This window comes from Photorhabdus sp. P32 (genome assembly GCF_038085095.1).
Lineage (GTDB): Bacteria > Pseudomonadota > Gammaproteobacteria > Enterobacterales > Enterobacteriaceae > Photorhabdus > Photorhabdus luminescens.
Genome location: NZ_JAZGJN010000281.1, coordinates 1 through 57,671, shown reverse-complemented (window position 1 = coordinate 57,671; position 57,671 = coordinate 1). Strand labels below are relative to the sequence as shown.

General features: G+C 42.1%; 52 protein-coding genes, 1 other RNA gene and 1 pseudogene (1 of these 54 running past the window's edge). 30 read left to right on the top strand and 24 right to left on the bottom strand.

Annotated features, from left to right (window positions below):
• Both V2H77_RS16685 and V2H77_RS16680 read left to right on the top strand, forming a co-directional pair.
• Positions 1 to 371 carry the 3' portion of a ComEA family DNA-binding protein gene (locus V2H77_RS16685; RefSeq protein ID WP_341499701.1) on the top strand. Its footprint begins 4 nt before the window's first position, so only the last 371 of its 375 coding nucleotides appear in the window; its start codon lies off the left edge, out of view; it ends in the stop codon at positions 369 to 371.
• Positions 372 to 525: 154 nt separating this feature from the next.
• On the top strand, positions 526 to 933 hold the full coding sequence (locus V2H77_RS16680; protein ID WP_046394481.1) for an acyl-CoA thioesterase: 408 nt from the start codon (positions 526 to 528) through the stop codon (positions 931 to 933).
• 29 nt (positions 934 to 962) lie between these two features.
• Here V2H77_RS16680 and queC read toward each other — a convergent pair whose 3' ends face one another.
• Positions 963 to 1,661, bottom strand: a complete 699-nt coding sequence (queC, locus tag V2H77_RS16675; RefSeq protein ID WP_341499700.1) for a 7-cyano-7-deazaguanine synthase QueC — start codon at positions 1,659 to 1,661, stop codon at positions 963 to 965.
• A gap of 32 nt (positions 1,662 to 1,693) precedes the next feature.
• Positions 1,694 to 2,746, bottom strand: coding sequence for a PLP-dependent cysteine synthase family protein (locus tag V2H77_RS16670; RefSeq protein ID WP_341499699.1), 1,053 nt, complete (start codon positions 2,744 to 2,746; stop codon positions 1,694 to 1,696).
• A 127-nt stretch (positions 2,747 to 2,873) separates the two neighbouring features.
• Here V2H77_RS16670 and V2H77_RS16665 point away from each other — a divergent pair, with 127 nt between their 5' ends.
• The 5 genes from V2H77_RS16665 (at position 2,874) to amtB (ending at position 8,792) form a co-directional block, all read left to right on the top strand.
• Positions 2,874 to 3,335 (top strand): Lrp/AsnC family transcriptional regulator, encoded by a 462-nt coding sequence (locus tag V2H77_RS16665; protein WP_049582560.1) that lies wholly within the window; start codon positions 2,874 to 2,876, stop codon positions 3,333 to 3,335.
• A gap of 86 nt (positions 3,336 to 3,421) precedes the next feature.
• Positions 3,422 to 5,182, top strand: coding sequence for a SmdA family multidrug ABC transporter permease/ATP-binding protein (locus V2H77_RS16660; protein ID WP_341499698.1), 1,761 nt, complete (start codon positions 3,422 to 3,424; stop codon positions 5,180 to 5,182).
• 1 nt (position 5,183) lies between these two features.
• Entirely contained in the window at positions 5,184 to 6,968 is a 1,785-nt protein-coding gene (locus V2H77_RS16655; protein ID WP_341499697.1) for a SmdB family multidrug efflux ABC transporter permease/ATP-binding protein, read from the top strand.
• A 179-nt stretch (positions 6,969 to 7,147) separates the two neighbouring features.
• The gene (glnK, locus tag V2H77_RS16650; RefSeq protein WP_049582557.1) at positions 7,148 to 7,486 is read left to right on the top strand and encodes a P-II family nitrogen regulator; all 339 of its coding nucleotides are present in this window, start codon (positions 7,148 to 7,150) and stop codon (positions 7,484 to 7,486) included.
• Between the two features lie 22 nt (positions 7,487 to 7,508).
• A complete protein-coding gene (gene amtB, locus V2H77_RS16645; protein WP_341499696.1) occupies positions 7,509 to 8,792 on the top strand; it encodes an ammonium transporter AmtB in 1,284 nt (427 codons plus the stop codon).
• A 69-nt stretch (positions 8,793 to 8,861) separates the two neighbouring features.
• On the opposite strand, the gene tesB is transcribed toward amtB, so the two are convergent.
• Positions 8,862 to 9,725 carry an acyl-CoA thioesterase II gene (gene tesB, locus V2H77_RS16640; RefSeq protein ID WP_341499695.1) on the bottom strand — a complete coding sequence of 288 codons (864 nt, stop codon included), beginning with the start codon at positions 9,723 to 9,725 and terminating at the stop codon, positions 8,862 to 8,864.
• 250 nt (positions 9,726 to 9,975) lie between these two features.
• Here tesB and V2H77_RS16635 point away from each other — a divergent pair, with 250 nt between their 5' ends.
• Together V2H77_RS16635 and ffs are read left to right on the top strand one after the other, a co-directional pair.
• Positions 9,976 to 10,422 carry a YbaY family lipoprotein gene (locus V2H77_RS16635; RefSeq protein ID WP_341499694.1) on the top strand — a complete coding sequence of 149 codons (447 nt, stop codon included), beginning with the start codon at positions 9,976 to 9,978 and terminating at the stop codon, positions 10,420 to 10,422.
• Between the two features lie 134 nt (positions 10,423 to 10,556).
• Positions 10,557 to 10,653: signal recognition particle sRNA small type (gene ffs, locus V2H77_RS16630), an RNA gene on the top strand.
• A gap of 99 nt (positions 10,654 to 10,752) precedes the next feature.
• Here the strand turns inward: ffs and V2H77_RS16625 are convergent.
• From V2H77_RS16625 to V2H77_RS16615, 3 genes are all read right to left on the bottom strand, one after another.
• Complete coding sequence (locus V2H77_RS16625) at positions 10,753 to 10,956, bottom strand: HHA domain-containing protein (protein WP_011147992.1); 204 nt, start codon at positions 10,954 to 10,956, stop codon at positions 10,753 to 10,755.
• 1,052 nt (positions 10,957 to 12,008) lie between these two features.
• Positions 12,009 to 15,158: an efflux RND transporter permease subunit gene (locus V2H77_RS16620; protein ID WP_341499693.1), complete on the bottom strand. Its 3,150-nt coding sequence runs from the start codon at positions 15,156 to 15,158 to the stop codon at positions 12,009 to 12,011.
• Between the two features lie 18 nt (positions 15,159 to 15,176).
• Positions 15,177 to 16,370, bottom strand: coding sequence for an efflux RND transporter periplasmic adaptor subunit (locus tag V2H77_RS16615; protein WP_341499692.1), 1,194 nt, complete (start codon positions 16,368 to 16,370; stop codon positions 15,177 to 15,179).
• A gap of 129 nt (positions 16,371 to 16,499) precedes the next feature.
• On the opposite strand from V2H77_RS16615, the gene acrR reads away from it, so the two are divergent.
• From acrR to V2H77_RS16595, 4 genes are all read left to right on the top strand, one after another.
• Positions 16,500 to 17,141 carry a multidrug efflux transporter transcriptional repressor AcrR gene (gene acrR, locus V2H77_RS16610; protein ID WP_065389297.1) on the top strand — a complete coding sequence of 214 codons (642 nt, stop codon included), beginning with the start codon at positions 16,500 to 16,502 and terminating at the stop codon, positions 17,139 to 17,141.
• Positions 17,142 to 17,552: 411 nt separating this feature from the next.
• The gene (locus tag V2H77_RS16605) at positions 17,553 to 18,227 is read left to right on the top strand and encodes an energy-coupling factor ABC transporter ATP-binding protein (RefSeq protein WP_088375052.1); all 675 of its coding nucleotides are present in this window, start codon (positions 17,553 to 17,555) and stop codon (positions 18,225 to 18,227) included.
• A complete protein-coding gene (locus V2H77_RS16600; RefSeq protein ID WP_341499691.1) occupies positions 18,224 to 18,853 on the top strand; it encodes an energy-coupling factor transporter transmembrane component T family protein in 630 nt (209 codons plus the stop codon). Before V2H77_RS16605 ends, V2H77_RS16600 begins: the two co-directional genes overlap by 4 nt.
• A 40-nt stretch (positions 18,854 to 18,893) precedes the next feature.
• The gene (locus V2H77_RS16595) at positions 18,894 to 19,442 is read left to right on the top strand and encodes a biotin transporter BioY (protein ID WP_341499690.1); all 549 of its coding nucleotides are present in this window, start codon (positions 18,894 to 18,896) and stop codon (positions 19,440 to 19,442) included.
• Here the strand turns inward: V2H77_RS16595 and V2H77_RS16590 are convergent.
• Positions 19,439 to 20,344, bottom strand: a complete 906-nt coding sequence (locus V2H77_RS16590; protein WP_341499689.1) for a DMT family transporter — start codon at positions 20,342 to 20,344, stop codon at positions 19,439 to 19,441. The genes V2H77_RS16595 and V2H77_RS16590 overlap by 4 nt on opposite strands.
• 34 nt (positions 20,345 to 20,378) lie before the next feature.
• Positions 20,379 to 21,143, bottom strand: a complete 765-nt coding sequence (locus V2H77_RS16585; protein WP_341499688.1) for a 2OG-Fe(II)-dependent halogenase WelO5 family protein — start codon at positions 21,141 to 21,143, stop codon at positions 20,379 to 20,381.
• A 122-nt stretch (positions 21,144 to 21,265) separates the two neighbouring features.
• On the opposite strand from V2H77_RS16585, the gene V2H77_RS16580 reads away from it, so the two are divergent.
• Positions 21,266 to 21,703 (top strand): DUF1284 domain-containing protein, encoded by a 438-nt coding sequence (locus V2H77_RS16580; RefSeq protein ID WP_341499687.1) that lies wholly within the window; start codon positions 21,266 to 21,268, stop codon positions 21,701 to 21,703.
• Positions 21,704 to 21,831: 128 nt separating this feature from the next.
• Here the strand turns inward: V2H77_RS16580 and rsmS are convergent, their stop codons facing one another.
• A complete protein-coding gene (gene rsmS, locus V2H77_RS16575; RefSeq protein WP_341499686.1) occupies positions 21,832 to 21,999 on the bottom strand; it encodes a pleiotropic regulatory protein RsmS in 168 nt (55 codons plus the stop codon).
• A 22-nt stretch (positions 22,000 to 22,021) separates the two neighbouring features.
• Entirely contained in the window at positions 22,022 to 22,564 is a 543-nt protein-coding gene (priC, locus tag V2H77_RS16570; protein ID WP_341499685.1) for a primosomal replication protein, read from the bottom strand.
• Positions 22,565 to 22,707: 143 nt separating this feature from the next.
• On the opposite strand from priC, the gene apt reads away from it, so the two are divergent.
• The 10 genes from apt to V2H77_RS16520 all read left to right on the top strand — a co-directional run bounded on the left by apt (position 22,708) and on the right by V2H77_RS16520 (position 34,978).
• Entirely contained in the window at positions 22,708 to 23,259 is a 552-nt protein-coding gene (apt, locus tag V2H77_RS16565) for an adenine phosphoribosyltransferase (protein WP_341499684.1), read from the top strand.
• 96 nt (positions 23,260 to 23,355) lie between these two features.
• Complete coding sequence (dnaX, locus tag V2H77_RS16560) at positions 23,356 to 25,344, top strand: DNA polymerase III subunit gamma/tau (RefSeq protein ID WP_341499683.1); 1,989 nt, start codon at positions 23,356 to 23,358, stop codon at positions 25,342 to 25,344.
• A 56-nt stretch (positions 25,345 to 25,400) separates the two neighbouring features.
• Positions 25,401 to 25,730, top strand: a complete 330-nt coding sequence (locus V2H77_RS16555; protein ID WP_265378751.1) for a YbaB/EbfC family nucleoid-associated protein — start codon at positions 25,401 to 25,403, stop codon at positions 25,728 to 25,730.
• The gene (gene recR / locus V2H77_RS16550; RefSeq protein ID WP_341499682.1) at positions 25,730 to 26,335 is read left to right on the top strand and encodes a recombination mediator RecR; all 606 of its coding nucleotides are present in this window, start codon (positions 25,730 to 25,732) and stop codon (positions 26,333 to 26,335) included. Before V2H77_RS16555 ends, recR begins: the two co-directional genes overlap by 1 nt.
• Positions 26,336 to 26,633: 298 nt before the next feature.
• Positions 26,634 to 28,526 carry a molecular chaperone HtpG gene (gene htpG, locus V2H77_RS16545; RefSeq protein ID WP_341499716.1) on the top strand — a complete coding sequence of 631 codons (1,893 nt, stop codon included), beginning with the start codon at positions 26,634 to 26,636 and terminating at the stop codon, positions 28,524 to 28,526.
• Positions 28,527 to 28,825: 299 nt separating this feature from the next.
• Positions 28,826 to 29,470: an adenylate kinase gene (gene adk / locus V2H77_RS16540; RefSeq protein ID WP_265378752.1), complete on the top strand. Its 645-nt coding sequence runs from the start codon at positions 28,826 to 28,828 to the stop codon at positions 29,468 to 29,470.
• Positions 29,471 to 29,646: 176 nt separating this feature from the next.
• The gene (hemH, locus tag V2H77_RS16535; protein WP_341499681.1) at positions 29,647 to 30,624 is read left to right on the top strand and encodes a ferrochelatase; all 978 of its coding nucleotides are present in this window, start codon (positions 29,647 to 29,649) and stop codon (positions 30,622 to 30,624) included.
• A gap of 179 nt (positions 30,625 to 30,803) precedes the next feature.
• On the top strand, positions 30,804 to 31,907 hold the full coding sequence (gene wzz(fepE) / locus V2H77_RS16530) for an LPS O-antigen length regulator Wzz(fepE) (protein ID WP_341499680.1): 1,104 nt from the start codon (positions 30,804 to 30,806) through the stop codon (positions 31,905 to 31,907).
• A 97-nt stretch (positions 31,908 to 32,004) separates the two neighbouring features.
• Positions 32,005 to 33,315 (top strand): inosine/guanosine kinase, encoded by a 1,311-nt coding sequence (locus tag V2H77_RS16525; protein WP_265378755.1) that lies wholly within the window; start codon positions 32,005 to 32,007, stop codon positions 33,313 to 33,315.
• A gap of 1,051 nt (positions 33,316 to 34,366) precedes the next feature.
• On the top strand, positions 34,367 to 34,978 hold the full coding sequence (locus V2H77_RS16520) for a LysE family translocator (protein ID WP_341499679.1): 612 nt from the start codon (positions 34,367 to 34,369) through the stop codon (positions 34,976 to 34,978).
• Between the two features lie 428 nt (positions 34,979 to 35,406).
• Here the strand turns inward: V2H77_RS16520 and ybaL are convergent, their stop codons facing one another.
• Positions 35,407 to 37,113 carry a YbaL family putative K(+) efflux transporter gene (ybaL, locus tag V2H77_RS16510; protein ID WP_341499678.1) on the bottom strand — a complete coding sequence of 569 codons (1,707 nt, stop codon included), beginning with the start codon at positions 37,111 to 37,113 and terminating at the stop codon, positions 35,407 to 35,409.
• A gap of 241 nt (positions 37,114 to 37,354) precedes the next feature.
• A complete protein-coding gene (locus tag V2H77_RS16505) occupies positions 37,355 to 38,572 on the bottom strand; it encodes an MFS transporter (protein ID WP_341499677.1) in 1,218 nt (405 codons plus the stop codon).
• A 265-nt stretch (positions 38,573 to 38,837) separates the two neighbouring features.
• Between V2H77_RS16505 and ushA the strand changes: the two genes are divergently transcribed.
• Positions 38,838 to 40,496 (top strand): bifunctional UDP-sugar hydrolase/5'-nucleotidase UshA, encoded by a 1,659-nt coding sequence (gene ushA, locus V2H77_RS16500; RefSeq protein ID WP_265378759.1) that lies wholly within the window; start codon positions 38,838 to 38,840, stop codon positions 40,494 to 40,496.
• Between the two features lie 61 nt (positions 40,497 to 40,557).
• On the opposite strand, the gene ybaK is transcribed toward ushA, so the two are convergent.
• Positions 40,558 to 41,034: a Cys-tRNA(Pro)/Cys-tRNA(Cys) deacylase YbaK gene (gene ybaK / locus V2H77_RS16495; protein ID WP_341499676.1), complete on the bottom strand. Its 477-nt coding sequence runs from the start codon at positions 41,032 to 41,034 to the stop codon at positions 40,558 to 40,560.
• Between the two features lie 195 nt (positions 41,035 to 41,229).
• A complete protein-coding gene (locus V2H77_RS16490) occupies positions 41,230 to 42,042 on the bottom strand; it encodes a TraB/GumN family protein (RefSeq protein ID WP_341499675.1) in 813 nt (270 codons plus the stop codon).
• A 305-nt stretch (positions 42,043 to 42,347) separates the two neighbouring features.
• On the opposite strand from V2H77_RS16490, the gene V2H77_RS16485 reads away from it, so the two are divergent.
• Positions 42,348 to 42,665 carry a type II toxin-antitoxin system PrlF family antitoxin gene (locus tag V2H77_RS16485; protein WP_265378762.1) on the top strand — a complete coding sequence of 106 codons (318 nt, stop codon included), beginning with the start codon at positions 42,348 to 42,350 and terminating at the stop codon, positions 42,663 to 42,665.
• The gene (locus V2H77_RS16480) at positions 42,665 to 43,114 is read left to right on the top strand and encodes a type II toxin-antitoxin system YhaV family toxin (RefSeq protein WP_265378763.1); all 450 of its coding nucleotides are present in this window, start codon (positions 42,665 to 42,667) and stop codon (positions 43,112 to 43,114) included. The genes V2H77_RS16485 and V2H77_RS16480 overlap by 1 nt, the downstream gene beginning before the upstream one ends.
• Positions 43,115 to 43,214: 100 nt before the next feature.
• Here V2H77_RS16480 and copA read toward each other — a convergent pair whose 3' ends face one another.
• Positions 43,215 to 45,962 (bottom strand): copper-exporting P-type ATPase CopA, encoded by a 2,748-nt coding sequence (gene copA, locus V2H77_RS16475; protein ID WP_341499674.1) that lies wholly within the window; start codon positions 45,960 to 45,962, stop codon positions 43,215 to 43,217.
• 142 nt (positions 45,963 to 46,104) lie between these two features.
• Between copA and cueR the strand changes: the two genes are divergently transcribed.
• Entirely contained in the window at positions 46,105 to 46,506 is a 402-nt protein-coding gene (cueR, locus tag V2H77_RS16470) for a Cu(I)-responsive transcriptional regulator (RefSeq protein WP_341499673.1), read from the top strand.
• Here cueR and V2H77_RS16465 read toward each other — a convergent pair.
• The 5 genes from V2H77_RS16465 to tesA all read right to left on the bottom strand — a co-directional run bounded on the left by V2H77_RS16465 (position 46,500) and on the right by tesA (position 50,297).
• Entirely contained in the window at positions 46,500 to 46,955 is a 456-nt protein-coding gene (locus tag V2H77_RS16465) for an NfeD family protein (protein ID WP_341499672.1), read from the bottom strand. The two genes, cueR and V2H77_RS16465, sit on opposite strands and share 7 nt — an antisense overlap.
• A 2-nt stretch (positions 46,956 to 46,957) precedes the next feature.
• The gene (locus V2H77_RS16460; protein ID WP_036775200.1) at positions 46,958 to 47,878 is read right to left on the bottom strand and encodes an SPFH domain-containing protein; all 921 of its coding nucleotides are present in this window, start codon (positions 47,876 to 47,878) and stop codon (positions 46,958 to 46,960) included.
• Between the two features lie 24 nt (positions 47,879 to 47,902).
• Positions 47,903 to 48,760, bottom strand: coding sequence for a co-chaperone YbbN (locus tag V2H77_RS16455; RefSeq protein WP_265512717.1), 858 nt, complete (start codon positions 48,758 to 48,760; stop codon positions 47,903 to 47,905).
• Between the two features lie 68 nt (positions 48,761 to 48,828).
• The gene (locus V2H77_RS16450) at positions 48,829 to 49,614 is read right to left on the bottom strand and encodes an SDR family oxidoreductase (RefSeq protein WP_341499671.1); all 786 of its coding nucleotides are present in this window, start codon (positions 49,612 to 49,614) and stop codon (positions 48,829 to 48,831) included.
• Positions 49,615 to 49,664: 50 nt separating this feature from the next.
• Positions 49,665 to 50,297: a multifunctional acyl-CoA thioesterase I/protease I/lysophospholipase L1 gene (gene tesA, locus V2H77_RS16445; protein ID WP_341499715.1), complete on the bottom strand. Its 633-nt coding sequence runs from the start codon at positions 50,295 to 50,297 to the stop codon at positions 49,665 to 49,667.
• On the opposite strand from tesA, the gene ybbA reads away from it, so the two are divergent.
• Together ybbA and ybbP are read left to right on the top strand one after the other, a co-directional pair.
• Entirely contained in the window at positions 50,268 to 50,954 is a 687-nt protein-coding gene (gene ybbA / locus V2H77_RS16440; RefSeq protein ID WP_341499670.1) for a putative ABC transporter ATP-binding protein YbbA, read from the top strand. The two genes, tesA and ybbA, sit on opposite strands and share 30 nt — an antisense overlap.
• The gene (gene ybbP, locus V2H77_RS16435; RefSeq protein WP_341499669.1) at positions 50,951 to 53,383 is read left to right on the top strand and encodes a putative ABC transporter permease subunit YbbP; all 2,433 of its coding nucleotides are present in this window, start codon (positions 50,951 to 50,953) and stop codon (positions 53,381 to 53,383) included. The genes ybbA and ybbP overlap by 4 nt, the downstream gene beginning before the upstream one ends.
• A 77-nt stretch (positions 53,384 to 53,460) precedes the next feature.
• On the opposite strand, the gene V2H77_RS16430 is transcribed toward ybbP, so the two are convergent.
• The 4 genes and pseudogenes from V2H77_RS16430 to V2H77_RS16415 form a co-directional block, all read right to left on the bottom strand.
• Positions 53,461 to 54,516, bottom strand: a complete 1,056-nt coding sequence (locus V2H77_RS16430) for an LLM class flavin-dependent oxidoreductase (protein ID WP_341499668.1) — start codon at positions 54,514 to 54,516, stop codon at positions 53,461 to 53,463.
• A gap of 65 nt (positions 54,517 to 54,581) precedes the next feature.
• On the bottom strand, positions 54,582 to 55,856 hold the full coding sequence (locus V2H77_RS16425; protein ID WP_341499667.1) for an MFS transporter: 1,275 nt from the start codon (positions 55,854 to 55,856) through the stop codon (positions 54,582 to 54,584).
• A 56-nt stretch (positions 55,857 to 55,912) separates the two neighbouring features.
• Positions 55,913 to 56,800, bottom strand: coding sequence for an outer membrane protein OmpK (locus V2H77_RS16420; protein WP_341499666.1), 888 nt, complete (start codon positions 56,798 to 56,800; stop codon positions 55,913 to 55,915).
• Between the two features lie 639 nt (positions 56,801 to 57,439).
• Positions 57,440 to 57,646 (bottom strand): annotated as a pseudogene (locus V2H77_RS16415) (transposase); the annotation flags it as partial.
• Positions 57,647 to 57,671 lie beyond the last annotated feature (25 nt).

Below are 57,671 nucleotides of genomic sequence, written 5' to 3'. Positions count from 1 at the left end.
AAAAATCAGGAATTTTATCTGTTTTGCTTGCTGGCTTGCTTTATGCATGTGGAGGACAATTCGCTATTGCCACTGAGCAAGTCAAAGATAAAGTAGCTAAAACAGCCAGTACTACCAGTCATTCTTCATCGGAAAAGCAATTGCAGCAGCAGGATGCTTTGAAAGTAGAAGAAAAGGGAAAGGTGAATATTAATACTGCAAGTGCGGAAGAATTAGCAAAAGCATTAAATGGTATTGGGATAAAAAAAGCACAAAGCATTGTTGAATATCGAGAAAAACATGGGGCGTTCACTACGGTGGAACAGTTGCAGGAGGTTCAGGGAATAGGGCCAGTTTTTATTGAGCGAAATAGAAGTAAGTTAAGTTACTAGTATAGTATCTATCATCCTCATTCATGATTTTTTTATGAATGGGGATGTTGTGATCAAGGTTGCAAATAAAACACTTTAATTAGTGTGAATTTTTTGTTTTGCTATTGTGAAATCAACCTGGTCAGATGAGTGACTTTAACATAAAGGCAATATTATGAGTTCAATTATAAAAGTTCATGGTTATCATATAGATTTGTTTCAACATGTGAACAATGCTCGCTATTTGGAATTTCTGGAAAGTGCTCGGTGGGAATGGTTGCATAAGCATTCTGTAGTGGAATGGATACAGAAAAACAATGTTGGGTTTGCCGTGGTCAACATAAATATTAATTATCGCAGTTCAGCAGTTCTTGGCGATGAATTGGAAGTGGATTGCCGATTGACGGAGCTGAGAAACAGAAGTGGTGTATTTTCTCAGGAAATCATACGCAGAAGGAACAATCAACTCATTGCAGATGCCAAGACTACGTTTGTCTGGATTGATAGAAAAACGCAAAGGGCATTGTCTATTGAGGGTGAATTACGTGAAATAATGGGAGCTTTGGTGAAAACAGGGCAATGAGAGGGGAAAAGTTCTCATTGCCATTGGGATTAGACTAAATGTGTTTTTGCTTTCATTTCAGCCATTATTTTTTCAGGCGCATTTAGATATTGTTCTAATCCGTTAGCTCTGAGATGACAAGCTGCGCATTTACCACATCCATTACCTTGAATGCCGTTGTAGCAAGTGAGTGTCTGACTACGAACAAAGTCTAAATGCTGGTAGTAGTCGGACAATGCCCAAGTTTCAGCTTTGTTGAGCCACATCAATGGAGTTTCAAAACGGATATCACGGGCAATGCCAAGGCTTACTGCTTTATTCAGTGCTTTGACAAATTCATCACGGCAATCAGGGTAACCGGAAAAATCAGTTTCACATACGCCAGTAATAACTGCTTCCGCTTCAACTTGGTAAGCATATATAGCAGCCAGTGTCAGGAACAAGATATTGCGGCCAGGGACAAATGTACTGGGTATGGCATTTTTTTTACTTTCACTGTAATCGGGAACAGGGATGTTATCATGAGTCAGACTGCTGAGAGCTAGTTCATTAAGTAATGTGACATCAAGTACTTTATGTGCAACAACACCAAGAGAATGGCTGACATTACGTGCAACATCAATTTCGGCACGATGGCGCTGACCATAATCAAAAGTGACACAATGTACTTCGTCATATTGATTAATTGCTTGAATCAGGCAGGTTGTGGAATCTTGCCCACCACTGAATACAACAACAGCTCGTCTCATTGTAACATCCTCATTAGAATAAAATGGTTATGTTACTTATAACTGCGGAAATTGGGTAGTTGTTTGAGATAAGGTGAGATATCGCCAATGTTATTTTTTACCCAATCTGGATTGTAATAAGTATCGAGATAACGTTCACCACTGTCGCACAGTAAAGTTACTATTGCGCCTTGTTCTCCACGCTCATGCATTTGGTTAGCAAGCAGGAGAGCTCCCCAGACATTGGTCCCCGTAGATGCGCCAACTTTTCTGCCGAGTAATTTTTCCAGCCAGTAAATTGTTGCAATGCTGGCGCAATCGGGTATTTGGATCATGTCATCAATAACCGAAGGGATAAAAGAAGGCTCTGCTCGAGGGCGGCCAATACCCTCAATCTTGCTGCTATAATTGCCATGAATATCACAGCAATTTTGACGGTAATGGTCATAAAATATAGAGTTTTCTGGATCGACAACAATTAGTTTAGTGTTATGCCCTTGGTAACGGATATAGCGTCCTAAAGTTGCAGAAGTTCCCCCAGTACCAGCGCTCATAACGATATAATCTGGTTCAGGAAATGGTTCCATTTGCATTTGGCGAAAAATACTTTCAGCAATATTGTTGTTACCTCGCCAGTCTGTTGCTCTTTCGGCGTAAGTAAATTGATCCATATAATGACCGTTTAGTTCTTTTGCTAGTCGTTCTGACTCGTCATAAATTTGTGCTGAATGGTTAACAAAATGGCATTTACCACCATAAAATTCAATTTCCTGAATTTTACGTTTCGCAGTGTATGAAGGCATAACAGCAATAAAAGGTAACCCAAGCAGGCGGGCAAAATAGGCTTCAGATACAGCAGTACTACCTGATGAAGATTCAATAACCGGGGTACCTTCCTTTATCCAGCCATTACTCAGTGCGTAAAGGAATAAAGAACGAGCAAGTCTGTGCTTCAGACTACCGGTTGGATGGGTGCTTTCATCTTTTAGATATAAATGGATACCTGGAAAAACTGGCAAATTAAGGCGGATGAGATGAGTGTCAGAACTGCGTTGATGGTCTGCTTGAATCTCTCTGATTGCCTTGGTGGTCCAACTGTGTGACATTAATTATTAACTCTGTAATTTAAAAATAATTGGCGGCGGGTAGATTAACTTGATACTGGGAGAAATAGATTGTTATTTTTCTTAATGTGTGGTTTCTTTATGGAAAAATTTTCTATAAGAGGTAGCTATGTTGGATAAAACAGACCGCAAGTTGCTTAAGTTACTACAGAAAGATTGTAGTCTGTCTCTGAATGCATTGGCGGAAGCTGTTAATCTTACCTCTACTCCTTGTTGGAAACGGCTAAAACGACTTGAAGATGAAGGCTATATTGTTGGCAAAGTTGCTTTGCTTGATAGTGAAAAATTAGGACTAGGGCTGACAGTGATTGTTATGATCAGAACTCAGCAGCATAACAGTAGTTGGTATGAACAATTTGTTGCATTTATAAAGCAAATGCCAGAAGTCCTGGCTTTTTATCGTATGGCTGGTGAATGTGATTATTTAATGCACGTAGAAGTTGTGGATATGAAAAGTTATGATCTTTTCTACAAGCGTATGGTGAATGGTGTTCCGGGGTTGATTGATGTGACATCGAGTTTTGCAATGGAAAAAATCAAATACACTACAGCATTACCGATACCAGATTAACCAATTATTAATTCATTGCGTTAAGTCAATTATTCTGAGTGTTGTTCAACGTTTTTACTATCTATTTTATTTCGGGATATACACGTGTGAGGTTATTTTCTCAATTAAGTTGGTACTTCCGTAGCGAGTGGCGTCGTTATCTTGGGGCAGTAACTCTGCTTATTATTATCTCTATTCTACTACTAATTCCTCCGTATCTGGTGGGGGTAATTGTTGATGGGATCAGTACTGCGTCTATGTCATTTTACCAATTGATGGTGTGGATTGGTGTTATGCTGGTTATCTCATTGATTGTCTATATCTTGCGTTATATATGGCGTTTATGGTTGTTTGGGGCGTCATATCAATTAGCAGTTAAATTACGGAATAATTTTTACCAACAACTTAGCCGACAAAACCCTGAATTTTATCTGCGTCACCGCACGGGGGATTTAATGGCTCGTGCTACTAATGATGTGGATCGGGTAGTATTTGCTGCGGGTGAAGGTGTGCTTACCTTAGTTGATTCGCTAGTTATGGGCTGTGCAGTGCTGATTATGATGAGTATACAAATTAGTTGGCAATTAACTTTACTGTCTTTGTTGCCTATGCCGATTATGGCGATCATTATCAAACGATATGGTGATCAACTTCATCGTCGCTTCAAATCTGCACAAGGCGCATTTTCTGCTCTGAATAACCAGGCTCAAGAAAGTCTGACCAGTATTCGAATGATTAAGGCATTTGGACTTGAAGATTTGCAATCAAATCAGTTTGAACAAGTTGCCGTGGAAGCCGGTCGTAAGAATATGTATGTTGCTAGGGTAGATGCCCGATTTGATCCAACAATTTTTATTGCCATTGGTATGTCAAACTTACTGGCTATCGGTGGAGGTAGTTGGATGGTGTTAAATGGTGTTTTAACACTTGGTGAGCTTACTAGTTTTGTGATGTACCTTGGCTTGATGATTTGGCCAATGTTAGCGCTGGCATGGATGTTTAATATCGTTGAACGGGGAAGCGCTGCTTATAGTCGTATCCGTAGCTTGTTGCAGGAACCTCCGGTCATTGAGGATGGTGTTGGTCATCTTTTGCCTGAGCGAGGTATTCTGGATGTGAATATCAAAGCGTTTAATTATCCGCAAAGTAACAAAACTGTTCTTAATCAAATTAATTTCCAGTTATTACCTGGGCAGTTATTAGGGATCTGTGGTCCAACTGGTTCAGGTAAGAGCACACTACTTGCGCTGATACAGAGACAGTTTGATGTGACTGATGGAGAAATTCTTTTCCAGTCGCTCAAAATTGCGGATATCAGGTTAGATGAATGGCGATCACGATTTGCTGTTGTTAATCAAACCCCCTTTTTATTTTCAGATACCGTTGCTAGGAATATCGCTTTGGGACGTCCTGATGCAACACAGGAACAGATCGAAGAAGTTGCTCGCCTTGCCAACGTCCATGAAGATATTCTTCGTTTACCCGAGGGGTATCAGACAGAAGTAGGTGAACGTGGAGTAATGCTTTCTGGGGGGCAGAAGCAGCGTATCTCCATTGCAAGAGCATTACTTTTAGATGCAGAGATTTTGGTTCTAGATGACGCTTTATCTGCGGTTGATGGGCAAACTGAATACAATATCCTACAAAACCTCAGTCAGTGGAGACAGCAACGCACAGTTATTATTAGTGCTCACCGCCTGTCTGCATTAACTGATGCTGATAATATCTTGGTGATGCAGCAAGGTTCTATTGTACATCAGGGGCGGCATCAGCAACTGACAGAACAGTCAGGATGGTATCGTGATATGTATTATTATCAGCAACTTGAGGCAGCATTAGATGACAAGGAAATGGCAGAAGGAGATTAAGATGACTAAAGTTCGTCGATTATGGCCGTCTCTGAAGCGCCTGCTGGTTTATGGAAAAAGTTATCGTAAGCCGTTGGGGCTGGCTGTACTCATGTTGTGGGGGGCTGCAATTGCGGAAGTCAGTGGTCCAGTTCTCATTAGTTACTTTATCGATAATATGGTTGCAACGGGTAATATGCCTATTAGGGTGGTTATCGGGCTAGCTATAACCTTTATTGTTCTGCAACTGATTACGGCTGCGTTACACTATTTTCAGGCTTTAGTGTTCAATCAAGTGTCAGTCGATGTGGTTCAGCAGCTTCGTACAGATGTGATGAATGCCGCATTGCGCCAGCCTCTGAGTGCTTTTGATAATCAACCGGTAGGGCAGTTGATTTCCCGTGTAACGAATGATACTGAAGTCATTAAAGATCTTTATGTCAATGTAGTTCCTACGGTATTTCGCAGCATGGCATTGATTGGTGCGATGTTGATTGCCATGTTTATACTGGAATGGCGTATGGCATTGATTGCAATTCTTATTTTTCCTGTCGTATTGATTGTGATGGCGATATATCAGCATTTTAGTACTCCCATCGTCCGTCGGGTACGTAGTTATTTGGCTGATATTAATGATGAGTTTAACGAAGTCATTAATGGAATGAGTGTTGTTCAGCAGTTCAGGCAGCAGGCGCGTTTTGGTGAGCGTATGCTGTCAACCAATCGGGCTCATTATCAGGCGAGAATGCAAGCGTTGAGATTAGATGGGCTTTTGTTACGCCCATTACTGAGTTTGCTATCTGCTATGGTATTGTGCGGTCTTCTCGTGTTGTTTGGAATTAGTGGGCCAGGGGCGATTGGTATCGGGGTATTGTATGCTTTTATTAATTATTTGGGGCGGTTGAATGAACCGCTCATTGAACTGACATCTCAGCAATCGATTCTGCAACAAGCTGTCGTTTCTGGTGAGAGAATATTTGAATTAATGGATAGCCCTCAACAAGGTTATGGCATGGATAGTCAGCCACTGTCCAGTGGTCGAATTGATATAGAAAATGTTAGTTTTTCCTATCGGCATGGAAAAATAGTTTTGCAAGATATTAACTTACAGGTTCCGGCTCATGGTTTTGTTGCTTTGGTTGGTCATACCGGTAGTGGTAAAAGTACGTTGGCAAATTTGCTGATGGGGTATTATCCGTGGCAGAAAGGGGAAATTTATCTTGATGGCCGGCCGGTATCATCCTTGTCTCATTCGGTATTACGTAATGGTGTGGCAATAGTTCAGCAGGACCCGGTCGTTCTTGCTGACTCTTTCTTTGAAAATATTACGCTTGGTCGGAATATTTCAGAAGAGAAGGTTTGGCAAGTATTGGAAACAGTTCAATTAGCTGAATTAATACGTACATTGCCTGATGGACTTCATACTCTCTTGGGAGAGCAAGGTAATACATTGTCAGCCGGTCAAAAACAATTACTTGCTATGGCGAGAGTGTTAGTGCAAACGCCACAAATTTTGATCCTTGATGAAGCGACTGCAAATATTGATTCTGGTACGGAACAGGCGGTACAGCAAGCCTTGAGATTGATTCGTCAACAAACAACGTTGATCGTGATTGCTCATCGTCTGTCTACCATTGTGGAGGCGGATACTATTCTGGTGCTGCATCGTGGTGCAGTTATTGAACAGGGATACCATCAACAATTATTAGCGAGTCGTGGGCGTTACTATCAGATGTATCAGTTGCAACAAGTAGGTGAAACGCTAAATGATTGTGGCACAATCTCTGAGAGAGAGGTGCTAATTTAATCAGATTTGCACTTATTTGGTGCATTCACGGGAGAGCATATTCGCTGTTCTCCTCCCTTCTTATTCTCCATAATTTTTATTTTCTTTATTATTATTTGATTTATATATGTTTTTAGTTTCTGGCACATCCCTTGCTATTTCCTTATTGCAAACATAATAGTCGGATGGAAGGGGGATATATGAAGCTCATTACGACAATCATAAAACCATTCAAATTGGAGGATATTCGGGAAGTTCTCTCTGGTCTTGGTGTTCAAGGGTTGACCATAACAGAGGTAAAAGGATTTGGGCGTCAGAAAGGACATGCGGAGCTTTACCGTGGAGCTGAATATAGTGTCAATTTTTTACCTAAAATAAAGATAGATATTGCTGTAGCAGATGAATTGGTTGAAGAGGTAATTCATGCTATTCAGCAATCAGCTTTCACTGGAAAAGTTGGCGACGGTAAAATCTTTGTCATTGAATTACAACAGGCTATTCGTATTAGAACAGGAGAAACTAACGATGCGGCACTGTAACTCGCTGATAGAGAAGATAGATATGAAAAAACAATTCTCAGTGGCTGCCGGTGTTGCGGCCAGTTGTGTACCATCATTATCCCAGGCTGCGGAAGGCGTTGCTGATAAAGCTGATAATGCTTTTATGATGATTTGTACAGTCCTTGTTTTGTTTATGACCATTCCGGGAATTGCTCTGTTTTATGGTGGATTGCTACGGAGTAAAAACGTTTTATCACTAATGGCTCAGGTCATGGTGAGCTTTGCTTTAGTATGTGTATTGTGGGTGATTTACGGTTATAGCCTGGCTTTTGCGCCAGGGAATGGTTTTTTCGGTGGTTTTAGTCAAATGATGCTAAAGAATTTAGCATTCACTGACTTAAGTGGTGATTTTTATCAGCTAATTCATGTGGCATTTCAGGGTTCTTTCGCTTGTATCACAGTTGCTTTGATTATTGGTGCGTTAGGGGAACGTATTCGCTTTTCGGCTTTGTTAATTTTTAGTGTGCTGTGGTTGACATTTTCTTACCTGCCTATGGCGCATATGGTTTGGGGGGGCGGTGTACTTTCACAGGATGGAGCATTGGATTTTGCTGGTGGTACGGTTGTCCATGTTAACGCAGCCGTAGCTGGATTAGTTGGTGCTTACTTGTTAGGAAAACGCACTGGTTTTGGGAAAGAGGCATTTAAACCACATAATTTGCCGATGGTCTTCACTGGTACTGCTGTGCTCTATATTGGTTGGTTTGGTTTTAATGCTGGTTCTGCTAGTGCTGCTAATGAGATAGCTGCTCTGGCATTTTTAAATACCATTGTAGCGACTGCCGCCGCTATCTTGTCATGGGTTTTTGCAGAATGGCTTTTCCGTAATAAACCTTCTCTTTTAGGGGCATGTTCAGGCTGTATTGCTGGACTGGTTGGCATTACACCTGCTGCCGGAATGGTGGGTGTTGGTGGTGCATTAGTCATTGGTTTGATCGCGGGTTTTACCGGACTTTGGGGGGTGGTTGCTTTAAAACGATGGTTACGTGTTGACGATGTATGTGATGTATTTGGTATACACGGCGTATGTGGGATCGTAGGTTGCTTACTGACTGGAGTTTTTACGGCTAAATCTTTGGGAGGAACCGGCCATGCGGAGGGTATAACCATGTTGGAGCAAGTTGGTATTCAGGCTTTTAGTATACTGGTTTGCGTGGTTTGGTCAGTCATTGTTGCCTTTGTTGCTTTTAAAATAGCAGCGCTGTTGGTAGGGCTGAGGGTTACAGTTGAGGTTGAAAGGGAAGGATTGGATATTAATTCTCACGGAGAGAGTGCTTATAATTAAGTTGTAATAAGAGGGCAGCAATAAGACCACAAAATGTAATGCGGGTTCTTAGTTTGCTGCCTTATTCATTTATCTGTTGCGTTTCCTAATTAGACCTTCCTGTACAGTGGAAGCAACAAGTCTCCCTTCACGATTATAAATCTGTCCCCGAACAAAACCACGAGCACCGGAAGCTGACGGACTATCTACAGCATATAGTAGCCAGTCGTCTAGTCTAAATGGGCGGTGGAACCACATAGAATGGTCAATTGTTGCTATTTGAATATTTTTCTCAAGGAACCCTACACCGTGTGGCTGTAACGATGTTGGCAGAAAATTAAAATCAGAAGCATAGCCAAGTAGATATTGATGAATAAAGGGATCATCAGGCATATTGCCGTTACTACGGAACCAAACATAGCGTATAGGTTCTTCTAGTGGGCAATTAAATGGACTGTGATATTTTACAGGCCTCATTTCTAATGGACAGGGAAAAAGAAGAGTATTCTGCATCTTCTGTGGCAGTAGATGCGACATTTTTTTCACGATTTCGTCTTGGGGGATAAGTTCTTCTGGATAGGGCACATCCGGCATTATATTCTGGTGTTCAAAACCGTCTTCATGGCTTTGAAATGAGGCAGTCATATAAAAGATAGGTTTGCCATTCTGAATGGCGCTGACTCGCCGGGCACTAAAACTTCCTCCATCACGAAGAATTTCAACATCATAGACGATAGGTTTGTGACTGTCTCCGGGGCGTAAGAAATAGCTATGAAAAGAATTGCCCATCCGGTCATCGACAACGGTTTGTTTGGCGGCATATAGTGCCTGACCAATCACTTGCCCCCCGAAAACCTGAGGAAAACCGAGATCTTCGCTTTGCCCTCGGTAAATACCTTCCTCAATTTTTTCCAATTTCATCAAATTTATCAGATTCTGTAATGACTTGCTCATAATACGCCTTTGTTTTCTATTAGGTTATCGAGAGTACAAGGGATGATTATTGTCTCATTAATAGATGATTAATAAATAACTAAATTGTAAATGTTTTAAGTCCTGACAGTAGGGCAATAAAGAATATGAGATTTATTGTCGTTTTATATTCAATTTTTTAATCTATAATTCAAATGATTTAGATTTAATGATTTGATATTTCAATTTATTTTAATATTTATATAGATTAGTTAATAATGGAGGTATGTGTATGAAGTTATGGCAGCTTCCCGCTGGCGTATTACTAGCGGTTGCTTTGGTCGGGTGTAATGCTAAAGGTGCTGAGGCAGTAGATACTCAGGTGGAAAAGATTGAAAATCCAATGAAACGCTCTTTTGTTGAAGGCAATATTAATATACTACAGCGTATGGCATTGCCAGCAGATGCTGTTCTGACAGTGGCTTTATCTGATGTATCTTTGCTTGATGCGCCTTCAGTTACTCTGTCTCAGAAGGTAGAGCGTTTAGGTGGGAAACAATCACCTTTCCATTTTGTTTTGCCTTATCAACCAGATAAAATTAAGCCGGGTGCGCGTATTGTTGTCAGTGCTTCTGTTTCGTTGCATAGTCGCTTGATGTTTGTGACAGATACAGCATATGAAGTGATTAATAATGGGAAGACTAAAGATATCGAAATTACGTTGAAAGCCGTTAGATAATACACTTTCTTGGTTGTATTGACTTGCAATGTGCAATAAATCAGCATTCGGGCCTGCTTATCTTGCTATTTGAGTAGGTATGAATGATAATGGCGTCGCTTTGAAGTTAAAGCAATACGTCGCAATGGGGGCTCTGTTGGTTCTTCCGCAACGCTAACTTGTTAACTTGGTCAGGTCCGGAAGGAAGCAGCCATAGCAGGGGATGTGTGTGCCGGGATGTCGCTGGCAGAGCCCTCGCCAATTTCATTGATAACCTAAATAAATCGATGATCTAAATAAGCCGATAGCACTTTACCGGCTCGGATCACTTTCTATCTGATAAAGACTATTTTAGCGAACGTATTTCCATACTGAAGGTGGAATTCTATCATACAGTTTATTCATGGTCAGCTCAGCTAGGCGGTGATCCGCAGCAGAGTAGAATAGTTCAAGTTCATCTCCTGAAAGTTCATATTTGTTCTTCTCAATCACACGTTCTAGTGTATCAATCGTGGTGCATTTTCTTAAACGCATCAGATAATCAGTTTTAGTCATAATCGCCTTTCTTATTTAACATATATAAAAAATTATTGAGGGAAATATTCAATCAAATTTTGCTCAAAGAGCAATTTAAATCCTGTAACAGGACGCTGGTTGAGCGTTCATTAGTTTTTTACTATTCCACAGGTTTGGAAACGTTAATCTTAATTTGTTTCCAAACAACATCTAAGTATATGTATTATCAATACATTTATCAATTCAAGAGAGAAGGCTTAAATCATCAGAATACTTTATTTTAAAGTACCAAACGAAAGTTGATATGTATTCAATCTATTTGTTTAGCGTTAAATTATCCTGAGATGTAAAAATTATTTTCATAACCAGTCTCATCTCTGTGTACTTTGCACCAGAAGTGCTTCTTGCCTTAGATTCTCACATAAGCATTTTAATTCATCAATATTATGTCATCTTGAGTGAATATTCATCCATGCTATGTTGATCTTCCTGTATACGCCATTACTTAATTTTTTGAGTTAAACATTAGGCATATACACGTATTATAAAATTTTTTTCGAGAGATTATTATTATGTATCTATAATCGTTCTTTGGGATTATTTATCTTTTTTACAGATGGCTCTGATTTGCTTCTAGTAAATCAGGATCAGCTCTTAACAAAAATTCATACCTTAACTCAATAAACTATAAATATCGGCTAGTATGTGTGAGTTAATATGTAGGTTTATATAAAACAGTATTAGCCTCAGATACCGGTAACGGCAGATTATAGCCTGATGGCTACAATAATCAATGAATATAACATCATTATTACATAAGTCACTATGTGCTGGTATTGTTTTTTGTCATTTAGTGTAAAAAAAGATAAAGTAATTTTTGTCTGACAACTTTCATATTAATTTTATTAAAGTCACTAATGCTTGGATTTTTAAAGCTATTTTATACTCATAAGTGGTGATTATAATTAAATTTAAACAAAACTACTTAAAGATTAAGTGGATAGATTAATGATCAGAATCTTGCCAGGTAGAAGCAACTATTATATTTAAGAAGGCCGATTTGACGGCCTCCTGGTTATTGTTGGTAGTATTTAATGAGATTCTGACGCGGGTTCAATCTCCTCCGCTTTCTTACTGAAACGTCGTCTTATAACTACAAAGAATACTGGTACGAAAAAGATTGCTAGTGAGGTTGCTGCAATCATTCCGCCTAATACCCCAGTACCCACTGCGTTTTGAGAGCCGGAGCCTGCGCCATTACTTAGTACTAGGGGGATAACACCTAACATAAATGCTAGTGATGTCATTAGGATTGGGCGAAGACGCATTCTGACCGCATCTAGCGTAGCTTCTATCAATCCCTTGCCTTCTTTTTCCATCAGATCCTTGGCGAATTCAACGATGAGTATCGCGTTTTTCGCCGACAAACCGATAGTGGTTAACAAGCCAACTTTAAAGTAAACATCGTTATCTAAACCGCGGAATGTTGTTGCTAACAAGGCTCCAACGATACCTAGTGGTACTACTAACATAACTGAGAATGGAATTGACCAGCTTTCATACAGTGCTGCCAGACATAGAAATACCACTATCAATGATAATGCATACAGAGCTGGGGCCTGATTACCGGATAAGCGTTCCTGATAGGACATACCTGTCCAGTCGAAACCGATCCCATTTGGTAGTTTAGATGCCAGTTCTTCCATCAGGGCCATTGCATCGCCGGTACTTTTACCTGGAGCTGCTTCACCCAGAATTTCCATTGATGGCAAACCGTTGTAGCGTTCCAAGCGTGGCGAACCGTAGGTCCAGGGTTCTTTGGATGCATCTATAAAGGCAGAGAATGGAACCATTTCACCTTGTTTGTTACGGACATACAGTTTGTAGATATCACTTGGCAACATACGATAAGGCGCTTCCGACTGAACGTAAACTTTTTTGACACGACCGCGATCAATAAAGTCGTTCACATAGTTACTACCAAACATTGTGCTGAGTGTTGAATTAATATCAGCGATGGAAACACCGAGAGCTTCAGCTTTTTCCTGATCGATCCTGAGCCGATATTGAGGGGTATCTTCCTGACCATTAGGACGAACACCTACTAACATATCTGGATGCTGTTGTATCATGCCAAGTAATTGGTTACGGGCTTCTGTCAGCTTGTCATGTCCAAGGTTTGCTTTATCAATTAATTCAAAATCAAAGCCGGTTGCTGAACCTAACTCTACAATTGCCGGGATATTAAACGCAAAAACCATGCCTTCTTTGATTTTCTGGAAGTGAGCGCTAGCCCTAGCAACAATAGCAGGTACTTTGTTTTCAGCGCCAGAACGTTCACCCCAGTCTTTCAGGCTTATAAAGCCCAACCCAGTGTTTTGCCCTTGACCACTAAAACCAAAGCCGCTGACGGTAAATACAGAAACCACACGATCTTTTTCTTCTGTATTGAAGTAATCGCTGACCTTATCCAGAACTTTCTCTGTTTGTTCCTGTGTTGCCCCCGCAGGTAATTGAACCATTGTCAGTAATACTCCCTGATCTTCTTCAGGAAGAAAGGAGGATGGTAAACGTGTGAACATGAGGGCCATACCAGCCACCAGGAATACGTAAATTACCAGATAACGGCCTGTATTGCGTAGAATACGCCCGACACTGTCAGTATAGTGGTGGGTACTTTTGTCAAATATGCGGTTGAACCAACCAAAGATGCCGGTCTGCTTACCGTGGCTACCTTTGGCAATAGGTTTCAACATAGTGGCACATAGAGCTGGCGTCAGGATTAAGGCTACCAGCACAGATAGTACCATTGCAGATACGATGGTAATCGAGAATTGACGATAAATTGCACCGGTTGAACCGCCGAAGAAGGCCATTGGGATAAATACAGCAGACAGCACCATTGCAATACCAACTAGGGCGCTTTGGATTTGTCCCATTGATTTCCTGGTTGCTTCTTTTGGCGATAGACCTTCTTCCTGCATAACACGTTCAACGTTTTCTACAACAACAATAGCATCGTCTACCAATAAGCCAATGGCAAGAACCATAGCAAACATGGTTAATGTATTTATTGAATAGCCAAATGTAGCAAGTATTGCAAATGTTCCTAAGAGCACGACTGGAACTGCAATGGTTGGAATGAGTGTTGCGCGGAAATTTTGGAGAAATAGGTACATTACCACGAACACAAGCATAATTGCTTCAACGAGTGTTTTTACCACCTCGTTAATAGAAATTTTAACGAATGGTGTGGTGTCATATGGATAGACGATTTTCAGCCCGTGAGGGAAGAAAGGCTCCATATTTTTTAGCGCTTCTTTTACTGCTTTGGATGTATCCAGAGCGTTAGCGCCTGTCGCTAGTTTGACACCGATACCCGCAGCAGGTTTACCGTTATAGCGGGCAATGATGTTGTAGCTTTCTGCGCCTAGTTCCACGTTTGCTACATCTTTCAGACGGACCTGAGAACCGTCAGTGTTGACGCGCAGAAGAATATTACTGAACTCTTCCGGTGAGGTTAGACGTGTTTGAGCAATGATCGAAGCATTCAAGCGTTGACCTGGAACGGGGGGGGTTCCTCCTAATTGACCAGCGGCTATTTGGTTATTTTGCGCTTTGATTGCACTTATTACGTCCAGAGTCGTCATTTTGTAGTTAACGAGCTTGTCGGGATTTAACCAGATACGCATGGCATACTGGTTACCGAAAAGCATTGTATCACCTACACCCGTTACGCGACTTAAAGGGTCCTTGACGGTTGCGCCGACATAGTCAGAGATATCGTCCTGCGACATGGAACCATCTTCAGAGATAAATCCGGCAACCATCAGGAAAGAGGCTGTGGATTTATCTACACGTATCCCTTGCTGTTGCACTTCTTGTGGTAACAGAGGCATAGCGAGTTGCAGCTTGTTTTGTACCTGTACCTGTGCAATGTCGGGATCAGTACCCGCTTCAAAGGTTAGTGTGATATTCATGTTCCCAGCAGAATCACTGTCGGAAGACATATAAACCAGGTTGTCGATACCATTCATGTTCTGTTCGATAACCTGAGTCACTGTGTTTTGTACAGTGGTGGCATCTGCGCCGGGATAAGTGGCGGCGATAGAAATCGCCGGTGGTGCGATAGTAGGATATTGCGCCACGGGTAATTTCATAATTGCCAGCAACCCAGCCAGCATGGTGATAATTGCGATTACCCATGCAAAGATTGGCCGATCTATAAAAAACTTAGGCATGAATCACCGACTCCTAAATTAAGACTTTTTCGCAGGTTCAGCTTGGTTTGCAGCAGATTTTGCATTTAAGTCCACTTCTTCTGCTTTAACCGGTATGCCGGGTTTAATTTTTTGCAAACCAGTAACAATGACCCGATCACCTGCTTTCAGACCGGAAGTTACTAGCCATTTATCACCGATAGCTTGGTTCGTGGTGATAATGCGTGGTTCGACTTTTTCGTTTGCGCCAACCACCATGACAGTAGCTTCACCACGAGGTGTACGGGTAACTCCTTGTTGAGGAACGAGTATTGAATCCCGGCGAATACCTTCTTCCAGTTTTGCACGAACAAACATGCCTGGCAGTAACTCTTCATTTGGGTTAGGGAATATAGCACGAATAGTGATAGAGCCTGTTGTTTCATCTACGGTGATATCAGAGAATTCCAGGTAGCCTGTTTCACTGTAATTTTTACCATTTTCCATGATCAGGTGAACTTTGGCCTTATTGTCCCCTTTTTGCACAACACCTTTGGCGATTTCATTTTTAAGACGCAGATAATCATCACTTGACTGAGTGACATCCACATAAATTGGATCTAGTTGTTGAACAGTTGTCAGTGCTGTTGGTTGACCAACAGAAACTAGAGCGCCTTCAGTTACAGTAGATTTGCCGGAACGACCACTAATCGGCGCTGTAACTTTGGTATATGCCAAATTGATACGGGCGGTCTCTACAGTCGATTTCGCTGCCTGTACTATAGCATTCGTCTGCGCGTAGTCGGCGCTGGCTTTATCAAATTCCTGTTGACTAACATAGTTTGTACCTAACAGTGACTTATATCGGTTGACTGTTAAGCGCTCGATCTCTGCATTAGCTTGAGCTTTTGCCAACTCAGCTTTAGCTTTGTCATAGTCAGCTTGGTAAGTTGCTGGATCTATCTGATATAAAGATGTGCCTGCTTTTACATCGCTACCTTCTTTATAGTTTCGTTTTAGAATTATACCGCTTACTTGTGGACGAACTTCTGCAATGCGGAAGGCTGACGTTCGGCCCGGAAGTTCTGTCGTGACCATCAGAGGTTCATTTTTCAGCGTCACGATACCGACTTCAGGAGCCTGTTGATTCCCAGCACCTTGCTGGGAGTCTTTGTCGTTACATCCTGAAAGAGCTAAGCTGCCTGAGAATACCAGTACTGTAGCCAGAGGCAAAACTCCCCTGTTTATTCGCATAAGTAAACCTCAATATTTTTAGATGTTGACCCTTCAATCCGTAAAACCATTACTCCATTAATAACAGCATGCTATAATACAAACATACGTGAATGTATGTAAATCCATTTTAGGTTAAAATTAGAGTGTATGGCACGAAAAACTAAACAACAAGCTGAGGAGACCCGGCAACAGATTATAGACGCAGCTATAAAAGAGTTTTCTGAGCGCGGTGTCTCTGCTACTTCACTGACAGATATTGCCACAACAGCAGGGGTAACCCGAGGGGCAATTTACTGGCACTTTAAAAATAAAGTAGACCTGTTTTCCGAAGCTTGTAGAATAACAGATTCTAAGATTGACGAATTAGAAAAAGAGTATCAAGCAAAATATCCTAATAATCCACTCCTGATTTTAAGAACTTTAATCATCCATATCCTGACGTCGGTCGTTGACGATCCGAAAAACCGGCTATTAATGGAGATTTTTTTCCACAAATGTGAGTTTGTTGGTGAAATGTCTGCCTTGGTGGAAGTCCGTCAGGAGCTGTGTGTTGCAGACTACGTGCGTATTGAAGAATCTCTTTCTGGTTGTATTGCATCAGGTCAGCTTCCTTATAATCTTCATCTGCGGCGAGCGGCTATCATGTTAAGAGGATTGATAACGGGCTTATTGGAAAATTGGTTATTTGCACCAGATAGTTTTGATATTCAGAAAGAAGCGGAGTCGTTAGTAGACAGTTTTATCGATATGCTTAAATATAGTGAGCATATGAAAATCACTGAAAAATGAAGAACCAGAATAATAGAGGCAAATTCTATTTTGGTAATTGCTAACAATGTGGCTAATGGCAAAAAGTCATTATCTTATGCTCTATTGTTTATCTGCTGTTATATAGCAGATGAGCTTGAGAAGCTGAGCTAAAAATATGTCTAATATCAGATACTATTGTCGGTTTTGTTAGGGAAGAGGTCAAAAAAAGCTATAACCTAAGGTAAATGTTGAAGATTCTGACTGTGTAAAATGTACTGATTAGATTTGGCGAGCGTAGAATAGCTGCTCGTGATATCAGCAAGTTGGAATTGGTTGATAACGCTGATATCAGTACATTGATTGAATTTTCCCTACGGATTTTGTAGACACATAGCGCTATGTGAGAGCAGTGTTATATTGCTGACTACGGTTGTTAAGAGATAGCCATCTATGTTGGAAATACGAAATGTAACGCATGCCTATGGCGAGCGAGTGATATTGAAAGAATTAAATTTGCAGCTAAAGGAAAAACGGATTGCCATCATAGGTAGTAACGGTTGTGGCAAAAGTACATTCGCACGTCTTCTTAATGGATTGTTGGTACCGAAAAGTGGTGATGTTTTGGTGGATGGTCTGAACACTAGAACGGAGGGTAAAGCGATCCGGCGTAAGGTGGGTTTCGTATTTCAGAATCCTGATAATCAGATCGTTTTTCCCGTCGTTGAAGAAGATTTGGCCTTTGGGATGAAAAATCTTGGTTTTTCTAAGGACACGATTCAACAAAGAACGCAAGAGGCGCTTTCCCGATATGATTTACTTCAATTTAGGGAGTATCCTGCCCATCTTTTAAGTGGTGGTCAGAAACAACTCCTTGCGATTTCTGGTGTTCTGGTGATGGAGCCCGATTACATTATTTTCGATGAGCCTACAACCTTGCTGGATTTACGAAACAAGCGCCGTGTTGCCGAAGCAATTGATAACTTATCTCAAACTGTGATTGTAGTATCTCATGACCTTGATTTTTTGGCGGGATTTGATCGTGTTCTGGTATTTGATGATGGTCGTGTGGTAGTTGATGACATACCCTCTATTGCTATTCCTGAATATGTAAGGATGATGCTATGAACCTATCTGGATATAATCCTGGTTCATCATTTGTGCATCGAGTTAGCCCTGGGCTTAAAATTATTTCTTTGGTCATTCTGGGAACATTGCTTTTCTTTGTTCCTCGTATCGATCTTTCTGTTGCGGCGTTGACAGGCATCGTACTTTTGTACTTGTTAGCCAAAATCTCATTAAAAACTGCTTGGATGCAGTTACGGCCGGCGCTATGGATACTCGTACTTATTTTTATAGTCCAATTGCTTTTACACCACTGGACCGCAGGTGTACTTGTAGTGGTTCGTCTTGCCTCTCTTTTGCTGCTGGCCTCGCTTGTTACTCTCACTACGCGCTCTTCTGATATGATCGGCGCATTGGAAAAGGGGCTTGGGTGGTTGTATTATCTTGGCATCAATCCTGGAAAAGTAAGCTTGGCTCTATCGCTTACTTTGCGGTTTATCCCTGTTCTGGCGTCAATTACAGAAGAAGTACGAGAAGCGCAGAAAGCAAGAGGTCTCGATAAGAGTATCATTGCAATTGCAGTTCCTGTTATTGTGCGAATGCTCAAAATGGCAGACGATATTTCCGCTGCTATTGAAGCTAGGTCCTATGATCCAGAATTTGGCAGAAATAAATCAGGCGGCAATTGAAGCAGGGGTTGTGGCTGTATCGAAAAAAAAGGGGGATTAAATGTCTACCAAAGATATTGTTTATATAGCACTATTTGCTTCTCTAACCGTAGCGCTGGGTTTATTTCCGCCACTGACACTTCCCGTTGTGGGCGTTCCGATAACGGCGCAGTCAATGGGAGCAATGCTTGCTGGCGCCATTATTGGCGCGAAACGGGGTGGATTAGCATTATTGCTCTTTTGCGTGCTTGTTACCGTTGGATTACCGGTAATGTCTGGAGGAAGGGGAGGATTGGGTGTATTTCTCAGTCCAAGTGGCGGCTTTATTTTGGCATGGCCGATTGCTGCTTTTGTTATCGGCTATTTATATGAGAAAAATCTTGCAAACCTAAATACCTTTAAGGAAGCTGTATTCCTTGTCTTTGGTGGAATTATGATTGTTTATGTGATCGGTATCCCGTGGATTGCCGCATTTGCCAATATCAGTATTTGGCAAGCAACCATAGGTTCGATTGGATTCATACCCGGAGATATTATCAAAATTGTACTGGTTATTTTGATTGCGAAAATGGTTCGTCGGGCTTATCCCACTCTTGAACCGCGTTCTTAAATGTCAGTTTTTGTCGTGGGTTGATGTTTTCTTGTGATTACCCAATAGTTACCGCTAAGTGTCATCATTGTGCCGATTATGGCCCAAATGGTTGGACGATAGCCCTCTGTAACGCTGGAGATCGTCAAAGCTACGAGTGGAACGAGAAGCATTGTATAAGCTCCTCGTTCAGCTCCCAAACGACCGACAACGGCAAAGTAAGTTGTATACCCAATCACCGAAGGAAACAGGATCAAATAGAATAGGGATGTTACATAGGCTGGCGATAGATCAAAATTAAACGTTTGCTTGGTCAAAAGGGCATAGCTGAACAAGAATATGGCGCCATATCCCATAGAAATCCCAGTCATTGGCAGAACATTGACACCTTTTCTCTGTAACTGAACAGCGGAAATGTTAGCAAATGAGAATGTCAGGGTTGCTGCGATTGCGTAACCGAATCCTGTCCAATTCCATTCGTTATTTAAAAATTCTGGGCTAAAAACCAAAATTATTCCAGTCAGCCCGACTATAGCGCCTGCTAGCACTGTCCATGAAATCGATTGCCGTAGGAAAAGAATTGCGTTTATAGAATTGAATAATATGACTGAAGAGTAGATGAGGGCGATTAAACCGGTAGTGATCAAGGCTGTAGCCTTGTAAATCAGCAAAAATGTGACAGCGAATCCGAATGCTCCAAGTGTGGCAAAAGAGAGGTGCTCACGCCAGGTATGTGTAAGTTTTTTCCGTGAAATTACAGCAATCAAAAGTAGCAATACCGACGCACATCCAAAACGGTAAATCAAGGATATTACAGGTGAAACATCAGTTAATTGTAGTTTTGCTGCATACCACGATGTTCCTCCAGTGATGATCGTCACGACATACAGAGCAGCAGTAGAGTAAGAAGAGGCGCTCTTCATATTCAGGTCCAAAGTGTTTTACTAAAAAGATGTATTACGACCATAAGATCAACTTTTTCTCATTTAATACACCGATGAAGGAGCCTGTGGCAATTCGGTTGCTGTTTGCAGGCAGGATAATATGAGGGTTGCTGGTGTTAAAAATGACGACGGAGCCGACTTGAGGTCGGAAAGTGAAAGATTCGCAATCAGCTAATAGAGCACTGTCATACGGTTTGTATGTTTTATCGACCGCAGTACTTTTGAATGGTTGGTTATAGATCACGGTTTCTCCTCCCTGAGAGGGAGATAAAATATAGAGATTCCAGGCAAGCTGAGTCGATATATCTCCGACGATTAAATTTCCTTTCGCAAAAGTGGGTGCATAGTCCACATGTAAATCCGAGCCACCGGAGATAATCCGGACGATACCGGCAAAATAGGAGCCAAACCCCGGTTCTTCTGCGACCGAAATGCTGAAATTTGTATCGTGATTGATATATCGTATGAACCGAGCAACTGGATCAAAAGCTTGATTGGTAATTTGGGTGAGAGTCTGCTCAGCTACGCTAACTTGAGCGAAATATTGCTCTTTTGGTCGATTGCGGTAATGAGCGAGTGGATTTCCCAAATAAAACCCCGGCCTTCCAAATTCATATGGCTTTGCCTTTATGCTCAATATTGCAGACGAAAGCTGTTCTGCTTCTTCTTTAGTTGCAAAACCATCTATCATCGCTGCTGGAATCTTGTTATCTATGATTGCCTGCAAGCTTTCTGATGATAATTTGACAAGCTCGTTTGATACCCACCGTGACGACATAACAGTCGATTCCTAGCCGATTTTCTTTATATTAGAAAAAATGATCTATTAATGGTCAGTATCAATCGTATAGCATTGGTTGTATAAAAATGCAACATCTGATCACGTTCGGGAGGGCAATAATGACAATATCTCTGAGAGGTCATCACCTTTTGTGTATTCTTACCTACGCAGGCAACGGATATTCCTCTGATTTTGTTGAAAATTACAATAGGATTATTCCTCGAATTCGGGACGAAGATATCCTGATTGTGGCAGGACCGGATGACATATGCATCCCTTTGCTTGGAGAAGACAAACCTCATTGCTTTGGCGAGAGTGTTATTGTCCGGGATAGTCAAGCTTTGGAATCAATTGGTTCTCTTATGGGCAGGCCAGTTGAGGTAGGTCATACGCTGAGGCTTGATGAAACCTATTTAAGACAGGCGAGGTGGGCTTTCAATCGTGGGATCATAAGAGCTGCTTGTGTAGGTTGTGAATGGGAGCCGCTTTGCACTCGCATTGCTGTGGATGATTATTCTTCAACGTTTCTTAAACGAAATAGTGGAAAGAGTGAGTGACGATACAAAGCCATTTGAAATTTTGCAAAGGCTGATATTGATATGAATGTATGATCACATACTTAAGACAAACGTAAATCTTTTATAGTATCGATCAGGGTATCTATTGAGGTGTTGAAGTAAATCGCTCAATATTCCTTCTTCGACTGTGATTGCTTCGCTAATTTTGCTTGATAGTCATGTTTGACTATTTCCAATGCGGCGAGTGCAATTTCAGGGGCGATTTCATTGCATTCCAGTAAATAGATCAGATCAACAGCAAGTTGAACTTCAGGTGGTGCATGTTCGACGGACATAAAGTATTCCTCATTTGAATCGTTAGTCCATGTTCTCTTTGTATTCAATTGATTTTTCAATTCGCGTCAAAGATTGACGGCAACGTGCTAATCTTCCGGCTAATGCCGCGATTTCTTTCTGTATTTTTTGTTGATGACTAAGTGTAGTTTGTTGATTCAATTTTAGCTCTCTATCATTGATCATTGCGAGCAGACGGCGTTCATAATCCTGATGTTCAGCCAGTTTGTGATACAGATCAGTCGCTTGTTGTTTATGTTCAAATCGGCTCTCTTTTTTTCTCAATGACTGGGTGGACAATTCACGCTTTAATGCCTCTATTTGGGCAACCAGGCGTTCAGTCAGAAATGAGACTTGTGCGGTTCGGTGATCTTGAACACACTCTTTGAGTTGTTCCATGTTGTGCCTGACTTCGTGTAGATAACCACGGAGTTTATCGCTGTGTCGGTTAAATAAAGCTTGATCAAACCGGGCAGTAGAGAATGGTGTGTTTGCTAATGGCGCTATCTCTTCCGCCAATATATCGACCTGTTTTTCGAGTAAATTTAGTAACGGCTGCGTATTCATTTATACCCTAAAATGGTTATGTCTTGCGAAGCAGAATTAATCTGGAACAACAAAAAGTAGGCTGATGCGTGTTCATCAGTTGCTTTTTTCTATCAGTTTACATAGATTTTAGAACCTCCGTGTTCTATTCATTGGCGCCGATTATGACCGCAAACGCGCAGCAACTGCAATTTATTAAAGACAGCATTGAAACGGTTCCTGATTATCCGAAACCAGGAATTCTTTTTCGTGATATTACCTCTTTATTGGATAACCCTCTTGCCTACCAAATAACAATTGATCTTCTGGTAGAGCGATATCAGGACAAAGGCATTACAAAAATCGTTGGCACCGAAGCTCGCGGTTTTCTGTTTGGCGCCCCGGTTGCGTTACGTCTTGGTGTTGGTTTTGTTCCTGTTCGTAAAGCGGGCAAACTACCTCGAGAAACATTGAGTGAGACATACGATCTAGAGTATGGCACTGATACGTTGGAAATGCATAAGGATAGCGTAAAAGAAAACGATAAGGTGTTGGTTATTGATGATTTGCTGGCAACGGGAGGAACGGTTGAAGCCACTGTCCGTTTAATCCGTCGCTTAGGCGGTGAGGTTTCTGAAGCAGCCTTTATTATTGGTTTGCTTGGTTTAGGCGGTGCTGAGCGCCTGCAAAGACAAGGTATAAGTAGTTTTACTCTACTTGAATTCCCAGATCATTAATCTGCTTATTTTCGTATTACTAACATAACGGCCTCGCTGTCTGTAGTGAGGCTGTGTTAGCATGGTAGCCAACTGTATTCGATTTTCCCGGTATCAATGAGCTATCAGGTACTTGCCCGTAAGTGGCGTCCACAAATATTTTCTGATGTAATTGGTCAGGAATATGTCTTGACTGCGTTAGCTAATGGTCTTGCCCACGGCCGGCTTCATCACGCCTATTTATTTTCTGGCACGAGAGGTGTCGGGAAAACAACGATCGCCCGTTTGTTTGCCAAGGGGCTAAATTGTGAAATAGGTATTACTGATAAGCCTTGTGGTAAATGTGTTAATTGCCTTGAAATTGAACAGGGGCGATTTGTCGATTTAATTGAAATTGATGCGGCTTCCCGTACTAAAGTTGAAGATACGCGCGAATTGCTAGATAACGTGCAATATGCTCCGGCTCGTGGGCGTTTTAAAGTCTACCTGATTGATGAAGTGCATATGTTGTCCCGCCACAGTTTCAATGCATTATTAAAAACGTTGGAAGAGCCGCCTGAGCATGTGAAATTTCTACTGGCAACGACTGATCCGCAAAAATTGCCAGTGACCATACTTTCCCGTTGCTTGCAGTTTCATCTCAAATCGCTGGATATTGATCAGATAAGTGGTCAGCTTGAGCGTATTCTTAAAGTTGAGCATATAGAGAGCGACAACCGCGCTCGCCAGTTATTGGCTCGTGCTGCCGATGGCAGTATGCGCGATGCTTTGAGTCTGACGGATCAAGCTATTGCTATCGGCCAAGGTAAGGTGACTGCTGAAATAGTTAGCTTGATGCTAGGAACGTTAGATGATGAACAACCGTTATCAATTATTGAAGCATTGATTCGAGCTGACGGTCAGCAGGTTATGGCATTGGTAGAACAAGTCGCTTCGCGGGGGGCTGACTGGGAAGAGTTATTGGTAGAGATTCTTTCATTGCTACATCGTATTGCAATGCTTCAATTGTTACCTTCTCAACCAGAGAGCGCTTCTTCATCAATTGAAGGCCGTTTGCGGATATTGGCAAAAGCTATTTCACCTGAAGATTTGCAACTTTATTATCAAACTTTGCTGATTGGTCGTAGGGATTTGCCGTATGCGCCGGAGCGCAGGATGGGTGTTGAAATGGCTCTGTTCAGAGCTTTGGCATTTCATCCAAAAACAGTTATTGAAGAGGTTGCTGCACCGGTGGTAAATCCTGCGGTTATACCATCAGTTACAACACAAGTTACAACACAGCCAAAACAGAGTGATCAGGGGGATGCGCCACCGGCTAATTATATTAATGAACCGGCACAATTGGATAGAATTTCTCAGTCGGAGCCTCAGATACCTCAGGCGCTTGCATCAAGCCCAACCGCGCAGTTGCTGAAAGCAAGGAATATGTTATCCCGACAGCAAGAGCAAACGCCGACAAAAAAGCCTGAATCGGCAACGCCTGTTAAGATGAAGTCAGCAACTTCAGCCTTGGAGCGGCTTGCCGCAGTGTCAGGACAGCGATCTCAGTCATCAATAGATAAAAAACAGGAAAACAAACCTGAGAAAAAGGAAGCTTACCGTTGGCGCGCCAAGAATATTGAGGAGAAAGCAGAAACTCATGTGGCTACGCCAAAGGCTTTAAGAACAGCTTTGGAACATGAAAAAACACCAGAGCTGGCAGAGAAATTAGCGGAAGAATCTAAACAGAGAGATGCATGGGCTGAAGAAGTTGGTAAACTTAAAATTCCTAAACTGGTGCAGCAATTGGCATTAAATGCGTTCAAAGAGCAGATTAGTGCAAATAATATCCGTTTGCATCTACGTTCGAGCCAGCGTCACCTTAATTCCGCTTTCGCACAAAAGTCATTAGCGGGGGCTTTGAGCGAGTTGTACGGCGCAACGGTTGAATTCAGCATTATTGAAGATGATAATCCTGCGGAGAAAACTCCGCTGGAGTGGCGACAAGCCATTTATGAAGAGAAATTGGCACAAGCTCGCCAATCAATTATTGCGGATAAAACTATTCAAACATTGCGGCAGGTATTTGATGCTGAATTGGATGAAGAGAGTATCCGACCGGTTTAACCATGCTGCAATCTGTACCTTGTTGTACGATGTAGCCATAGCGAAGAGAGAAATCTATGTTTGGTAAAGGTGGTTTGGGCAATTTGATGAAACAGGCCCAGCAAATGCAGGACAAGATGCAGAAAATGCAAGAAGAGATCGCCAATCTGGAAGTGACGGGTGAATCGGGCGCAGGTCTGGTTAAAGTGACTATCAATGGCGCTCATAATTGCCGTCGTGTCGATATCGATCCAAGCCTGATGGAAGATGACAAAGAGATGCTGGAAGACCTGATTGCAGCTGCATTCAATGACGCAGCCCGTCGTATTGAAGAGACTCAGAAAGAGAAAATGGCCGGCATTTCCAGTGGGATGCAATTGCCGCCAGGCTTTAAGATGCCATTCTGATGCAAACCAGTCCTCTCCTTGAATCCTTAATGGAAGCATTACGCTGTTTACCAGGGGTTGGCCCTAAATCTGCACAGCGGATGGCTTTTCATCTGCTACAGCGTGATCGCAGTGGTGGAATGCGTTTGGCTCAGGCATTGACAAGAGCGATGTCAGAAATTGGACACTGCAAATATTGTCGGACTTTTACCGAACAGGAACAGTGCACGATTTGCGCTAATCCACGCCGTCAACAAAATGGTCAAATCTGTGTGGTTGAAAGCCCTGCGGATATTCATGCTATTGAACAAACCGGGCAGTTTGCCGGTCGTTACTTTGTATTGATGGGGCATTTATCCCCATTAGATGGCATTGGTCCAATGGATATTGGTTTAGATCGTCTTGAGGATCGTCTTGCCACTGAAGAGATTTCAGAGGTGATTCTGGCGACTAATCCGACAGTGGAGGGAGAGGCTACTGCCAATTATATCGCAGAGATATGTGGTCAATATGGTGTAACAGCAAGTCGTATTGCTCATGGTGTACCCGTTGGTGGTGAACTTGAAATGGTAGACGGTACAACATTGTCTCATTCAATTGCTGGGCGGCAGAAGATTACTTATTGATTTTCTGTTAATGCTTTACAGTTTTATCGAGTTGTGATTGAACATGTGCTTGAATAGTGTTGTAGCTGAGTAATGTTGTAACTGAATAGTGTTATAGCTTGGTTAGAGCAAATCGCAAAGGTTTTGAGGCGCTACATTATATGTGGCGCATGCCTTTTAGTGCATTTTGCTATGATCAAAATTACTTCATATTCTTTTGGATAATCAAACTTGAAATTCAACTTATTTATCCCCATTTGCATATCATCGTCTGATTTTGTCTATCTGAACTGGATTTAGATTGAGGTAATAAATGAGTATGAAAGGTCAGGAAACCCGTGGATTTCAGTCTGAAGTAAAACAACTTCTGCAATTAATGATCCATTCACTCTATTCCAATAAAGAGATTTTCCTTCGTGAGCTAATCTCAAACGCTTCCGATGCTGCTGACAAATTACGTTTCCGCGCATTATCTGCTCCAAAACTTTATGAAAATGATGGTGAACTACGCGTTCGCCTTTCTTTTGATAAAGAAAAGAGAAGCATTACCATTAGTGATAATGGCATTGGTATGACTCGTGATGAAGTTATTGATAATCTTGGAACAATTGCTAAATCAGGAACAAAAGCTTTTCTGGAATCTATTGGTTCAGATCAGGCTAAAGACAGCCAGTTAATTGGTCAGTTTGGTGTTGGGTTTTACTCTGCATTTATTGTGTCTGATAAAGTCACTGTACGTACTCGTGCTGCCGGCGCTTCAATTGATCAGGGCGTATTTTGGGAATCTGCTGGAGAAGGCGATTACACGGTTGCTGATATTGAAAAAGAGACGCGCGGTACAGAGATCACCCTTCATTTACGTGAAGGAGAAGATGAATTCCTGAATGACTGGCGTTTGCGTTCTGTTATCAGTAAATACTCTGACCATATTGCTTTGCCGGTTGAAATTGAAACCAAAAATAAGAGCGAAGAAGAGGGTGAAGAGGATACAGTAACTTGGGAGAAGATTAATAAAGCTCAAGCTTTGTGGACTCGTGGTAAATCTGAAATTACAGATGAAGAGTATAAAGAGTTTTACAAACATATTTCCCATGATTTTTCTGATCCGCTGATCTGGAGCCATAACCGCGTAGAAGGTAAGCAGGAATATACCAGCATGCTCTATATTCCATCTCAGGCTCCGTGGGATATGTGGAACCGTGAGCATAAGCATGGGCTGAAATTGTATGTTCAGCGTGTGTTTATTATGGATGATGCGGAACAGTTTATGCCGAACTATTTACGCTTCGTCCGTGGCTTGATTGATTCCAACGACTTGCCGCTGAATGTTTCCCGTGAAATTTTACAAGATAACTCTATTACCCGTAATTTACGTAATGCATTGACCAAACGTGCATTACAGATGCTGGATAAACTAGCGAAAGATGATGCAGAAAAGTACCAGCAATTCTGGCAACAGTTTGGTCTGGTAATGAAAGAAGGTCCGGCAGAGGATAGTACTAACAAAGAAGCTATTGCTAAATTGCTACGTTTTGCTTCTACTCATAATGACGACTCGGCACAGACAGTTTCTTTGGAAGAGTATGTGAGTAGGATGACCGAAGGTCAGGATAAGATCTACTACATCACCGCAGACAGCTATGCTGCGGCGAAAAACAGTCCTCATCTGGAGCTGTTCCGTAAGAAAGGTATTGAGGTTCTGTTGCTGTCAGAGCGCATTGATGAATGGATGATGGGATACCTCACTGATTTTGGCGGTAAAAAATTCCAGTCAGTCAGTAAGGCCGATGAATCCCTGGATAAATTGGCAGATGAAAACAAAGCCGAGCAGGAAGAAATTGAAAAGCAGTTGGAGCCGTTTGTTGAGCGTGTGAAAACATTGCTTGGCGATCGCGTAAAAGAGGTTAAATTGACTCACCGTCTGACGGATACTCCAGCAATTGTGACAACAAATGCGGATGAAATGAGTACGCAGATGGCGAAATTGTTTGCTGCGGCTGGTCAACAGGTACCGGATGTTAAATACAATTTTGAACTGAATCCTGATCACCAGTTGGTAAAACTGGCTGCTGATATCAGTGATGAATCTCAATTTGCGGATTGGATTGAACTGTTGCTTGATCAGGCATTGTTTGCTGAGCGCGGCACATTGGAAGATCCAAATCAGTTTATTCGCCGTATGAATCAGTTGCTATTGTCTGAAAAAGCTTGATTTAACTATACCCAATGGATTTCAAGATGCATCGCGACGGCAAGGGAGCGAATCCCCGGGAGCATAGCGAACTATGTGACCGGGGTGAGTGAGTGCAGCCAACAAAGAGGCAACTTGAAAGATAACGGGTATATACTTCTTGATACCACGCCTCTAATAATAAGATGAGGCGTGGTTTATTTTTTACAGAAAAATATCACGAAATCGTTTACCTGTTTCCTTGAGCAAACCCCATGCTAGATGGTATGGTGATTCGTTTTCTTAAAATATAAAAACTAACTAGCAAGGGGATTTACGCAATGCGTATTATTCTGCTGGGCGCTCCGGGCGCCGGTAAAGGGACTCAGGCGCAATTTATCGTGGAGAAATATGAGATCCCTCAAATTTCTACTGGCGATATGTTGCGTACTGCGGTTAAGGCTGGCACAGAATTGGGTTTAAAAGCGAAAGCGCTGATGGATCATGGTAAGCTGGTTACTGATGAACTGGTTATTGCTTTGGTCAAAGAGCGCATCAAACAAGATGACTGCCGCAATGGTTTCTTGTTGGATGGGTTCCCCCGTACTATTCCCCAGGCTGATGCAATGAAAGAAGCGGGGATTAACGTTGATTATGTCCTGGAGTTCGATGTTCCCGATGGACTGATTATTGAACGTATCATTGGGCGCCGTATACATGCGCCATCTGGCCGTGTTTATCACATCAAATTCAATCCGCCGGCAGTGGAGAACAAGGATGATGTTACGGGTGAAGAGTTGACCGTTCGTAAAGACGATCACGAAGATATCGTGCGTAAGCGTTTAGTTGAATACCATCAACAAACAGCACCTTTAGTATCCTACTATCAAAAAGAAGCAGAGGCAGATTACACCAAATATTTTAGAATTGATGGTACTCGTAAGGTATCTGAGATTAGTGAAGAATTATCTAAAATTTTGGATTAATCAACCTGAATGATTCTTGGAGGGCGACTAATAAGTCGCCTTATCTTATATTATTTATTTACTGTATCAGGTAAATTAGTCGGTTTTTCCTCATTGTTTTCGTATATAAACATGATTTTCATCTGTACTTTATTATGCTAGGGTTTTCACCAGCGAAACAATTAAGGATCGACATAATGAACAACGGTAAATATGGTGTTTTATTAGTTAATCTTGGTACTTCTGATAAGCCGACAACTGCGGCTGTAAGACGTTATTTAGCTGAGTTTTTGAGCGATAAAAGAGTCGTAGATTTATCTCGATTTATCTGGAAGCCAATATTATATGGTTTTGTTTTGCCTTTACGTTCTTCACGTGTAGCAAAGTTATATCAGAAAATTTGGACTGATGAAGGTTCTCCTCTGTTAGTATATGGCCGCCGGCAACAGAAATTACTGGCAGAAAAACTTGCTGACATCCCTGTTGAGTTGGGAATGAATTACGGCTCTCCATCTCTTGAGCAAGCGATTGACAACTTACTTAAGCAAAATGTTGAACAATTGATTGTTTTACCGCTTTATCCCCAATATTCCAGCTCCTCATCTGCGGCTGTATTCGATGGTATCAGTCGGGTATTACAAAAATACCGCACTATTCCTGGGATTCATTTTATTCGTAGTTATGCTGATCATCCGGCTTATATTTCTGCACTGCAAGAAACTATTGAGCAGAGTTTCGATAAGCATGGTCAACCAGACAGATTATTGCTTTCCTATCATGGCATTCCACAGCGTTTTGTTGATACGGGTGATATTTATGCTGAACAGTGTAAGTTAACAACACGATTGCTAAAGCAAGCGATTAATTATCCGGCAGAGCAGGTAATGATGGCTTATCAATCACGTTTTGGTCGCGAGCAATGGTTGACGCCATACGTAGATCAAACGGTGAAATCTCTACCTACTCAGGGAATAAAACATATTCAGGTACTTTGCCCTGGTTTTTCGTCTGATTGTCTGGAAACGCTGGAAGAGATAGAACAACTGAATAAAGAGATATTTCTTAATGCTGGTGGGGAAAAATTTGAATATATTCCGGCGCTTAACGACAATACTAGTCATATCTTACTACTTGAAGAATTGGTCAACGGGTTTATCAGAAACAGAAGTCAATAGTGATAGGATTAATCTATCATTAGGGTTCATTGGCTTTTTAAGGTATATTGCTACACGGATGCCAGCCTAGTGGAACTGCCATGCTTATTTTCAGAGTAAATGGGAATTAATCTATAGGCTAGTAGGATGATGTTTTGTATATCAATTAGTAACAGCATATTTGAATTTGGATATAAATAATGAGTAATAAACCGATTAAAGGCACTAATTTCAGTGAAGAATATTTTAATTATTACAATTCAAAACAAGATGATGAAATTGATTTGTTTGAGTTATTCTCTGTTTTATTTCAATCAAAGTTATTGATTATTGCTGTTACTATTCTTTTTGCTGTTATTGGCTTTGCAGCAGCATCTTTGATGCCACAAAAGTGGAGCAGTTCAGCTTCTATTGTTAAACCTCAACTTGAGGAGATACAGCCACTTAAAAATCTCCTGACTAAGTTCGAGGTTTTAAGTTTACAACCATCAGTAACTTCGTCGTCACTGTATAATAGTTTTTTAAATAATTTTAATTCACGGGTTTTGCGTGAAGAATATCTGGTTAGTACAGAATATTTTAAAAATCTGGTAGCTGAATCAGGTGATGATTCACCACTTGCAAAAAGAAAACTTATTGAAAAGATTGTGAATGATAATATTTCATCCTCTTCAAAAGCGGAAAAGGATGATGAAGATGGTGAAACTAAATTGACTTTCAGTGCTGGGACCGCAGAAGATGCATATAATCTGTTAAATGGCTATATTGGCTATGCATCGTCTGTTGTCCATGAACAGGTGAAGAGTGAATTAAGTGATATGGTAAAACAAAAGCTTAATTATTCTGATGGTTTGTATAAAATTGATTTAAACCGTGTGAATAACATACAAGAAGCTAATGTTGAACGATTGAAACATGCATTATCTATCGCTAATTCGGCAGGAATTAAAAAACCTATTTCCAGTGAAGGAGCAATGATCAAAGATGACCCAGATTATTCCATTGCTTTGGGGGCTGATGCATTACAACGTAAGTTGCAAATTACAGAAGAGATAAAAGATCCTACTTTGATTGATGCTGACTTACGTAACCGTTTGTTCTATATAGAAGAGCTGAAAGCGCTTAAAGTAGATAAAGTTAACTTCCAACCATTCAAGTATATGCAAGCTCCTTATGAGCCGACAGCTAAGGATTCACCGAAGCGCCTACTTATCTTAATAGGTAGTGCTTTCGCTGGGTTAATCTTGGCTGTGGTGTTTGTTCTGATTCGTCACATGGTGCGTAGTCGTCAGCAAGCAGCTTAGCTTTCCTTGGCAGTAAATGTCGTGGTGACATTTGCTGCCTGTCAGTTTTTATTGTGCTAATATGCGGCATCTTTTGGCGTCATAGCATCAATCAAAAATGAAATTCCCTGGTAAACGTAAATCAAAACACTATTTTCCCGTCAGTCTGCGTGATCCTTTACTCCAACCAATTAAAGAGATGATGGACGGTGAAAATAACCGAGCTTATATCGTTGGTATCGATCAGATATTAGTAGATATTGAAGCGAAAGTAGATGAGGATTTTATCCAGCGCTATAACCTCAGCCAAGGGCATTCATTAGTTATTGAAGATGATGTGGCTGAAACCCTGTATAAAGAACTTACTGATAATAATCTTATTAGCCATGAATTTGCTGGCGGCACTATTGGTAATACTTTACATAATTACTCGGTTCTTGCCGATGATCGTTCCGTTTTACTGGGTACTATGTGTAATAATATTCAGATTGGCAGCTATGCTTACCGTTACTTATGTAACACGTCTAGCCGTACTGATCTGAACTATTTACAAGGTGTGGATGGTGCAATTGGCCGCTGTTTTACGCTAGTAACGGAAAATGGCGAGAGGACTTTTGCCATCAGTCCTGGGCAAATGAATCAACTTAAACCGGAAAGTATTCCTGAGAAGATTATTGCTGAAGCTTCTGCTTTGGTATTGACCGCTTACTTGGTTCGTTGTAAACCGGGAGAACCCATGCCGGAAGCAACTATGAAAGCCATCGAATATGCGAAAAAGCATAGTGTACCTGTCGTTCTGACACTGGGGACAAAATATGTTATTGCCGATGATCCACAATGGTGGCGTGATTTTCTAGTTGAGAATATTTCTGTTTTGGCAATGAATGAAGATGAAGCTTATGAGCTTACTGGTTTCAGTGATCCCCTATTGGCTTCCAATATGGCGCTGGATTGGGTTGATTTAGTTCTGTGTACCGCTGGTCCGGCTGGATTATATATGGCAGGTTATACGGAAAAAGATTACACACGTCAGACAACCCATCCATTGTTGCCGGGAGCTATTGCTGAATTTAACCGTTATGAGTTCAGCCGCGCTATGCGTAAATCTGATTGCCGAATCCCGATGAAAGTTTATTCCCATATTGAACCTTATATGGGGGGGCCGGAAAAAATCATGAATACCAATGGGGCAGGCGATGGTGCTTTATCTGCTTTATTGCATGATATAACGGCCAACAATCACCATAGAATGAATGTGCCTAATTCCAGTAAACACATCCGTACATATCTGACATATTCATCACTTGCTCAAGTGTGTAAATATGCTAATAGAGTTAGCTATCAGGTACTGAGTCAGCATTCCCCACGATTAAGCCGTGGTTTGCCTGAAAAGGAAGATAGTTTGGAAGAATCTTACTGGGAACGATAATTCTAAAATTTTGGCGCCGTATAAATTAATACGGTGCTTGAAATTTAGATATAAGATCATTGATTAAGATTGTAAATGGTAGTTTGGGTTAATCTTGTTAAAAGTAATTGTTTTTCGTTGAATTTATAAAATCCAAAGTATTTCGTGATTGTTTATATATTTGTTTAAATAAATTCACATAATATGTATAAATATTCTGGAGTAGAATATTTATATCACTAAAATAGCAATAATATGCAAATAGAATTCTCTGTATTTTTTTATATTTAAATTATCCTTTTGTTTTATATATAAAAATCCAACATGATGGCGCATTGCTAATATAGCTAGATGTCGTTAAAGTTACCAACCCATCCTATGCCGATTTAATTATTTCTCTAATTTTTATATTTATTTTATGGGGGAGAAGATAAAGTATGAATTTGAACTAGAATCACAATTTTTAAAAATCTTGAAACTGATTTTCCAATTGTTGATTCTACTAATTATAATCAAGATGATTGGTTAGAAAACATTCCTTCATTAGTAATATGTTGAAATGATATTGGATGTGTATTGAAATGATATTCTTTATATATTAAAAAGATATTGATCATATATAGAAATGATATTAGTTATATATGGATTATAGCTGCTATATTTTAGGAATATTCCCCAGATTGATACGGAATTTCATATCTTTTGTATAGTATTGATATATAAATTAATGTTTTATGATGCTAATTTAGATAGAAAGGTATTGGCGATAATTGATAACTTAGAAGGATCATTTAGCGAAATACTTTTTATTTTCTGTAATTATTTTATTTTGTTGCCTATATTAGGAAAGATTTTTTGTATCTTTTATTACTGAATTGGAGTTATTAAGATTACTAACATTTAGAGAAAAAACAAAGTTAATAGCTATTAAGTGAAAGTAATGGTATTTAATGACCGTGACTTATTATTATCAATTTAAAGAGAGGGAGGAGCATGATGAAATTTTTTACTGAAAATTTCCTATTATATTTCAAATAATTAACTATTATGCATAACAGCCATTGAGGATACTATGAATAGTTACTACGATTATATAAGAATTGCCAGTATGGTGAGTATGGTCTTAATTATGCCAGGACCAACAAATACTCTTTTGGTATCATCTGGATATTCACATGGTTTTATTAGTACACTCAGGCTGATATTAGCTGAGGCATTTGGTTATATAGCAGCAATTAGTTTGTGGGGATTATTTTTATCTACAGCCTCGCAAACTTTTGTGTGGTCACTAGTCGCCTTAAAAGTTTGCGCTTCGACATATATTGCTTATCTTGCCTTTAAAGTGTGGCATTTCTCATTAGATAAAGACGGAGCGAAAGTCCATTTTAACACGGTATTATTTACCACTCTGTTGAATCCTAAGGCTTTTGTGTTTGCTACATATGCATTTCCTCTTACTGCATTTACTTTGTGGTCGGAATACATTCCATGCATGACAGTTTTTGTCTGTGCATTATTACCTATTTCCTTGATTTGGGTGGGGGTTGGGAAAATGTTATATATAGGAAAATTGGGAAGAGGGGGATTAAAACCTGATTTGTTTTATCGTCTTGCTTCTTTAGTGTTATGCGTTTTCTCAGTCTCGATGTTTTACACGTCAATGAGAGGTGTTTTATATCTTTGACGTAATGAGATGTTTAATATTGCAACCTTCCGATTGATTGGCTTTTTCATTTTAGGCTAATAGTGGTTGAAGGTAGCTGAGATTGTGTAGAGTATCTCTATTTTAGCTGGGTAAATACCATGATCATGTTAAGTAATGCAAAAAATTCTATGCATGGTATTTACCCTCCCTAATTAATAAAAAACATTTACCTCAATGAGTTATTGAGTCTTGTTTTGAATGGGCTAAGGATTAATTGATAATCCGATTGATTTTTATTGTACAGAATTGAGTAGACCGAGACTTTAGCTAAAAGTTTTTCCCCTTTGAACCGCCCTTATCACTGGTATTTAAAGTGATAAGGGCGGTTCAGTGGTTCACTATAGGATAGAAGGGAAAGCCCTACTCGGTAATGAATAGGGAATTACTCCGTCAATAGTCGCGTTTTCTCAAAGTAATGGCGAAAAGGGCGACGCGGGGGGAGGCTCAGTTGGATAGCCTTGTTCACTGTTGGCTAATACACTTGCCATTGTTTTGGCAATTTCACGCTCGCCAATAATGACGTGGCTAGCCCCACGCTCTGTGATATAGGTAACTTCATCGTCATAGTCAGCTCGGACAATAATATTAATATCTGGGCGCGCCTCTCTTGCACTAGCAACAATCTCACCTGCTTCATAGCCATTAGGAATGGTCAGTAGAAGGGAGCAGGCGCAATCCAAGCGTGCCAGTGACATAATATCTTTGCTGGCGGCGTTGCCCATGACTGCGCTGATACCTTTTTCACCAAGTTCCTCAAATTTGGCTCTGGTGTTTTCAATAACAACCAGAGGGATCTCTTTTTCCTGCAAGCGTTGGCATAGCAAGCTGCCGATACGTCCGTAGCCGACAACGATAGAGTGACCGCAGATATCGACAGGAATTTGCGTCTCTTCCTCCAGCGTTTCTTCCAGTAACTGTTCCTCAATAGTTTCTGTTTTTTCCAGATAGCGATCCAACAGGCTAAATAGAACTGGGTTTAGCATGATGGAAACAATCGCGCCAGCCAGAACAAGGTTACGGGCATTGGCATCAAGCAGGCCAAGCGCAACGCCAAGACCGGCCAAAATAAAGGCAAATTCACCGATTTGCGCCAAACTGACTGAAATTGTCAACGCGGTCCGGCGTGAGTGGCCGAACATCTTTACGAGTAACATTGCAGCAGCGGACTTACCAATAATAATGATTGCCAACGTTGCCAGTATCGATAGGGGCTGTTGAATGAGGACCATTGGGTCGAACAGCATGCCGACAGAAACGAAGAACAATACGGCGAAAGCATCTCTGAGCGGCAGCGTATCCTGGGCGGCACGGTGGCTGAGTTCTGATTCGTTTAATACCATACCGGCGAAGAACGCCCCTAGTGCGAATGAGGCATCAAACAGAGCAACGGCACCATAAGCGATACCCAAGGCGATAACCAGCACAGCGAGGGTAAATAGTTCTCTGGAGCCGGTACTCGCGGTTTTTGCCAATACCCACGGGATTAGACGGCGGCCAACAACAATCATCAGCAGGATAAAAGCGATAACTTTGCCGACGGTCATGGCGAGTTCCATAATTAACTGCCCGATATTGGCTTCTTTATTACCAAGAATACCGGCAGCCGCAGGCAGTAATACCAGAGTCAGCACCATCGCCAGATCTTCGACAATCAGCCAGCCAATAGCTATTTGACCTCGTTGGCTATCGATCAGTTGACGCTCTTCTAGCGCTCGTAACAGGACAACGGTACTGGCGGTTGATAGACAGAGGCCAAAGACGATACCGCTAAATAATTCCCAACCCAATATTGTTGATAGCCCTACTCCGAATAGAGTTGCGACCAATATTTGTGCAATAGCGCCGGGGATAGCGATGGATTTTACTGCTAGCAGATCTTTGAGTGAAAAATGCAGTCCGACACCAAACATCAATAAGATGACACCAATTTCTGCCAGTTCGGGGGCCAGTGATGCATCAGCGACAAAACCAGGAGTGAAAGGACCAGCGAGTACTCCCGCAGTAAGATAACCAACCAACGGTGAGATTTTCAGGCGTTGTGCCAGCATACCAAGCAGATAAGCGATAAAGAACCCGCCAACGATAGTGGTGATAAGTGGTGTCGAGTGCTCCATTAAAACTCCTTCTTGCTAAGGCTATTAAATAGCAGAGTGAAGAGGTAGGTGTAACGGTATTTTATAGATAATTCGAGGTAAATTCGCTAAAAAAATGAGTAAAACATCAAAAAATATGGATTGAAAGGATTAAATTACCCGTAACAGGTATTTTCGTTGCTCTGTTTGAATATTTATGAGGTAAATAAGCACTATTCCCACATAAAAATTAACTTCTATGTGGGGTTGCATGGTGATTTTTCTAGTTCTTATCTTCTATATTAGGTAATAAAGCGGTAAATATGCCAAGTAACGGCAGAAAAGCACAAATCTGATAAACCAGTTCAATACTTGTTCTGTCTGCAATATCGCCAAGTACCGCTGCGCCAATACCTCCCATACCAAAAGCCAGCCCGAAAAACAGGCCGGATACCATCCCGGTTTTACCTGGAATAAGTTCCTGAGCGTATACCAGGATTGCAGAGAACGCAGATGCCAGAATCACACCAATAATCACTGATAGAATACTTGTCCAGTAAAGAGAAGCGTAAGGCAGAACTAATGTAAAAGGTGCAACGCCGAGGATAGATATCCAGATAACATACTTTCTGCCGATCCTATCTCCAAGCGGTCCGCCAATAATGGTTCCTGCTGCCACTGCGAATAAAAAAATAAACAGATGAAACTGAGCGCTTTGTACGGAAATGCCAAATTTGTGTATTAAGTAAAAAGTATAATAGCTACTGATACTGGTGAGATAAAAATATTTAGAAAATATTAAGATTAGCAAAATAACCAAGGAACCTATCACGGCTTTTCTTGATAAAACTTTGACGGCAAGGTCAGTTTTAGCTTGATTTTTCTTGATGTAATTCTGAGCCTTATACCACTTACTGATCTGTAGCAGCACGATGATACCGAGTAATGCTGCTAGGGAGAACCAGCCAACGTTGCCTCTGCCATAGGGCGCAATGAGCACAGCAGCTAATAAAGGTCCAAGGGAGCTGCCAAAATTACCGCCAACTTGAAAAAGAGATTGGGCTAATCCGTGGCGGCCGCCGGATGCCATACGTGCTACGCGCGAAGATTCCGGGTGGAATACCGAAGAGCCTGTTCCAATTAATGCAGATGCTAATAGAATTAACGGGAAATTGTTGGCATAGGCCAGCAGTAATAGACCGGACAAAGTGAAACTCATTCCAATAGGTAATGAATAGGGCTGTGGATGTTTATCAGTGTAGAGACCTATCAGTGGTTGTAATAAAGAGGCAGTAATCTGATAGGTTAGCGTGATCATACCGATTTGCACGAAACTGAGATTGAATTCTAATTGTAGTAAAGGATAAATCGCCAGAATCAGCGATTGGATCATATCGTTCAATAAGTGTGAAATACTGATTGCGCCAAGAATAGTAAAAACGGTATTCCTGGTTTTTCTTGTGTGAGATGGGACTGTAGTAGTATTGCTCTGTTCACTCATATTCGCAGCCAACTTATCTTAATCATATCGCCAATATATTGGTTATTCGTTGAATTTTAATACATATTAGTCAGAGAGTTGATTTTTTACTATCTTGGATATAGTTTTATAGTACACTCGTAAACACGAAATAAAACATGTTCGATATCTAATAACTGCATAACATACATAACCTATCTCAAGAAATGATCAATTTATCCCGCCTTGTTGGCTTTTAAAGCTGTTTTTGCATGGCAATTCACTAAAAAAAGCATGGAGATATACCATGAAACTCTCGTTCAAGACCTCAGCTTGTGCTTTGGTTGTATCTGTAGCATTACTTCCAGCAATCGCAAATGCATGGGAGAAAGACAAAACCTATGACATTACTATTTTGCACACTAATGACCATCATGGTCATTTTTGGCATAACGATTATGGCGAGTATGGCTTAGCTGCTCAAAAAACGGTAGTTGATGAAATCCGTCAAGAGGTCGTGAAAAAAGGTGGTAGTGTGTTACTGCTTTCCGGCGGAGATATTAATACCGGTGTGCCAGAATCTGATTTGCAAAATGCCGAACCTGATTTTAAGGGCATGAATTTGGTGGGTTATGATGCAATGGCATTGGGTAACCATGAGTTTGATAATCCTCTATCAATACTGCGTCAACAAGAAAAATGGGCGAATTTTCCATTTCTGTCGGCCAATATTTACCAGACCAGCACCGGCAAACGTTTGTTCAAGCCTTATACTATTTTCGATGAACAAGGCGTGAAAATTGCGGTTATTGGCCTGACGACTGATGATACGGCGAAAATTGGTAACCCGGCTAATTTTCCTGATGTTGAATTTCGTGTTCCTGCGAAAGAAGCCAAAATGGTGGTTGAAGAACTTAAGAGAGATGAAAAGCCAGATGTGATTATTGCCGCAACCCATATGGGACACTATGACGATGGTAATCATGGTTCTAATGCGCCGGGTGATGTTGAAATGGCTCGCAGTTTGCCTGCGGGCTATCTGGATATGATTGTCGGTGGTCACTCACAAGATCCGGTCTGTATGTCTGCGGAAAATAAAAATTATAAGCAGATCGATTATGTACCGGGAACGCCATGTTCACCGGATCGCCAGAACGGTACCTGGATTGTCCAGGCTCATGAGTGGGGGAAATATGTTGGTCGAGCTGATTTTCAATTTCGTAATGGTGAATTAAAGCTAACTCACTATCAGTTGATCCCCATTAACCTCAAAAAGAAAATACAGAAGGGAGATGGTTCTACTGAGCGCGTTTACTATACTCACGGAATTGCCCAAGACCCGGAAATGATGCGGTTATTGACGCCATATCAGGATAGAGGTGATAAACAGCTTAATGTAAAAGTGGGGTCTATTGAGGGTAAATTGGAAGGGGATCGCAGCAAAGTTCGTTTTGTTCAGACTAATATGGCCCATGTTGTCCTTTCTGCCATGATGGAACGTACTGACGCTGATTTCGCGATTATGAGTGGCGGCGGCATTCGCGATTCAATTGAATCAGGCGATATCACTTATAAAGATGTATTGAAAGTGCATCCATTTGCCAACTCATTGGTTTACGTTGATATGAAAGGCAGCGAAATTGAACAATATCTGGCGGCGATTGCTAATATGAAGGTGGACTCTGGTGCTTATGCACAGTTTGTGAATGTTAGCCTGATTGCTGATGGTAAAGGTGTTAAAGAGGTAAAAATTGGTGGAAAACCACTAGAGCCAAATAAAACTTACCGTATGGCAATGCTTGACTTTAACGCTATCGGTGGGGATGGTTATCCACGTGTTGATAATTATCCAACTTATGTTAATACCGGTTTTGTTGATGCAGAAGTTTTAAAGGATTATATCGAGAAGCATTCACCACTGAAAGCGGCTGATTATGAGCCAAAGGGTGAAATTATTTATCAATAATCCCTGACGGAAAGATAAATCGGAAGGGCTGCAATTTTGGCAGCCCTTTTTGGGTAATAGTTTAAACTTTTGCGATATCAGCGAAGTTGCTTTTTACTAACCCACAGAGATCAGACGGCGCCAATTCAATATCTAACCCTCGTTTACCACCAGAGATAAATATAGTTGGGAACTGTTGCGCTTGATTATCAATAACCGTTGGCAAGAGTTTTTTCTGTCCTAACGGGCTGATCCCGCCGACGAGATATCCTGTCACTTTCTGGGCGATTTTGGGATCAGCCATCTCTGCCTTTTTGACTTTAAAAACTTTGGCGATCTTTTTTAAGTCCAGTTCACCTGAAACGGGGGTGACGGCTACCACCAAATTTTTAGCCTCGCCATTAAGTGCAACCAGCAAAGTTTTGAATACTTGCTTGGCATTGAGTCTTAATTTCTTCACTGCTTCATCACCAAAGTTATGCTCATTTGTGTCGTGTTCATAGGTATGAAGAGTAAAGGTGACTTTCTGTTTCTCTAACAAAATGATCGCAGGTGTCATAATTTCATTACATAGGATGATTTTGTAATTAAGGATAAAGGATGAAATGGAATGATGGAATTGATAATCTGACTACGGCTCTGTTGCTTGTATACAAACAGGTAATATCCCGAACTAAGAATAACGAAAATGACAGGTTATTCCTCTTTGACGGGCCAATATTATTATAGCAGTATATGTAATATTGGCCTTTTTTTAATCCTGCCCTTCTGCCAGCATCTGGGGCAAATTCCCTTCACCGTATAGATGCAAAACGCCAACAGCAACGAGGTATCGACCGGCAGGTAATTCTCGTAAGCGCTTATTCCATTGCTTATTACGTTCAGTCATCAATAGTTGGTATATCTCTTTACTGAAAGTGGTTGGTAAAGCATGTTCTTGTTGTTCAGGTTGGTAATCCATCCACCAACTGATCATTGTTTGTAAAGCGCGGGCATTTGCGTGCCAATGAGTTAATGTATCTTCCAGTAGCGGCAGGCCGTTATTGGGAATTTGATTAAGTAAATTAATTTGTGATTCAGTCCCTTCTAGTTCAATAATCGTTTTCCCTTGAGCTTTGGCTGCATTCAGGAGCTGATAATCAATACCGTAGTGGGGATGCAATCCAAGATTTTGTGCTTGTCCAGCTTGTAAGATTAAGGCGATTTGCCATGAGGGTAATAAATTGAGGAATTCTTCCTGTTGTTGTATTTCATTGCAACAGTCCTGAAAATTCTGGTACATCTCAGGAGATAAACGTTGTTCGATACGGTGATATGATTGAAACTCATCATGAAATGGGGAGTCTGCCTGAGTAATATCTGCTTCCACGATTAAGGTATCGGATTGATTAAGCTGTTCTATCAATATTTCTGAAAGTGGGAACATATTCTGCGTCCCCATATGAATACTGCCTACCAGATGCAAATGTCTATCGCCTGCTAGTGTAATATCGTGAGCGGGATAGGGATAACGGTGGAAAGAATTGATTCCCAATATATTAGTAAGGTGTTTAATCAGTCGTCCCATTTGTGCTCCGGTTTAGCATTTGTATTTTTAAGGCGGCTATCTCAGGCTAATATTATAGCTGTACTTCTGCTGTACCTTTATTTATTTCCATAGAATGTTCCTTTACTACTATCAGTATACAAGGAGATTTTTTTTGCTCCTTCCATTTACCTTGCTAGCCTTTTAGCAACTATCACAGTCTTTTGGTATAGAGAGTCAGTAGATTGGTGTTCACCGTTAAAGTGAAATAAACCTAAACTAGATTATCTTGACGATGTAAGGATTATTCCTTACACTTTGATGAAAGTGATAATTGGAGATTTGTTATGACATCTATCTATGAATTTGCAACATTGACTTCCAAAGGTCAGATAACGATACCTAAGTCTATCCGTCAGGCATTAGGTATTGGTACAGGTAGTAAGTTGGCCTTTGAGTTGTGTAATGGTGAGATAGTCGTGACCTGTGTAGGAATTGAGCATGAAGATCCTGTCATTGGGGCATTCCTTGATCTATTGTCTGAGGATATTCAGGTTGGGCACCATGTGAGTGGTTTACCTAAAGAATTGGAAGAGGCTATGCAGTACAATGCTGGTCACGCTATCGATCTGAGTGAAAATATTGACGGAGATGTTGTGATTTGATGCAAAGACATGGATGGACACTGCTATATCACTCATGTGTGATACAACAGCTTCAGAAGCTGCATGATGCAGTAAAAAGGGCCGAGCAGAGTGACCCACACGGGTTCGAGAGCAACTCTAGTGTCAAGCTGTTTCGGGCGTTGAGCAAATTGATTCTGGATGTGGTACCAAGTGATCCTTCTCGGGACGAGTATCGGCAAGGTAACACCTTAGGAGAAGCCTATCGCCACTGGCGACGAGCTAAGATTGGTCGAAGGTTCCGCTTGTTCTTCCGTTATGATTCTAGGGCTAGGATCATTGTGTATGCTTGGGTCAACGATGAGGAGACCTTGCGTTCGGAAGGTAGTAAGTCCGATCCCTATTCGGTCTTCGAGAAGATGCTAGGAAGAGGAAATCCGCCCGATAGTTGGGCTGCGTTGATCGCAGCCAGCCGGCATAAGTGGTTATAACTGAAGTAATTTGTCCGCGAATTGGCGATGGATGATGGGGTAAAAGTGTAAAGAGTACAGGGATGACAAATTTTTACAATTTACCCCAATATCGCTAAAGCTAACTCATTTTCGTGGTTTTAGGCTTAAACCTTAGTAATCGATTAGCATTACTCACTACCGTAATTGAAGAGAGCGCCATTGCTGCACCTGCTACCACCGGATCTAACAGGGTTCCGGTAAAGGGATAGAGCACACCGGCTGCAATGGGAATCCCCAACGAGTTGTAGATAAATGCGCCCAATAGGTTCTGTTTCATATTGCGTAGAGTGCCTTTGGACAGTTCAACCGCATCGGCCACACCGTGTAGACTGTGGCGCATCAGTGTTATTGCGGCGGTTTCAATGGCGATATCACTGCCGCCTCCCATTGCAATGCCCACATCAGCCTGCGCTAGGGCAGGAGCATCGTTAATACCATCCCCCACCATAGCAACCTTGCGACCTGCTGCTTGCAGTTTCTGAATCGCCTCAGCTTTGCCATCAGGCAATACACCCGCAATCACTTGATCAATACCTGCTTCTTTTGCAATCGCATTGGCAGTCACCGGGTTGTCACCGGTTAGCATCACTAAACGGTAACCTTGGTGATGTAATCGTTTCAATGCAGTAATCGTATCTTCACGTAGTGGGTCACGAATTGACAGCACTGCCGCAACTTTCCCTCCTGCGGCCAGAATAACTGGTGTGATGCCTTGTTCTGCTTGTTGCGCAATCAGTGGTTTTAATTCCTGCGTATCAACTTGATTTTGTTCTAGCCATGCTTGATTACCTAGCAACAGTGTTGTGCCATTCACTTCACCACTAATACCGAGTCCAGCTAGAGTGCGGAATTGTTCAACTTGTGGCAACGTCAGTCCTGCGGTTTTGGCAAGAATGGCTTTAGCCAATGGATGGTTAGAACCTTGTTCCAGTGCGCCAGCCCAACGTAAAGCCTCTTGTTCACTATACCCATTGAAAGTATGGATATCAGTCACTTGAGGCATACCTTCCGTCAGCGTACCGGTTTTATCGAAAACAATGGTATCCAATGTGCTAGCTTGTTGCAGTGCATCAGCGTCCCGAACCAGTACCCCAAATTCTGCCGCTCGGCCGACACCAGAGATAATTGACATAGGGGTTGCCAACCCAAGGGCACAGGGGCAGGCAATAATCAATACGGTAGTAATAATGACCAATGAATACATGATTTGTGGCGCTGGCCCCACTAAATACCAAATAGCACCGGCAATCAGGGCAATGGCGACAACAACGGGAACAAATACGGCGGAAATTTTATCTGCTAACTGACCAATTTCGGGCTTACTACTTTGTGCCTGACGGACCAGTTTAATAATTCGAGCTAATGTTGTCTGACTGCCAACTGCGGCAGCAGTAAACAGCACGGTACCGTCTTGCGCCGTCGTACCGGCATGAATGTTATCGCCTTTGGATTTTTGTTGTGGAATTGGCTCACCGGTGAGCATTGCCTCATCTATCCAAACTTCACCTTGAATGATTTCACCATCAACGGGAACGCGATCACCAGTTGTCAGACGTAACGTCATGCCGGGTTTGACATCCGCCAGTCGCATCTCTTTTTCACCATCTTCTGTCACCACACGGGCAGTCGGTGGTGTCAGATCTAGCAAACGCTCCAGTGCTTTTGAAGAACGCTGACGGGCACGCTGTTCCAGAGCATGGCCTAGGTTGATCAGACCAATAATCATCGCGCTGGCTTCATAATAGAGATGACGGGCTGGTGGTGGAAAAACATCTGGCCATAGGTTGACACTAATGGAGTAAAGCCAGGCTGCTCCTGTTCCCAGTGCCACTAATGTGTCCATTGTGGCACTGCCGTTTTTTAGGCTTTGCCATGCACTGCGATAGAAGTGACCACCGGCAAAAATCATCACCGCCAGCGTGATAACGCCGATAGTCAGCCAGATAGTATGGTTTTCAGGTGTGAGCATCATATTATCGCCGATCATGCCCCACACCATCACGGGAATACCGACGACCAAGGCTAATGCTGACTGCCAACGAAAACGACGCATATTAGCGTCGGAAACTTGTTGCTGGCGTTCACGCCGCTCTGTTTCGTCCTGAATTAGTTCCGCGCCATACCCAGCTTTTTCTACTGCTTTAATCAATGCCTCCGGTGAGGCATTGCCGGTAATTAAAGCGCTGCGTTCAGCAAGATTCACTCTGGCATTTTCCACGCCAGCAACACCTTGTAATGCTTTCTGAACTTTATTTACGCAACTGGCACAAGTCATGCCGTCCAACAACAACTGGATGCTCTCATTGCTATCACTCACAACGGAAGCGTCAGTTTTTTCAACCGGAACAGAAGAGGTTGCCGCTGCCAAAGGTTCCGGTCTGTTTGAGGCAGATAATGTCAGCGGCTCAGATTTTGGGCAGTTTTGACCAGAAGTCAGTTTTGCGTGGTAACCCGCTTGCTCAACGGCGGCAATTAGAGTATCAACATCGGCTTTACCGTAAACTTTAGCCGTTTCAGTATTCACATCTGCGGCGATAACACCTTCTACGGCTTCCAGCGCTTTACGTGTCGTACCTGCACAATGCATGCAACTCAAGCCAGAGAGTGTCAGTTCAACATCAGGCTGGTTGGCGATTATCGCGTCGTAACCGGCTGCTTTAATTGTTTCAATTAATGATTCAGCAGAGGCTTCGCCGGTTATTTTGGCATAATCAATAGTAATATCTGCCTGTTCCACATCTGTACGATCGTCTAGCGCTTTTTTCACACGATTAACACAGTGCATACAGGAAAGCCCCTGTAAGGCTAAAATAGTTGTGTATGACATAAAAAAACTCCTAACACATAGTGATGTAATTATTCTTCACAGCTGTGTGATAATTGGTGATGAATATCTACACAGTTCAAGTGAGTTTCTGACTTGTTGCGAAGGTTAAACCTTCCCGCAAGGGTAAGGTCAAGGGGAAAAAATGAACATCAGTGAGATTGCCCAAAAAACCGGTCTTACCAGCAAAGCTATCCGGTTTTATGAAGAAAAAGATCTGATTACACCGCCGGAAAGGGGAGATAACGGCTACCGTTATTATCAGCAGAAACATATTGATGAACTAACGCTGTTGCGTCAGGCAAAACAGGTCGGTTTTACACTTGACGAATGCCGTGAATTCTTAGTGTTATTTCGCAACCCTAATCGTCACAGCGCTGATGTAAAAGCGGCAACATTGCATAAAGCGGCTGAAATAGAAAAGGCGATTGAAGAGTTGCAGAAAATGAGAAGTAAATTGTTATCTTTGGCGGAAGAGTGCCCTGGAGATGATGGGGCGGCCTGCCCCATCATAGATCATTTATCAGGTTGTTGCTCTCATCACTGAGAACTGACTGGCTTTACTTTTAGGGTGATGCCATCAACAGCGATCACTTCTACTTCGGTATTGGCGGGTAGTTCACTATCACAGTGAACCCGCCAGCTTCCATCAGCCAGTTTGATCCGGCTGTAGCCATTTTCGGTATCAGTAATCAGCTTGGCCCGAATACCGATGAGTTGGTGATCTTTCTGGTTTAGAGCATCGCTGCCTTTTGATGGGCGGCGACGTAACCAGTAGCGCCATAGCATTGCAGAAAGCAGCGTCAGAGTGGCAAACAAAACGCCTTGCCATTCCCAATCTATTCCTGGTAACAGCCAGGTGACAAACGCAACAACGATAGCGGCTATCCCCGTCCATAACAGATAGCCGCCGGTTCCCAGAAGCTCTGCAATTAACAGTAAGCCGCCAAAAGAGAACCAGAGCCAGGGTGTTTGAGCCGCAATCTGTGCAATCATGGTTATTTACCTTTTTTGCTTTCGCCAATCAATTCAGTAATACCGCCAATCGCACCCATCAGATTGCTTGCTTCCAGAGGCATCATAATGACTTTGCTGTTATCGGAGGCGCCAATACTGGTCAGTGCATCCGTATATTTCTGGGCAACAAAGTAGTTAATTGCCTGCATGTTACCGTCAGCAATCGCATCGGACACCATTTTGGTTGCGCGAGCTTCTGCTTCGGCGGCACGTTCACGTGCTTCTGCCTGGAGAAATGCCGATTGACGTTCCCCTTCTGCTTTCAGAATTTGAGACTGTTTTTCGCCTTCTGCTTTCAGAATAGCTGCCTGACGGATACCTTCCGCTTCCAGAATATCAGCACGTTTTGTACGTTCTGCTTTCATCTGGGCGTTCATGGCAGAGATCAACTCTTTTGGTGGACGCACGTCACGGATTTCAATACGGGTAATTTTCACCCCCCACGGGTTAGTGGCTTCATCAACAATATGCAATAGACGACTGTTGATAGAATCACGCTGTGACAGCATTTCATCCAGTTCCATTGAACCTAAAACGGTACGGAAGTTGGTCATTGTCAGATTGATGATAGAGAGTTCAAGGTTGCTGACTTCATAAGCAGCCCGAACAGGATCGACAACCTGAATGAAGCAGACTGCATCAATGGTAACATTGGCGTTATCGCGGGAAATCACCTCCTGTGAAGGAATATCCAACACTTGTTCCATCATATTAATTTTACGGCCAATGCGATCGATAAAAGGGACGATAATATGCAAACCCGGTAATAAAGTTCGGGTATAACGGCCGAAACGTTCTACCGTCCATTGATAGCCTTGCGGCACTGTTTTTACGCAAGTAAAGACAATAACCACGGCAATGAAGATCAGAATAGGTACGGCACCAAAAGCGAATAAATCCATAACAATTCCTTACAATTAAATAAATCAGTAAAGCAGAGAATAAACCTGGCGACGGTATTTCGAAGCCAGAGTATTACTGGTCCCCATTGCAGACATAATATCCATCATAGTTTTCCGTACTGCGCCGTTGGCAGCAGAAAGGTCCTTTTTCAGGAAGCTGAGTAATAATTCCAGAGCTTCTTCATTACGGCTAACTTCGTGCAGTTTTAGCGCGAGCTTAACAGCCAGCTCTGCATTTTCCGGTTGAATGGCGAACTCTTGTTGCAATTGTTGGATCTCTGGTGTATCCGCCGCTTGCTTTTGTAACTCAATTTGAGCCAGTAAACTGTGATAATGAGTATCTTGATCCTGTAATGGAATAACACTCAGAATTTCCTGGGCTTCTGCTATATTATTGAGCATAATTTGCACTTCGGTCAACATAAGTGCAATTCCACTGTTTTTGGGGGCTAATTGCCAGGCTTCTTTCAATAGTGGTAATGCTTCCTGATGTTTTCCTTCGGCGATAAGCTCCTCAGCCTGAGCGGCTTTCAACTCCTCCGGCTTCGGTAATACACGAGCAAGCATCTCTCTAATAACGTTTTCAGGTTGTGGCCCTTGAAAGCCATCTACAGGTTGACCTTGTTGCATAATATAAACCGTAGGAATGGCGCGTAAGCCAAACTGTGCAGCGACCATTTGCTCTTTATCGCAATCCACTTTTGCCAATATGAATTGATTTGCATATTCGGCTGCCAGTTTATCCAGCGTTATGCCTAATTCCTGACAATGAGGGCTACGTTCAGACCAAAAATAAAATAAAACTGGCACAGTCATAGACTGCTCAACGGTTTGATGCAGGTTGCTTTCGTTAACATTAATTCCAATAGAAGTTGGTAACATATAATTAGTCTCTTAAATTTGGTTGTCGCAGGGTATGATTAAATAGATTGAGGTTATTTTCTTAACTTTCAAGTTGTACCACTCTGTTTACTCAGTATTTTATCCATTACTCTTCCTGGCAAAATCCGGCGCATAATAGTGACGGCGTGGGTTATCCAAGTTACTGGATAACGTAATTTGGGGTTCGGGCTTTCCAGAGCATGAATCAGTTTGCGCACAACGGCTTCGGGGGTTAGGGTAAAATGGCGGGCGATCCTAGGGTTTTTGACCGGTTTATCGCTTTGCGTTTGATTCACGTTTTCTGTAAAACGTGTTTTTATCGGGCCAGGGACAATCAGACAAGCTTTAATTCCTGTTCCGGCTAATTCCATTCTCAACGCATCTGACCATGCTTCCAAAGCATATTTACTGGCTGAGTAAGCACCGCGGCCTGGGGTTGAAATCAATCCCATAACTGAACTGGTTTGGATAATACGGCCTTCACCATGAAGTTGCATTGCAGGAAGTAATAAGCAGGTAAGTTGATGTGTGCCAAATAGATTAGTAGAGAATTGTCGTTCCAGTTGTTCACGACTGATAGTATTGAGCGGGCCATAAATACCAAATCCGCCATTATTAAACAGTCCGTAAAGGCGGCCATTGGTTAGCCTGATGACCTCGGCGGCGGCGCGTTCAACACTCATTTTGTCATCAAGATCCAATTCGATAGGTTCCAGTCCTAACTCGCGCATATGCTGTAGATCTGCGGGTTTCCGGCAGGCTGCTAATACTCGGTAGCCCCGCTGATGTAGTGTTTTGGCCGCCACCAGACCAATTCCACTGGAACAGCCTGTGATAAGAACTGACTTTTGCATAACTTTACCTGCTTATAGACATCAATTTGTTGAAACTAATAGTTTACTACTTAAGAATAATTAAGATGTGCTGATAGTGTGTCAGACATCCAATCGGCGATAAATGGTTGGGCTGCCAGATTAGGATGTAATCCATCTTGTTGCACCCATTCCGGTTTAATAGCGACTTGCTCCATATAAAACGGCAGCAGGGGAATTTGATTATGTTCTGCCAGTTTGGGGTAAATCTTGGCAAAAGATTCGGTATAACGGCGTCCATAATTTGGCGGCAGACGGATCTGCATCAATAAAGGCTGAATATTGGCTTGTTTCACTAAAGTAATAATCTGTTGCAGATCTTGTTCTGTTTGTTGTGGGGGAAAACCGCGTAGTCCATCGTTGGCGCCCAGTTCTATCAGTACCCAACGGGGTTTATGTTGTTTAAGTAGTTCAGGTAGCCGCTCAAGGCCCTGAGCAGCGGTGTTACCGCTAATACTACCGTTGATGACCGTGATTTTATTACCGGATTTCCGCCACTTTTTTTCCATCAAAGCAGGCCATGACTGCTCAACAGGCAAATGGTAACCGGCACTAAGGCTATCACCGAGAATCAGAAGGGTATCAGCCGCAGTCGCTCTGGCGCCAAATAGCATCACTAATAGAAGGAAAAGTAAATGGTAACGGGGAGTATTCTTGAAGTTCAGCATCTTAGTAAGCACGTTGGTCAGGGAGAAAATAAGATCACTATATTGCAGGGAGTCGAGTTGGTTGTCGAGCCTGCACAGACTATTGCTTTGGTGGGAGAATCGGGTTCGGGTAAATCCACATTGCTTGGCATTATTGCCGGGTTAGATGATGGCAGTGACGGCGAAGTGCGGCTGTTGGGGCATAATTTAAGCCAGATGAATGAAGAGCAGCGAGCGCAACTACGGGCTGAAAATGTCGGTTTTGTCTTTCAGTCATTTATGTTAATTCCGACGTTAAATGCATTGGAGAATGTCCAACTTCCTGCTTTATTACGTGGCGAATCTGAAAATAATAGCAGGAAACAGGCGGTTGAATTGCTTGAACAACTGGGATTGGGGAAACGTTTGAAACATATGCCGGCGCAACTTTCTGGCGGTGAACAACAGAGAGTAGCATTGGCACGGGCATTCAGCAGCCAGCCTAAAATTCTGTTTGCTGATGAGCCAACAGGCAATCTGGATCGACAAACCGGTGATCGTATTGCTGATTTACTGTTTTCTCTAAATCGTGATTATGCCACAACATTAATTCTGGTCACTCATGACAGTCGACTAGCTGCCCGTTGTCAACGTTGTTTGCGGTTGATTGATGGCAAATTGAGGGAAGAAAGATGATTTGGCGTTGGTTTTGGCGCGAATGGCGTACTCCTGCTTTACTGATCGTCTGGATATCTCTTACCTTGGCGGTAGCTTGTGTGCTGGCTTTAGGAAGGATAAGCGATCGCATTGATCAAAGTGTGCATTACCAAAGTCGGGATTTTCTGGCGGGGGATTTAGTCCTGCGTGCTGCTTATCCGGTAGACAATGAGTGGTTACAGCAGGCGAAAAAAATGGGATTAAAATTGAGTCGCCAGCTCTCTTTCACCACCATGACTTATGCCGGGGATATTCCGCAACTTGCTAATGTAAAAGCGGCGGACCATAACTATCCATTGTATGGGGAGCTGGAAACCCATCCGCCGGGTTTGAAAGCGGAAAAAGGCGCCGTGCTGGTCGCGCCTCGTTTGCTTGAATTGTTGAAAATCAAAGTGGGGGATAATCTCGATGTGGGTGATACCACACTTAAGGTGAGCGGAGAATTAATTCAGGAACCTGATAGTGGTTTCAATCCCTTTCAGATTGCACCAAGGATTTTGATTAATCTTGATGATGCGCAATCTACCGGGGCGATTCAGCCTGGCAGTCGTCTGACTTATCGTTATATGTTTTCGGGTGATAAAGAAACGGTTTATCAGTATCAGCAGCTTATTGATCCCCAACTTAAAGCGGATCAGCGCTGGTATACCTTAAAACAGGATAGTGGGGCGCTGGCAAAATCTATTGAAAGGGCACAGCAATTCTTGTTGTTATCGGCTTTGCTGACATTATTACTCGCTGTCGCCGCGGTAGCGGTATCAATGACTCACTACTGCCGTAGCCGCCATGATTTGATTGCTGTGCTTAAAACACTTGGCGCGGGGCGTTGGACGTTGCGTAAATGGGTGATTGGGCAATGGCTAGTGATATTGATTGCGGCGGCGCTGGTGGGGTCGTTTCTGGGATTGATGTTTGAATATCTGCTTGTGCAGATTCTGGCGCCTATGTTGCCGAAAACATTACCCGCAGCAGGATTCTGGCCGTGGATCTGGGCGTTAGGCGCGTTATCTATTATCGCCTTACTGGTGGGAATCCGTCCGTACAAGCAGTTAATGGCAACCCAACCATCACGGGTGTTGCGTGATGATGTTATCGCACCTGTCTGGCCGTTGCGCTATTACCTGCCGTTAGCGGTATTGGTAGTCATTAGCGGACTGAGTCTGTTGGTTGGAACCAAGCCTATGTTATGGGCGTTACTGGCTGGTATGGTGATGGTTGCGCTATTACTGGCGGTGTTTGGTTGGGGAGGATTGTGGTTATTACGTCATCTGAAACTTCGTCAACTCAGTTTTCGCCTGGCGGTTAATCGATTACTGCGACAGCCGTTTCAGACAGTGGCTCAATTGTCGGCTTTCTCTTTATCATTCATGTTATTTGCTTTGTTGCTGGTGGTTCGAGGAGACTTGCTTGACCGTTGGCAGCAGCAATTGCCGCCAGACAGTCCAAACTATTTTTTGATTAATATGACTGGACAGCAAATTCCACAAGTAGAACATTTGCTGGCTCAATATCAGGTTAAACCTTCGGCATTCTATCCCGTGGTACTGGCTCGCTTGACGGAAATTAATGGTCAGTCAGCCATTGCGTGGGCAGAGGCCAGAGAATCGGATAGCAACACGGTACAGCGGGAATTGAACCTGACATGGAAAGAGGAATTACCCCCATTTAATACCCTGATGGAGGGCCATTGGCCGCCAAAAGCAGATGAGGTTTCTATTGAGCAGGGTCTTGCAGAGCGTTTAGCAATTAAAATCGGCGATAAGCTAACATTTAGTGGCGATACGCAGCAATTCAGCGCCAGAGTTAGCAGTATTCGGCTGGTGGATTGGGAAAGTTTGCGGCCAAATTTCTTGTTTATTTTCCCGAAACAAGCGTTAGAGAATCAGCAGCAAACTTGGCTGACCAGTTTCCATTATGAGGGAGACGGTCGCCTGCTGGCGGATCTTAATCGTCAGTTTCCAACCTTGAGCCTGCTTGATACCGGCACGATGATTAAGCAAATTCAGGGTATTTTGCAACAGGTAAGTAAGGCATTGGAAGTCATGGTGGGGTTGGTCATGGTCTGTGGCGCATTACTGTTATTGGCGCAGGTTCAGGTCGGGATGTATCAACGGCAACTTGAACTGGTGGTTTACCGTACCTTGGGAGCCAGTAAGCAGTTACTACGTCGTACACTTTGGTATGAATTTGCTTTGCTTGGGTTAATGGCGGGTTTTACTGCGGCACTTGGCGCTGAAGTTGCGCTTTGGTTATTGCAGACCAAGGTATTTGATTTTCCGTGGCAACCAGAATGGCAGATGTGGCTGTTACTACCAATAATTGGCAGCTTGTTACTTTCATTGTGTGGGAGTTGGTTGGGGATACGATTGTTGCGAGGGACGGGATTGTACCGGCGAGTTCAGGGTTAAGCAGACGTTCAGGGAATGGGTAAGCTCGTCGAAATGTGGCGAGCCCATTCCCAGGTTTATTGGCTGATTATTGTTATTTAGGTAAATTCTGCCCTAATTTGTGGCAAGATTTTCTCACCGAAAGTGGTTAACCCCTTAATATAATCAGGGAAGATCAACATAACCCCATCCAGTTCGCATTCATGCAATAAATCTGACAATTGTTTGCGGCATGTTTCCGGGTTGCCGATAGCTGTGTGGGTCATAAAAGCGTTTTGGGATCTTTCAACCATCGCATTGCTTTTTTCGCCAACATCAACGCCAAAACTGTGCATCATGCTTTTCACTGCGTCTATATCCAGACCATCACGATAGAACTCAGCCAGCGTTTCAGCTTCTTCATCTGTCTCAGCGCAAATAATCGTACACATACAAAAGGTTTTGGTGGTTGTGCCGTATTCGGCTGCAAGACGTTTAGCCATCAGACTGATTTGTCGCGTTTCTTCTTCATCTTTACCACCAATGAAACACACATCGGTGTTACGCACACTAAAACGCAGCCCACATTCTGACTGGCCGGCGCAGACTAAATAAGGGCGTGGAACGGAAACAGGTTTAGGTTCAGAAACACAATTCTTGAAATTAAAGTAATCTCCTTGATGATTAACCTGCTTCTCACTCCAAAGCCGTTTGATCAATTGAGTCCACTCTTCGGTCATTGCGTAACGTTGATCGTGATCTAAATTGCTATCCCATTCCCCCATCTGTTCAAATTCGTCTTTGAAGGAGCCAGAGACAATATTCAGCCCGGCGCGTCCATGACTAATTTGGTCCAGTGTCGCAATCATTTTGGCTGTCACGGCGGGATTATGCAGCCCGGCATGCATGGTTGCGATAAGCCGGGCATGATGAGTGACTTCGGCAATGCCAGCCATCATCGTAACCGATTCCAGCGAACAGCCCCAATGCTCCGTTGCGCCGCCAAAACCGCGCCATTTACTCATGGACATAATGAAATCCAAGCCAATTTGATCAGCCAGAATAGCCGCTTCACGGTTTTGCTGATAGGAAGCATCGAGTGGAGGGGTATTTTTAGAAATAATCCATCCACCTTTCGCTATGGGTAGAAATACACCGAATTCTTTCTTTGCCATATTAATTCCTTGTTTGCCTGTTATAAGTATAAGGAATGCCTTTTTAGGCTATTTTATTTTTAAATTTAGTTAAGCAAAGTGTTGTTGTCAGAATGTTTCTGCACTATTTGTAGTGGTGGTTGCATCATAAATGTGACGATCAGAATGGTAAACACTGGTACGGCAATAATGAGAAATGCCGGTGTAAAACTACCTGAGTAATCTTTAATGGCTCCCACCAGGAAAGGTGCGAAACATGCAATAGTGGAGATTAAATTCATCACTGAGAACAATTCCAGATAGGGCGTGCGGCCAAAATAATTGAACAGCAATATGCTGGATGCCAGAAAGGTCATGCCATAACCGATACCAATACACGCAGTGAACAGGATTAAAAATGTCCATGAGGTGGCGACGCTAAGTGCGATAAGGCCACAGATAATTATCGACAGACTGCCGATAAGCAATTTTTTGGGATCGAGCCATTCACCAACAGCGCCTCCTGCAAATCGTGAGAATGCATTGATAAACGCCAAGATACTGAGCGAAGAAGCTGCGACAGATTCACTGAATCCGTTTTCAGTAATATGGGCGACTGCAAAACTATTAACAGTTATCCCGCACAGTAAAAAAGAGGTATAAGCGGCTGCAATGGCATAAAATTGCCAGGTGTGCAGTGCTTGCCGGACATTCCATATTTCCTTGGTACGATAGATACTGGAAGGGAGCTGGTCTTGTTGGTTTTTGCTAATTCTTTCAGCGTGGGCGTTTTCCTTTTTACCTTCGCGCATAAATAAAATGGTTAATAAACTAATCAGGGTAAGTGATATCCCGGAAATTACCCAGTGCATACGCCAGTTTTCCCAAAATACTGTTGCCAGGAAATAGATCCACGGACCGACCACGCCCCCTAATCCGCCGATGGTGAAATAGATACCAAAAGCCAGCGATTGTTTTTTAAAAAGTCGGCTAATGACATAAGTACCGGGAACCGTAGCCATAAGACTAAAGCCGATGCCTAATAATGTGGTACCGGTAAAATAGGCCGCGATACTGTGAGTGTTGTAGAGGATGTAAAAGCCAGTAATAAAAGTGAGTGTACCGATCAGTAACGTGGCGCGGACACCTGTACGGCGAATAAACATTGCCGGAAGATAACTGGACAGTCCACATGACAGACCAAGTAACGTGAACCCCAGACCGGCATCAGTCCAACTCCAGTGTAATTCCTTGATCATGCTAGGCAACACAACGCCTAACGAGGTAAATGTGGTTGCGGTGACCAGAAAGTAAACCAAACCCAAAAGTATCAGTAGGAGCCACTGATAAGTACGTCCGAGGTGGTCATGTTGAGTGAGCATCTTGACTCCATCAGGATGAAAGGCCATCAAAAAATTTCTGATATTTTATTCAGATATCAGAAAAAACTGTACCGAATAGAGATCCCGTAGCTAAATTGATCGGTTCGGTAATAAGGTGTATCTCTTATTTTATATTTATTTTTTATTGGATTCAGAACAATGCCAATCCATAAATGACCGGGTTGATGACCAAGGGATTTTCCTAAATCATAATGCAACTCTGGTTTGAAATCGATAGTTTCAGGTTGTCCATGTAAACCTAATGTATAATCGAAAGTGCCGACAACTCGGAAATCACCCAAACGGTTATTGAAGGGAATTCCGTAGTCGATGTGGATTCGCTGATCATTCCAGCTTCCTTTGGCATTATTCTCAAAATAAAAAATTGTCCGTAACCAGCTAATCCAGCTAGCTTGCCAGTCAATACTGATACCGGGGAAATAGTCGTAATCTATCCCCTTGGTTTTCGCAACCCATTGGGCGAATAAAATATCTTTTACCGGCCCAAAAGAGAGGTCATTATCAGTGACTTTACTCAAACTTACTCTGGGGACAAATTTATAGTAGTAGGTACTTTTGTCACCTTGATAATCATTTTGCAGCGAGTTTTGCCAAATACTATAGACGTACATATCGCCGATACTGTAGTCGCCGAAAGCCTCTAAAATCGGTGAAATCGTTTTTTTGGGATCGACTCGATTTTCAAATTGCATATACAGGCTGGTATCAATAGATTGAAAGTTGACAAAATGACTGGCTTGAGCTTGATTGATTACCGGCAGCGATAATAGCATTGCAGGTAATCCGTTTTTCTTCAATCTGGTATCGAACCAACGCCAGACTATGGTCAGATAAGCGGTACAAGAAAATGGAAAAGAGCGCTTGGAAATGACAGAATGCGGTGGACAACTTTTTGTATTGCGGGTTTTTAAGGCAAGTAACACGAAGGTTCCCCTTCTCATACAGTATCGGGCTGATGGTAGCTAACATTGATCTAATGAGGTAGTTTTGTCAAAGGGAGATTTGGTTTTATTGATAAAGGAATAGAAAAATAAGATTGCTTTGACCTTAATTTATTTTTCCATGTTAGTAAGATATTGATTATTTAATTAGCACTAGATCTTTGCTTTAACTTTGTGTTGCGGATATGAAAGCGTATTGTTAATTAATTTGAGTTATAATTATCAGTTAATCTTATTATTTAATTGCCAGTGTGATTTATTCATAATAAAAATGAGATTGTAAATGAAATATTTTGTCTTATAATCGCTTGGTCGAATGTTTGATTATCATGTATTTTTAATTAAGTGAGAGAGATGCAAGATGAAGTAGTCTAATAGACTAAAAAAGTAGCTTTAGATTACAATTTTAGCTATATTTGATGATTGTCAATTTAATAGTAAAAAATCATCAACTTCATAAAAAACTTGATATAATTTGAAATCATAGGACAGAGAAGTTTATTATTTATCACTTGAATTTTCAATAAAGTCAATTATATGATAAATATTTTCTTCATAACTTAAGAAAATCTTGTTAACTAATTTAATAACTGGTAGATTCACATAATAAGTGCAACATCGTTAATCTGGAAGTAAACATGTTCGTATACCCTTAAATAATTCATTCGGGGTTTTCCCACCCCGTGTTTTTCGGGGACGATGATTTAATCGGTTTACCACAAAATTTATTTCCTGATCAGAGACTTCATTAAAATCAGTTCCCTTTGGAAAGTATTGTCTGATTAACCCATTGATATTCTCATTGATCCCTCTCTCCCAAGCCGAGTAGGATGGGCACAATCAAGTTCAGTTT

Bases quoted from the DNA above. Each gene is read 5' to 3' on its own strand.
- V2H77_RS16460 (WP_036775200.1), bottom strand. From the start codon at position 47,878: ATGGATTTATTCGCTTTTGGTGCCGTACCTATTCTGATCTTCATTGCC.
- V2H77_RS16555 (WP_265378751.1), top strand. From the start codon at position 25,401: ATGTTTGGTAAAGGTGGTTTGGGCAATTTGATGAAACAGGCCCAGCAA.
- V2H77_RS16465 (WP_341499672.1), bottom strand. From the start codon at position 46,955: ATGATTGCACAGATTGCGGCTCAAACACCCTGGCTCTGGTTCTCTTTT.
- rsmS (WP_341499686.1), bottom strand. From the start codon at position 21,999: ATGTCCGTCGAACATGCACCACCTGAAGTTCAACTTGCTGTTGATCTG.
- ybbP (WP_341499669.1), top strand. From the start codon at position 50,951: ATGATTTGGCGTTGGTTTTGGCGCGAATGGCGTACTCCTGCTTTACTG.
- glnK (WP_049582557.1), top strand. From the start codon at position 7,148: ATGAAGCTCATTACGACAATCATAAAACCATTCAAATTGGAGGATATT.
- V2H77_RS16600 (WP_341499691.1), top strand. From the start codon at position 18,224: ATGAACCTATCTGGATATAATCCTGGTTCATCATTTGTGCATCGAGTT.
- acrR (WP_065389297.1), top strand. From the start codon at position 16,500: ATGGCACGAAAAACTAAACAACAAGCTGAGGAGACCCGGCAACAGATT.
- queC (WP_341499700.1), bottom strand. From the start codon at position 1,661: ATGAGACGAGCTGTTGTTGTATTCAGTGGTGGGCAAGATTCCACAACC.
- V2H77_RS16615 (WP_341499692.1), bottom strand. From the start codon at position 16,370: ATGCGAATAAACAGGGGAGTTTTGCCTCTGGCTACAGTACTGGTATTC.
- V2H77_RS16625 (WP_011147992.1), bottom strand. From the start codon at position 10,956: ATGACTAAAACTGATTATCTGATGCGTTTAAGAAAATGCACCACGATT.
- V2H77_RS16665 (WP_049582560.1), top strand. From the start codon at position 2,874: ATGTTGGATAAAACAGACCGCAAGTTGCTTAAGTTACTACAGAAAGAT.
- V2H77_RS16520 (WP_341499679.1), top strand. From the start codon at position 34,367: ATGAATAGTTACTACGATTATATAAGAATTGCCAGTATGGTGAGTATG.
- recR (WP_341499682.1), top strand. From the start codon at position 25,730: ATGCAAACCAGTCCTCTCCTTGAATCCTTAATGGAAGCATTACGCTGT.
- amtB (WP_341499696.1), top strand. From the start codon at position 7,509: ATGAAAAAACAATTCTCAGTGGCTGCCGGTGTTGCGGCCAGTTGTGTA.
- cueR (WP_341499673.1), top strand. From the start codon at position 46,105: ATGAACATCAGTGAGATTGCCCAAAAAACCGGTCTTACCAGCAAAGCT.
- V2H77_RS16480 (WP_265378763.1), top strand. From the start codon at position 42,665: ATGCAAAGACATGGATGGACACTGCTATATCACTCATGTGTGATACAA.
- ybbA (WP_341499670.1), top strand. From the start codon at position 50,268: ATGGTAACGGGGAGTATTCTTGAAGTTCAGCATCTTAGTAAGCACGTT.
- V2H77_RS16455 (WP_265512717.1), bottom strand. From the start codon at position 48,760: ATGTTACCAACTTCTATTGGAATTAATGTTAACGAAAGCAACCTGCAT.
- V2H77_RS16655 (WP_341499697.1), top strand. From the start codon at position 5,184: ATGACTAAAGTTCGTCGATTATGGCCGTCTCTGAAGCGCCTGCTGGTT.
- V2H77_RS16505 (WP_341499677.1), bottom strand. From the start codon at position 38,572: ATGAGTGAACAGAGCAATACTACTACAGTCCCATCTCACACAAGAAAA.
- V2H77_RS16490 (WP_341499675.1), bottom strand. From the start codon at position 42,042: ATGGGACGACTGATTAAACACCTTACTAATATATTGGGAATCAATTCT.
- V2H77_RS16585 (WP_341499688.1), bottom strand. From the start codon at position 21,143: ATGTCGTCACGGTGGGTATCAAACGAGCTTGTCAAATTATCATCAGAA.
- copA (WP_341499674.1), bottom strand. From the start codon at position 45,962: ATGTCATACACAACTATTTTAGCCTTACAGGGGCTTTCCTGTATGCAC.
- V2H77_RS16605 (WP_088375052.1), top strand. From the start codon at position 17,553: ATGTTGGAAATACGAAATGTAACGCATGCCTATGGCGAGCGAGTGATA.
- V2H77_RS16580 (WP_341499687.1), top strand. From the start codon at position 21,266: ATGACAATATCTCTGAGAGGTCATCACCTTTTGTGTATTCTTACCTAC.
- V2H77_RS16425 (WP_341499667.1), bottom strand. From the start codon at position 55,856: ATGCTCACTCAACATGACCACCTCGGACGTACTTATCAGTGGCTCCTA.
- V2H77_RS16485 (WP_265378762.1), top strand. From the start codon at position 42,348: ATGACATCTATCTATGAATTTGCAACATTGACTTCCAAAGGTCAGATA.
- V2H77_RS16595 (WP_341499690.1), top strand. From the start codon at position 18,894: ATGTCTACCAAAGATATTGTTTATATAGCACTATTTGCTTCTCTAACC.
- V2H77_RS16620 (WP_341499693.1), bottom strand. From the start codon at position 15,158: ATGCCTAAGTTTTTTATAGATCGGCCAATCTTTGCATGGGTAATCGCA.
- dnaX (WP_341499683.1), top strand. From the start codon at position 23,356: ATGAGCTATCAGGTACTTGCCCGTAAGTGGCGTCCACAAATATTTTCT.
- V2H77_RS16635 (WP_341499694.1), top strand. From the start codon at position 9,976: ATGAAGTTATGGCAGCTTCCCGCTGGCGTATTACTAGCGGTTGCTTTG.
- priC (WP_341499685.1), bottom strand. From the start codon at position 22,564: ATGAATACGCAGCCGTTACTAAATTTACTCGAAAAACAGGTCGATATA.
- V2H77_RS16670 (WP_341499699.1), bottom strand. From the start codon at position 2,746: ATGTCACACAGTTGGACCACCAAGGCAATCAGAGAGATTCAAGCAGAC.
- adk (WP_265378752.1), top strand. From the start codon at position 28,826: ATGCGTATTATTCTGCTGGGCGCTCCGGGCGCCGGTAAAGGGACTCAG.
- apt (WP_341499684.1), top strand. From the start codon at position 22,708: ATGACCGCAAACGCGCAGCAACTGCAATTTATTAAAGACAGCATTGAA.
- ybaL (WP_341499678.1), bottom strand. From the start codon at position 37,113: ATGGAGCACTCGACACCACTTATCACCACTATCGTTGGCGGGTTCTTT.
- V2H77_RS16450 (WP_341499671.1), bottom strand. From the start codon at position 49,614: ATGCAAAAGTCAGTTCTTATCACAGGCTGTTCCAGTGGAATTGGTCTG.
- hemH (WP_341499681.1), top strand. From the start codon at position 29,647: ATGAACAACGGTAAATATGGTGTTTTATTAGTTAATCTTGGTACTTCT.
- tesB (WP_341499695.1), bottom strand. From the start codon at position 9,725: ATGAGCAAGTCATTACAGAATCTGATAAATTTGATGAAATTGGAAAAA.
- ybaK (WP_341499676.1), bottom strand. From the start codon at position 41,034: ATGACACCTGCGATCATTTTGTTAGAGAAACAGAAAGTCACCTTTACT.
- V2H77_RS16430 (WP_341499668.1), bottom strand. From the start codon at position 54,516: ATGGCAAAGAAAGAATTCGGTGTATTTCTACCCATAGCGAAAGGTGGA.
- htpG (WP_341499716.1), top strand. From the start codon at position 26,634: ATGAAAGGTCAGGAAACCCGTGGATTTCAGTCTGAAGTAAAACAACTT.
- V2H77_RS16525 (WP_265378755.1), top strand. From the start codon at position 32,005: ATGAAATTCCCTGGTAAACGTAAATCAAAACACTATTTTCCCGTCAGT.
- ushA (WP_265378759.1), top strand. From the start codon at position 38,838: ATGAAACTCTCGTTCAAGACCTCAGCTTGTGCTTTGGTTGTATCTGTA.
- V2H77_RS16590 (WP_341499689.1), bottom strand. From the start codon at position 20,344: ATGAAGAGCGCCTCTTCTTACTCTACTGCTGCTCTGTATGTCGTGACG.
- V2H77_RS16680 (WP_046394481.1), top strand. From the start codon at position 526: ATGAGTTCAATTATAAAAGTTCATGGTTATCATATAGATTTGTTTCAA.